The following is a 56609-nucleotide window of genomic DNA, read 5'->3' on the forward strand; positions in this document are numbered from 1 at the left end:
AGCCGGACGTGTTACAGATCAAATGACAGCGATCCGTAACGCATCAAGTGGAGCCCGACAACCCTCGTCGCGCGTCTGCCAGGTGTCGGTGGACATGCTGCCACCAATTGCTTCAACGCTTATCTACCCGGCTGGTCCGGGCCGGCCAGTCTGGTTGTTGTCGGACGCGCGGATCCTAGTTGGCGGACTTGTTCCCGGGATTACATCAAATCCCAAGTGCTCCTTGATTAGGTGTTTCAGCTCGGCACCGTTGATCAGGGTGATTCGGTTCCGCTGCGCGAACTGCTCGCTGGTCCGGCTAAACCACGAAGTAGTTACGAGTACACCGGTGGTGGCGTTGTGATCAGTCATCACGCCTGTGAGCGCGTGCACAGCGTCAAGCCCAACAAGCTTGGTCCACCTCTTGGCCTGTATCAGGCAAACCCCGCCGAAGAACAAGTTTTTGCTCGTTGCGACGGCGTCTACGCCCCCATCTTTCGACGGGACCGTCCGCCAAGCCTCTGCCCCCATCGCCGCAAAAAGGTCCTTGACTAAATGCTCGAACTCAGTTGGCGACAGTTTCAACAGATTCCGCCGAGAGTCGAGGCCGGCCAGTTCGTCTGCAGCGTCGACGAACCTGAATCTTTTGAGATCAAAGGCAATAAACGGTTCGACCGCTTCCAGGTCAAACGGGTTTGGCGACACCAACGCATTGAGGTACTTGAGACACGCAGCAGGATCCACTTCGGCTAAGTTCAGATCAGCGAATGCGGACCGCTCGGCTTCGACGCTGATGAGGTGTGGTCGAGCTTTCTTACCAGTGGCTCTGTCTGTGGTGCTCACGCGACCGTTAAATACCACAGCCTCGACGACCTCGGTCGGCGTGCTGCGGAAAATTTCGTGTAGCGTCCTGAGTGCCATAGACGCGATGAGTCGCGCGTACCGTTGCTTGACCTCTGTTACCGGCCTAGGAACAGGATCCACAGAATCGCGGCTCTTTACGTAACGGTACTCTCGAACGTTCGGCACAACCTGCTGCGCTGGCAACTCGAACTCAACAACCACGTCTCGGTTTTCGGGCCGGTACGCAATCTGCCACTTACGTGGAAAGGTCTTAGGATACGTAGAAGCCCAAAGCACCTTATCTACAAACCACTCGACAGCTTCGGCTTCCCCCAGCACGAACCCTTGTCGACGAGCATCCAGATTGTTGTTGTACAGGTCAGCACCGGCGCGGGCGTCTTCTACCTTTCGATGGTGCTCAGCTTGGGCCACCGCCAGCTTAAGCAAACGTTCGCCCTCGGCCCGCTGAAAGTCGACGATTGCAGTTTCGAATGAGCGTCGCGCTTGGGCGAGGGTTCGATGATATCGGCTCATTCCGCCGAACAATCGTCCAAAACCTCGGGGCTCGACAGGGGCATACTGCTGCCACACTGGTTCAGCAAGAGGCGTTGCCAGGGCCCCTGGCTGAAAAGTCGGCGGTTCAAACTTCGCCTTAAGTCTGGCAAAAGACAACGTTGGGAGATTTAGTACATTCACGAGGATTTTCTCAAGTAGCTCGATTTCCTTGGCCATCGCTGAAGTTTTCGTCTCGGCCAAGCGCTGCTGCTTCGCGACATGCTCCACCTGTCGAGCCTTCTGCTGCTCTCTGGACTGACGGGCAGCTTCCCGTGCCAGCCGGTCAGCCTCTCGCCGTTCCGCCGCCAACTGTCGCGCCTGATCTGGGCGACCACCTTGAGCCACGCGGCACCTCCGCCCACTACGGAAACTATCGATCCGACTACTCTAGGTATCGACTGTCCGTCTTGGAAGAGGGGATCGACCTAGCGCCTGAGTTCCGCGAGCCCTAGGCTCTCGACATGGTAGGAACCGTCGAGCGGGCGGCCAGGCTGGCTGAACAACACCTCGCAACTGCGTTACCTCGGCGTTGGCAGCATGTCCGGTCGGTTGCTGCGAAGGCTCAGAAGCTCAGCCCGTTGGTTGGTCAAGATGCGGAGACGCTTGTCGCCGCTGCCTGGCTGCACGACGTGGGTTATGCGCCTGAAATCGTCGCGACCGGCTTTCACTCGCTCGACGGTGCTCGTTGGCTACTGCGCCATGGCGCCGCCGATCGGCGGCTTGCAGGCCTGATCGCCCATCACTCTTGCGCTTCGTACGAGGCGGACGAGCGGGGCTTGGGACAAGTTCTACGCTCGGAGTTCCCCCAAGAAGAGTCGCCGACGTCCGACGCTCTGTGGTACGCAGACATGACGACAGGACCGGATGGCCAGGACCTGGCGGTGGGAGAAAGGCTTGCCGAAATCCGTAGACGGTACGGCCCCGACAGCATCGTCACACGGTTCTGGCAGAAAGCCGAGCCGGCGTTACTAGAGGCAGTTAGTCGGACGCAGCGCCGGATGGCCGCCTACCCGATGTAGGGCTCACTCCGTCGCTCAAAACCAGTATCAATTCGCAGTCGCATCGACGGATGGATCATTAATTCGTCAAGTTCATCGTGTGCGACCCAGCGCACCGCCGACGACTCGTCGCTTGTCGCGGGACTCCCACTCATGTAGCGACCTCGAAAGCAAATCGAAAACTGTTGCCGCACTTCACCATCGCTGTACTCCACAACGTGGTTCGGGTTGGTGTAGATACCGACTACGCCAGTCACCTCGACGACAATGCCCGTCTCCTCGCGCGTCTCCCGGACAGCCGCCTCGGCGATGTACTCGCCGAAGTCCTGGGCACCGCCCGGTAGCGCCCACAGCCCGTTGTCGGTGCGTTGAATGAGCAGCACCCGCCCCTGCTCGTCTTGCACGAAGACGGTCACGGCTACGACGATGCTGTTCGGCTTCGGGGCGTTCGGGTTGTTGAAGTGCTCGATCCGGGCCATTGCCTCAGCCTCTCACCGCGGTCGGCTCAGTGGTCAGGCCAGACGGCCCGCTTCTTCCCGACGACCCGGTTGAAGCTGGCGACGTAGCTGTCGAAGAGGTCCCCGCCGCCGAGTCGGCGCAGGTGCAGCACTGGGGCGTAGGCGGCGGGTGTGCCGTAGAGGTGGGTGTTGACCAGCATCTCGTCGTCGAAGCGGTAGATGGAGTTGTAGAGGATGGTGTCGTGGTAGTAGATCCCGACGTTGTCCAGGTCCCGTAGGTCTTTGTAGAAGGCCAACGCGTTCAGGATCTTGTTTGACATGGCTGGGCCGATGCCTTCGTCGTCCCCGCGTTCGGCGATGTGCTCGCCCTCCGGGTCGCCGAATAGCAACTCCACCTGGGCGCCGGCTAAGGCCTTCTCGCGGAGCGTCGGAACCCAGCGGTGGTTGAACTCGGGCAGGAACAATCCCCCGTAGACCAAGACGCTGACCTGTTGGGTGGCCTGCTCCAGGAGCCGCTGCCAGAGGTCGGTGGGAACGGCTCCGCGGCGCGGGTAGATGTGGACGAGTTCCGACTGGCTGATCTGCACGGCTCGCTGCGTCGGCAGCGCGTCCGGCCAGAGGTACGACTCACTCTCGTTCAGTAGTTCGGCGATGGTGTGGCGGTAGCGCGGGTAGGGGGTGCGGGTCTGTGTCACCCACCGCTCGACTGTCTTCGGGTCGACACCGAGTTTTTCGGCCAGCGCCGATGCTGTCAGACCGTTCTTGAGCATCCCGTTGCGAAGACGGTCGTTCGGCATCGCGTCTCCTGCTCACTGGCTTGGGGGACAGCGTGGGGACGACCCAGCCTAACAAGGACGTCCCCAGTCGTCCGTGACTCGCGGTGAAGTTGTCATCACCAACTGGCGGAGTCTCGTCTCACAGGAGAGGTCATCCAGACAGGACGCGAGAGGCCCCGACGAAGTGCGGCGAGGCTGACGGAGGTGGGCATGCAGGGCGACGAGCCGACGAGCAGAGGCGAGCAGTCGGAGGCCGCCGAGTGGGAGGCTGCCAAGCAGCGCCTCTTGGCGCAGGCCGAGGCGGAGCGCGTACCCGTGGAGGACACGACCCGTGCGGTCCCGGACCGGCGGTGGCGGCGTGACCAACGATGACGTCCCGATCGGTCGGCGGGTGGCGCGTTGGCGGGTGCGGCGGTCGATGACGCAGCAGATGCTGGCCGACCGGTTGCGGAGGTCGAAGAGCTGGGTGGACAAGGTGGAGCGGGGTGTGCGGGCCCTGGACCGGTACTCGGTGATCCAGGAGTTGGCTCACGTGCTGCGGGTAGACCCGGAGGTGCTGCTCGGTCAGCAGCGCAGCACCTCGGCGGGGACGCCGGACGGGGTGGACGACATCCGGGCCGCCCTCGCCCGCTATGACACCCCGCAAGCTCCACAGCACACGGACGAGCTGAGAAGGCAGGTCGGGTACGCCTGGCTGAGCTACCAGCACGCGCACTACGGCCAGTTGGTGCGAGTCCTTCCGGGTCTGCTCGACGCCGCTCAGGCCGTGCGGTCACCGGAGTTGCTGGTGCAGGCGTACCGGATCACCTCGTCGTTGCTGGTGAAGCTCGACGAGGCCGACCTCGCCTGGCTGGCCGCCGACCGGGCGATGTCCGCTGCCGGCGACGACCCGATCCTGGCGGCAACGGCGGCCATCTCGGTAGGCCAAGCGCTCCGCGCGCAAGACCGAGACCATCTGGCCCTGGCCGCACTGCTCGCCGCCGCCAATCGCCTCCTTCCACCCTCATCCCACGATGGTGATCAAGAGGTTTGCGGGACCTTTGGAGATCAAAATTGCCTCAAACCTCTTGATCACCGGGGTCGGGGCGATCACCGGGTTCAGGGCGACAGCCGGGAGTGGGCGGTGGGTGGGACGTTGCTGCTTCAGGCGGCCCTGGCCGCCGCCGGTTGCGGCGAGCACCGCCAAGCCGACGAGCTGACCGAGCGGGCCGCGGGGATCGCCGCCAGCCTGAGGGGGTACGACGATCCGCACCGCACCAACTTCGGGCCGATCGCTGTCGAGTTGGCCCGTGTTCTGGTGGCGGCGCAACGAGGTGACGCCGCCGAGGCGCTGCGAAGGCACCCGATTGTGGTGCGGCGGGAGGGGTGGCGGCGGTTGCCGGCCGAGTATCGGGGCGCGTACCTGGTCGACGCCGCTCGGGCGTACCTCCAGGTAAGTGACCTGCGCGGGGCTGCTCGCGCGCTTGTCGACGCGGACAGCATCGCGCCGGCTGAGGTTCGGTGCCGGCCGTTGGCGCGTACCCTCATCGCCGATGTCGCCCGCGCGCAGCCCGCGCCGGCCGGCGTGGCGCGACTGGCCGCGGTGGTCGGCCTCACCCACTGACAGACGAGCGTCGGCGCAGGTCGTCGGCCGGGCGAATGGTGCGTACCGGCAGCGTCAGTGCTCCCAGAGGTCCTCGGTGCGGAAGTACCTGGCGGTGAACGTCTCTTCCAGGGGGCCGGTGTCCGTCTCGTCTGTCCACCAGCCTGGCCAGACGTCGACACCGGAGGGCGCGCTGATGGCAGTCAGGACGGTGGAGCACCGGTGGCAGCGTCGAGGTGCCAAGTCCCGGAACCGCCCGCCGCAGTCGCATCGCCGTAGCCGTGCCTCAAGTGCCGCCATCAGCGTGGCGTAGGTCCTGTCCTCGGAAGGGAGCGCGTCGGCGATGCTCCTGAACGTCCTGTCGTAGTAACCGACATCTACCCGCATCGGGCAGCTCTCGCAGTAGAGGAAATGGCAGTCCAGAAGCGGCGAGTGGTCGAGGCGGTAAAGGCGTTCGTGGCACTCCGGACAGGTAATTTCCTCGCCATTAAGCCAGTTGTCGTCGAGTTCGTCCGGTTGGCTCACCGGTTGATCATCCCACGGGTGTGGCGTGGAGGCGCGTCGGCGATTCGCGTTTCGGCCCGGGTGGTGCCGGCCCGCTGTGAGACTGGGCGAGTGCCGACTCCATCGGTGCATCGGCACTGTCCGACTCGACGTGGCGAGGTGGGGAAGATGCCCAACGACAACGAGATTCGTCCCTTCCGGCTGGACATACCGGAGGACACGATCGCCGACCTGCGTCGCCGGATCGCGGCTACCCGCTGGCCCACTCGCGAGTTGGTCACCGATCGCTCGCAGGGGGTGCAGTTGGCGACGATCCAGGAGTTGGCCCGGTACTGGATGTCCGATTACGACTGGCGTCCGTGCGAGACGAAGCTGAATTCGTTGCCGCAGTACACGACGACCATCGACGGCGTCGAGGTTCACTTCATCCACGTGCGGTCGCAGCATGAGAACGCGATGCCGCTGATCATGACGCACGGCTGGCCGGGCTCGGTCGTCGAGCTGCTCGGAGCCGTCGGCCCGCTGACCGACCCGACGGCGCACGGCGGCACGCCCGAGGACGCGTTCCACCTGGTGCTGCCGTCGTTGCCGGGCTACGGCTTCTCCGGAGAGCCAACCGAGCCTGGCTGGAATTCCGCGCGGATGGCGCAGGCGTGGGCGAAACTCATGGACCGCCTCGGGTACCAGCGCTACGTCGCACAGGGCGGGGATGTCGGCGCCGCCGTCACGGACGCCATGGGACGCCAAGGTCCCCAGGGTCTGCTCGGCATCCACGTGAACCTGCTCGCCGGGGCGGTAGGCATCAAGGACAAGTTGCCGGCGAAAACCGAGCAGGAACGCGCCGCGCTGGACGCGCTCAACCTGTTCGCCAAGGACGGCTTCGGCTACTTCCTGGAGCAGTCCACCCGGCCGCAGACGATCGGCTATTCGCTGCTGGACTCACCTGTCGGGTTGGCGGCCTGGATGCTCGACCACGACACGGACAGCTACTACAAGATCTCCCGGGCGTTCCTCGACGGCGAGCCGAGCGGCGGCCTCACCCGCGAGAGCATCCTCGACAACATCACGCTGTACTGGTTGACGGGTACCGGTGCCTCGTCCGCCCGGTGGTACTGGGAGCAGGGGCGGTTTCAAGCGGCGGCCCAGGCGGCCGGTCAGGCCCCGCCGCCGGTCACGGTGCCGGTCGGCTTCACCACGTTCCCCGGCGAGATCTGGCCCGCTCCGCGTAGCTGGGCCGAGGCGGTCTATCCCGGCATCGCGTACTTCAACGAGGCTGACCGCGGCGGGCACTTCGCGGCGTGGGAGGAGCCGGAACTCTTCTCCGCCGAGGTGCGGGCCGCGTTCCGGCCGCTGCGGAAAGCCTGACGTCGTCACCCGCTGACGGACGAGCGCCTGCGTACGTCGTCGGCCGGGTTGATCGTGCGTACCGGATCGGGCACCGGCGCGCGGGGCTGCCACTCGCGGGGGTAGCCGAGGGAGACCTCCTCGAACCGGACCCCGTCGTGGAACGTGGTGCGGGGGATGTGCAGGTGCCCGTACACCACTGTGGCCGCGCCGAAGCGCAGGTGCCAGTCGCTGGTGCGGACGGTGCCGCACCACTGGGCGAACAGCGGGTACCGCAGGACGTCGGTGGGTTCGCGCACCAGCGGGTAGTGGTTGACCAGCACCGTCGGCAGCGCCGGGTCGCGTTCGGCCAGCCGGCCTTCGGTCTCGGTGACCCGGGCCGCGCACCATGCCTCCCGGCTCGGGTACGGGTCGGGGTGCAGCAGCGCCTCGTCGGTGCACACCACCCCGGCCTCGTACGCCAGGGCCAGCGACTCCTGCTGGGTGCGTGCCTGCGGCACCCGGAACGTGTAGTCGTAGAGCACGAAGAGCGGGGCGATGGTCGCCGGGCCGCCGTCGCCGTCCCACACCGGGTACGGATCCTCCGGAGTGACCACCCCCAACCGTCGGCACATCCGCACCAGCTCGCGGTAACGCTCCGCACCGCGCACCGTGACCGGGTCGCGCGGTGGCGTCCACAGCTCGTGGTTGCCCGGCGCCCAGATGACCCGCGCGAACCGACTGCTCAGCAGCCCGAGCGCCCACTCGATGTCGGCGAACCGGTCGGCGACGTCACCGGCGACGAGCAGCCAGTCCCCGGCGTTGTCCGGGTGCAGGTCCTGCACGAACGCGCGGTTCTGCGGGTGCCCGACGTGCAGGTCGCTGACGGCCCGTAGCCGGGGCGGAAGGTTCACCTCCCGAGGTTAGGACGGCAGAGGGTGGTCGCGGAACCTCTGCGCCTGCCGTTCGGGCCGATCCGACGGCCCGCATATCCGGCGACCCGACGGGAAAGCGCGGGGCGTCCGACAGCCCGAGACCGGAGCAGGAGTAAAACATGCCTTTCATCACCGTGGGGACGGAAAACTCCGCGCCCATCGACCTGTACTACGAGGACCACGGTTCCGGTAAGCCGGTGGTGCTGATCCACGGCTTCCCGTTCAACGGCGCGACCTGGGAGAAGGAGACCACCGCGCTGCTCAACGCCGGATACCGGACGATCACCTACGACCGGCGCGGTAACGGCAACTCCGCCCAGCCGGCGTTCGGGTACGACTACAACACGTTCGCGGCGGACCTTGACGTGTTGATGACCGAGTTGGACCTGAACGAGGTGACCCTGATCGGTCACTCGATGGGCACCGGTGAGGTGGTCCGCTACCTCGGTAACTACGGCTCGCAGCGGGTCAGCCGGGCCGTGCTGCTCAGCCCGTTGCAACCGATGCTGGCCAAGGCGAACGACAACCCGGAGGGCGTCGACCGGAGCCTGTTCAAGGGTTTCCAGGACGCCATCATCAAGGACCGCTTCGCCTACCTGACGTCCTTCTGCGACGCGTTCTTCAACCCGGACCAGAACATGGGCAAGCGGGTCAGCGAGGAGGCGTACCGGGCGCACTGGCAGATCGGCGCGATGGCCTCCGGTAAGGCCACCCACGACAGCGTGGACGCCTGGCAGGAGGACTTCCGCCCGGACCTGCCGAAGATCAACATTCCGGTGTTGATCGTGCAGGGTGACCAGGACCGGGTGCTGCCCTACCCGGTGACCGGTCAGCGCCTCGGGCCGATGATGCCGACCGGCACGCTCGTCACGCTCAAGGGCGCGCCGCACGGCATTCCGTGGACCCACGCCGACGAGGTCAACAAGGCGATCATGGACTTCATGAAGCAGCCGGCGAAGGCTCGCGCCTGACCCGTACCGGTAGCCGATCGGACGCCAGCGCCGTGAGGCGCCGCGGCACCCGGCCCACGGTTCGCACCGGGGCCGGGTGTCGTCGTCGGTCAGGCCCGGCGGGCCACCACAGCGCCGTTGGCGCCGGGCGCGTCGAACGGCACGGTACGCACGTCGACGAAGCCGGCGTCGGTGAGCCAGGCCGCGTACTCGGCGCCCGAGTAGTTCCGCCCGCCCTCGGTCTCGACAAGCATGTTCATCCCCATCAGGGCCGCCTCGGGCGGCCCGGTGCGCTCGTCGTTGAGCAGCAGTTCACAGACGACGATCGCCCCGCCGGGTGGCAACGCCGCGTGGCACCGGGCCAGTAACGCCCGGTTCGTCGGCTCGTCCCAGTCGTGCAGGATCATGCTGAGCAGGATGACGTCGTGCCCGTCCGGTAGCGCCGGGTCGGCGAGGAAATCACCGGCCACGGCGTCGATCCGCCCGGTCAGGCCGGCCTCAGCGATCCGCTCCCGGGCTCGGACGCAGACATGCGGCAGATCCAGGACGGTCGCCCGCAGCTCGGGCAGACGGCGGCAGAACTCGATCGGGAACGCGCCCGCCCCGCCGCCCACGTCGAGCAGCCGGCGGTGCGCGGAGAAGTCGTAGGCGTCGGCCAACGCGCTGGCGGTGAAGCTGGACGTGGAGAACATCGCGTCCCAGAACTGCGCCAGCATCTGCGGGTCCTCGGTGTCGAACATCGACTGTTGGGACTCCGGATCCCAGGTCAACGGCCGATCCGTGCGCAGGGCCTCGCCGATGCGGTGCCAGGGCAGGTAGGTGCGCAGGTCCGAGTAGCGAACCTGCGCCCCGAAGTAGTACGGGCGACCCTCGACCAGGAACTGCTCGGCCAACTCCGAGTTGCGGTAACCGTCGCCGGCCTTCTCCAACAGGCCGAGCGACGCACAGGCGGCCAGCAGCAGGTCCGCGGGCCGGTCGGGCAACCCGAACTCGGCGGCGGCCTGCTCGACGGTCATCGTCCGCCCGCCGGCCAACCGGGTGAACAGGCCGAGTTCAACGCCGACCGCGAGGGTCTTGAACCCCCACACACCGGCCACCAGACGCATGAGGGGAGTCGGGGTGATCACCAGGACATGAGATCACACATCACACGTTTCCACGATGGATGGTCACGCCCGGATCAGCGTCACCAACCCCGCGGCCACCAGCACCCCGGCCCACAGCCGGTCCACGTTGAACCAGGCCCGACGCAGCACACCGACCCCGAACACCTGATAGACCAGCAACGCGACGACCAGGGCAACGCCGAGCATGGCCACCGTGTGCACCCCGGCCGCCGCGATGCCGGACAGCGCACCCACCGGCGCGGCGGCCAGGTGCCCGGAGTGACCCCCGGACACCGGCTCGGCCACCAGCACCGGCAACAGCATCAGCCCGGCGCCGTGCGCCGACGACATCAGGAACGACCAGCCGGCGAGCTGTGCCGCGGACAGCCGCATCCCCGCCCAGCGGAAGTGCCGCTCGGAGAGCAGCCGCCACAGCCCGAAGGCGACCAGCAGCACACCGCCGACCACCGCGAGAGCGGTGCTCGCCGTCACCGACCGGGTGGCGGCGACCAACGCGGCGACGATGGCCACCGAAGCGAGATGCCCAGCCGCGATCGGCGGCAGGGCGCGCAGCAGCGCCAGCCGGTTGCGCTCCTGGAGACCCCGGGCCACCGCGAACAGCCACCCCATCGCCGGGTTCAGACCATGGAACGCGCCGAGCGCGGCGAGCGTCGCCAGTGTGGTGACGGTCATGGAAAGCAGTACGAGTCGGAGGACGCGTCGCCGCCCTGCAACCGGGTCTGGTGCACCCGCAGGCCGCGGAACTCCTCCCCGTGCGGGAAGAACCGCTCATCCGGGGTCAGCCCACCGGCGTCCACGTCGACGTCGAGCTTCGCCAGCCAGGCGCCCACCCCGTCGGGGTAGAACTGGTCGTCCCACGCGCCGTAGAGCGAGTTGCTGACGTAGACCCGCCGGCCGTCGCGGCTCACCTCCACCATCTGCGGGCCACCGGCCAACGCCTCGTCCGGCGCGGACGGGTGCGCGGTCCGGCGGACGATCCCGCCGAGGTGCACCGAGCCCGTCTGCACCGGGTGCAGGGGGTCGCTGACGTCGTACTGGCGCAGCTCACCGGTGCCCCAGCAGGAGACGTAGAGGAACCGGTCGTCCACCGACAGGTCGATGTCGGTCACCAGTGGCGGCACCGCCCCGAACGGCTTGAGCAGGTCGGGCAGCTTCGCCGGATCGGCCGGCTCGGCCGGGATGTCGATCACCTTGGTGACCGCCCAGGCGTCCCCGTCGCGATGCCACAACCAGATCGAGGCGGACAGGTCCTCGACGCTGATCACCACCCCGACGAACCCGTACGACTTCGTCGGGTCGTGCGCCGGCCGCAGCTCCAGCGGCATCTGATACTGGTCACCGAGATCGACCCGTTGCACGTGCCGGCGTTTCGCCAGGTCCCAGAAGTGGATGGCGTGCCCGTAGCGACGGCCCAGCAGCAACTCGCCGATGATGCCGTCCTCGATCATCGACGGGGTGCCCCACTCGCTGGTGACCAGCACGTCCTGGGTCAGGTGCCACCACACGTCGTACGCCAGGAACTGCGGACCCCGGTCGGCCTCCCACGCCCCGCGTACCTCGAACGTGGTGTGATCGAGGATGGCGATGCCACCGGGACCCTCCTCGCCGTCCGCGCCGCCAAGAGCGGAGAGGTAGATGCCGTCGGGGCCACAGTGCACAGTGTGCGGCCGCGAGTAGCCGGCCCGCTTCGCCAGCTCCTCCGCCCCGATCACCTTGACGATCTGCGGCTGGCGCGGATCAGGCTGAGTGTCGAGCACGTGGATGCGTGACGACCGCAGGCCGGGCACGATCAGGTAGCGCCGCTCGACGTGCGGGTGCGGGGCGGTCGGGCAGAGCGCGCTGCTGCACGCGTTCCAGCCGAAGTGGTGCAGCTCGTCACCGACGTACGGCAGGTCGGTCCAGCCGACGACCCGGCCGTAGTCGGCCGAGTCGGGGTCGGTGTCCAGCACCACGATGGCGTCCGGACGGCTGGCCGTCCGGTCGAAGGCCGCCACGTAGGCGAGCTTCTCCGCCGGTGCGGTCACCGCCTCGCGGGGCGAGGGGTAGAACGTGGGATCGGGAGTCCAGCGGGTCATCACAGCTCCGCTCGTCAGGTGGTGGGGACGCCAAGTCGGTCGAGCAGGTGGCGGCGCAGCGCGCCGAAGGCCGGGTCGTCCGGGGTGCGGGTGGGGCCGAGGTCGACGGGTAGCTCCGCGGCGATGCGGCAGTCGTCGAGGAGCAGGATCCGGTCGGCGAGCAGCAGCGCCTCCTCCACGTCGTGGGTGACCAGCAGGGCGGCGAAGCCGTGCTCGGCGCGCAGCCGGCGCAGCAGGATCTGCATCCGCAGTCGGGTCAGCGCGTCCAGCGCGCCGAACGGCTCGTCGAGCAGCAGCAGGTCCGGTTCGCGGACCAGAGCCCGCGCCACTGCCACCCGCTGCGCCTGCCCGCCGGACAACTCGGCCGGCCAGGCGCGGTGCCGCTCGGCGAGACCGACCTCGGCCAGCGCCCGCCGGATCCGCCCAGGAGCGTCCACGCCGGACAGCCCGAGCCCCACGTTGTCCGCCACCCGTTTCCACGGCAGCAACCGGTGTTCCTGGAAGACCACGGCGGCGGTGCCGTGTACGACGCTCGTCCCGCTGGCCTCGCCGTCCAACCCGGCGAGAATCCGCAGGAGCGTGCTCTTGCCGGAACCACTGCCGCCCAGCAGGGCCACCACCTCACCGCGGGCGATGCTCAGGTCGACCCCGGCCAGCACGACCGTCGGCCCGAACGCCCGGCGCACCGCGTGCGCGGTCAGCACCGGCTCCGCGCCGGTCAGGTGGCCCGCAGTCCGCGACGCCATGTCAACATCCTCCTCTCCAGTACGCGCAACGCACTGTCGGATATCAGCCCGAGCAGGGCGTAGACGAGCAGGCCGAGCACCACCACGTCGGTCTGGCTGAACTCCCGCGCCTCCATCATCAGAAAGCCGATCCCGGTCTGGGCGTTGACCTGCTCGCCGACGACCAGGCTGAGCCAGGCCGCGCCGATCGCCAGCCGCAGGCCGAGGAAGAGCGACGGCAGCGCGCCGGGCAGCACCACGTGGCGCAGCCGGGCGGCCTGGCCCAGACCACAGGTACGGGCCGCCTCCACCAGCCGTTCGTCGATGTCCCGGATGCCGGCGTAGGTGTTGAAGTAGATGGGGAAGAACGCGCCCAGCGCCACCAGGCTGATCTTCAGTGATTCGCCGATGCCGACCCAGATGATCAGCAGCGGCACCAGCCCGAGGTGCGGCAGCATCCGGGCCATCTGCACCGGCGGGTCGACCAGGTCGTCACCGAGCCGCAGCAGCCCGGCCACGGTGCCCAGAGCCAGGGCCAGGAGACCTCCGATCAGCAGGCCCGCCCCGGCGCGGGTGAGGGAGTCCAGCAGGTGGATGCCGAGTGTTCCGTCCCGGCTGAGCCGCAAGCCGGTGGCCAGGACGTCGCTGGGCGCTGGCAGCTTCTCGGCCGCCAGCAGCCCGGTCCGCGCGGCCAACTCCCAGCCCAGGACCAGCGCCGCCGGGCTCACCACCCGCCGCCAGCGCCGGGCCGGCCGCTGACGACGGGGTACGACCGGTGCCGCCGCCGTGACCTCGTCGGGCGCCTCGACGAGGCTGGTACGACTCACTGGAACACCTCGTTGAACCGGCCGTCGACCCGGGATCGGAGGTCGACCGGCCCCGGGATGAGGTCCAGGGCGATGAAGCTGTCGGTGATCGCCTGAAGTTCGTCGCCGATGGCCGGGGTGACCGGGGCGAGGGGCCTGGCGCTGCGGGCCAGCGCGCGGCTGGTGACGTCCTGCGGGATCTTCAGCTCCGGTGCGAGGGTGCTGGCTCGCTCCTCGGGGTGGGCGATGCCCCAGTCGGTCACCTCGCGGTAGCGCTGGAGGAACGCCCGGATCTCGTCCGAGCGCTTGTCGACCGCCCGGGGCGCGGCCAGGACGTACTCACGGTTGCTGGCCAGGCCCGTCGCGTCGGCGAGCACCTGGACCCCCGGCTGCTCGGCCAGCGCGAAGTACGGGTCCCAGATCACCCAGGCGTCGATCTGGCCGCCGTCGAACGCGGGCCGCCCCTCGGCGGGCTTGAGGTACTTGACCTGGATGTCCTTCAGGGTCATGTGGTTCGCCTCCAGCAGCCGGACCAGCAGCCAGTGCACGTTGGACCCCTTGTTCAGGGCCACCGTCCTGCCCTTGAGGTCGGCGAAGCTGCGGTAGCCCCGATCGGCCTTGACCAGCACGGCCTCGCCCTGCGGGATCGGCGCCGAGGTGCCGATGATGGAGAACGGGATCTTTCCGGCGGCGGCGAAGACGGGCGGCGCCTCGCCGACCTGTCCGATGTCGATCGAGCCGGCCTTGAGCGCCTCGGTGAGCGCCGGACCGCTCTCGAACAACGACCACTGCACATCCGGTGCGGCGTCGCGCGCCTTGACCAGGCTCAGCCCGCCGAAGCGCTGGTAGCCGATCCGGAGCTTGCCCGGCGCGGCGTCAGCATCGGCGGACCCGCCGCACCCGCTGACCGCGACCGTGGCGAGCACCGCCACGGTGGTGAGCACGGCCGTCAGCAGGCGGCGATGCGGGGGGTGGCTCGTCGACGGGGTGGGCATGGCGGCTCCTCGGGTCGGGCAGGGCGGGGTGGCGACGCATCGACCGGTGTCGGCGCCTGAGGTAGCCTACTAACCCGATAGGTTTTATGGGTAGGCTGTCGGCGGGATCGTCCCACCCCTCAGGAGGTGCCCGCGTCACCGCGTGCGCCGACCGCCCCGCCGACGGAAAGAGCCGCGATGACCCTCACCTTCCACTGGTTCCTGCCCACCAACGGCGACAGCCGGGACATCGTCGGCGGCGGACACGGTGTACCGACCGGCGCCGCCGGAGGCGCACGCCCCGCCAGCGTGGCGTACCTCGGACAGATCGCGCGCAGCGCCGAGCAACTCGGCTTCGTCGGCGCGCTCACCCCCACCGGCGCCTGGTGCGAGGACGCCTGGCTCAGCACCGCGATGCTCACCGAGGTGACCGAGCGACTCAAGTTCCTGGTCGCCTTCCGACCCGGGCTGCTGGCCCCCACCCTCGCTGCCCAGATGGCCTCCACCTTCCAGCGGTTGTCCCGGGGCCGGCTGCTGCTCAACGTGGTCACGGGCGGGGAGTCGCAGGAGCAGCGGGCCTACGGCGACTTCCTGGACAAGGACGCCCGGTACGCGCGGGCCGACGAGTTTCTACACGTGGTGCGCGCGCTCTGGCGCGGCGAGACAGTCGACCACGACGGCACCCACGTACGCGTCGAACAGGCCCGGCTGCACCGGCTGCCCGACCCGGTGCCACCGGTCTACTTCGGTGGGTCCTCCGCGGCCGCCCTCCCGGTGGCGGTGCGGCACAGCGACGTCTACCTCACCTGGGGCGAACCACCAGCCCTGGTCGCCGACAAACTGGAGCGGGTTCGGGCGTTGGCCGCCCGCTCCGGACGGGAGTTGCGCTTCGGCATCCGGCTGCACGTCATCGCGCGCGACACCGCCGAGCAGGCGTGGGGGCAGGCCCAGCGCCTGCTCGACGGGGTCGCCGAGGCCGACATCCGGGCCGTGCAGGAGGGCCTGCGCCGCAGCGAGTCCGAGGGGCAGCGCCGGATGCTCGACCTGCACGGTGGCTCCCGCGACGGGCTGGAGGTCGCGCCCAACCTGTGGGCGGGCGTCGGGCTGGTCCGTGGCGGGGCCGGCACCGCCCTGGTAGGCAGTCATGCCGAGGTCGCCGACCGGATCGCCGAGTACCACGCGCTCGGCATCGACGAGTTCATCCTCTCCGGCTACCCGCACCTGGAGGAGGCGTACTGGTTCGGTGAGGGCGTGCTGCCGATCCTGCGCGACCGTGGGCTGTGGCGGCACCCCGACGGCCAACCAGGGGCCGCCGACCAACTCGACGTCCCGTTCGCCGGCGTGCCAGCGCCGCAGCCCGCCGGAGCCCGCTGACCGACCGACCCGCGGCAACCGGCGCCACGGCCGCTCACAGGTCCATCGCGTAGACCCGGACCTGACGGCCGGTGTCCGGCTGCACGGTCTCGCGTTCCAGCGACATGCCCAGCTTGACCATCACCCGCGCGGACGCCTCGTTGCCGACGACGTGGATGCTGACCAGCCGCCGCAGGTCGAGCGTGGCACGGGTGTGGGCGACAACGGCCCGGGCCGCCTCGGTGGCCAGGCCCCGACCCCAGTACGCGCGGCCGAGCCGCCAGCCGATCTCCACGGCCGGCATGATCTCGGGCAGGAAGGTCGGCACCGCCAGTCCGGTGAAACCGGCCAGCTCGCCGGTCTCTCTGACCTCCACCGCGTACAGGCCGAAGCCGTGCTCGTCCCACTGCCGCTGATAGGTGGCCAGACGCTCCGCGGTCGCGGCCCGGTCCAGGGTGCGGCCGTCATGGATGTAGCGCATCACCTCGGGCTGCGCGTTGACGGCGGCGAACCCGTCCAGATCATCGCTTCGCATGCGGCGCAACAGCAGCCGCGGAGTTTCCAGGGACGTGGCATCAGGGGAGCTTTTCGGGTCAGGCACCTCCCCTTCGTAGCATTTCGGCGCCCACGGGGGCGACGGGACGTCTCTAGGCGGAGCGGCCGGCGAACCGCTGGCCGACCCGCCGCCCGGCGAGGCTCACCAGCGTGCTGCCGACAGCCATCCCGACCAGCACCAGAATCCCGCCGACCACCCACAGCCCGCTGTCGTCGGTCCCGGCGGCCCGCCACGACCAGACCGCCGTGAACGCCACAGTCATCACCGGCGCCACCAGCCACGGACTGAGCCGCGTCCCGGCGAGCGCGGCCAGCAGCACCAGCGTCAGCACGCAGCCGATCACCTGCCACGCCTCGTACGGGCCGCTGCTCGCGCCGGTCTGCGCGTCGACCGTGTACCGGGTGTCCCAGCCCAGCCAGAGGATCCACGCACCGACCGTGGCCACCGCCAGAAACAGAACACCGAGCAGTGCGCGGGTACCCCTCGTTGCCGTCATCGGGCGATCATGCCCTGCCTGCCGCCGCACCGGAACACGGACCGGCACCCGGCACCATCCCTGAATGGCTGTTGCCTCGGTCGGTGGCGATCCTCTACGGTCTGCTCAGCGGTGGGCGGTGCGGTCCGCATCCGACCCGACACCGCCGGTTGCCCGTCGTGCGGGCCGGGATGGTGGAATCCCGGGTCGCCCCGTCGGCGGTGACCCGGCGGTCGTGTGACTCCCAGCTCGTCCCCTCGGGTCCTGTTGCCCGGGTGGCTCCGTGTGGAGCCGACGGCGAGCCGGGGCACGCCGACCCACCGGGAGAGCCCCGTGTTCCTCAGCCCGCACGAGCAGGACCGCCTGCTCGTCCACGTCGCGGCAGATGTCGCCCGCGCCCGCCGCGAACGCGGCCTGCGCCTCAACTACCCCGAAGCCGTCGCGGTGATCACCGCGTTCCTCCTCGAAGGGGCCCGCGACGGGCGGTCGGTGGTCGACCTGATGTCGGCCGGCCGGGCGGTGCTCGGCCGCGACGACGTCCAGGACGGCATCCCCGAGCTGCTGAGGGAGGTGCAGGTGGAGGCGACCTTCCCGGACGGCACCAAGCTCGTGACCGTGCACCACCCGATCCCATGATCCCCGGGGAGATCCTGCCGGCGGCGGACCCGGTCGACATCAACGTGGGGCGTCCGGTGACCACGGTGCTCGTGGTCAACACCGCCGATCGCCCGGTGCAGGTCGGCTCGCACTACCACTTCGCCGAGGCCAATCCGGCGCTGTCGTTCGACCGGGGCGCGGCCTGGGGACAACGGCTCGCCGTTCCGGCCGGCACCTCGGTCCGGTTCGAGCCGGGCATCAACCGCAGCGTCGACCTCGTGCCACTTGGCGGCGCACGCGTCGTGCCGGGCCTGCGCGCAGAGTGCGCCGGACCGTTGGACCCGTCGCCGCACGCGGTCACGGCCGACGGGTCGCCGCGGTGAGCGTCGTGCGGCGGGACCGCTACATCGACCTGTACGGACCGACGACCGGTGACCGGATCCGACTGGCCGACACCAACCTGCTGATCGAGGTGGAGACCGACCACTGCGTGGGCGGCGACGAGGCGGTCTTCGGCGGCGGGAAGGTGATCCGCGAGTCGATGGGGCAGTCCCGTGCCACCCGCGCCGAGGGGGCGCTGGACACCGTCATCACCGGCGCCGTGGTGCTCGACCACTGGGGCGTGGTCAAGGCCGACGTGGGGCTGCGCGACGGGCGCATCGTGGCGCTCGGCCGCTCCGGCAACCCGGACACCATGCCCGGTGTCCACCCCGACCTGGTCATCGGCCCGTCGACCGAGGTGATCGCGGGCAACGGTCGGATCCTCACCGCCGGAGCGGTCGACACCCACGTGCACTTCATCTGCCCGCAGATCGTCACCGAGGCGCTGGCCAGTGGCATCACCACGATGGTCGGCGGTGGCACCGGGCCGGCCGAGGGGACCCGCGCGACAACTGTCACACCGAACGCCTGGCACCTGGCCCGGATGCACGAGGCACTGGACACCATGCCGGTCAACGTGCTGCTGCTCGGCAAGGGCAACACCGTCTCCACCGAGGCGTTGTGGGAACAGTTGCGGGCCGGCGCGGGCGGTTTCAAGCTGCACGAGGACTGGGGCACCACACCGGCGGCGATCGACGCCTGCCTGCGGGTGGCGGACGCGTCCGGGGTCCAGGTGTCGATCCACACCGACACGCTCAACGAGGCCGGGTTCGTCGCCGACACCCTGCGGGCGATCGGTGGTCGGGCGATCCACTCGTACCACACCGAGGGAGCCGGCGGCGGGCACGCGCCGGACATCATCACAGTGGCCAGCGAACCGAACGTGCTGCCGTCGTCGACCAACCCGACCCGGCCGTACACCGCAAACACCCTGGCCGAGCACCTGGACATGTTGATGGTCTGCCACCATCTCAATCCGTCCGTCCCGGAGGACCTGGCCTTCGCCGAGAGTCGGATCCGACCGTCCACGATGGCGGCCGAGGACCTGCTGCACGACCTCGGCGCGATCTCGATCATCGGCTCGGACGCGCAGGCGATGGGCCGGGTCGGCGAGGTGATCATGCGGACCTGGCAGAGCGCCCACGTGATGAAGGACCGGGTCGGCGCCCTGCCGGGTGACGGGCCCGCCGACAACAACCGGGCCCGACGGTACGTGGCGAAATACACCATCTGCGCGGCGATGGCCAACGGCCTGGAACGGGAGGTCGGCTCGGTCGAACCAGGCAAGCTCGCCGACCTGGTGCTGTGGGACCCGGCGTTCTTCGGCGTACGGCCGCACCTGGTGCTCAAGGGCGGCATGATCGCGTACGCCCAGATGGGCGACGCCAACGCCTCGATCCCGACACCGCAGCCGATGCTGCCGAGGCCGATGTTCGGGGCGTACGGCGCAGCGGCGGCCGCCACCAGCCTGGCCTTCGTGGCCCCGGCGGCCCTGGACGCCGGACTCCGCCTCGACGTGCGTCGCCGGGTGGTGCCGGTGAGCGACGTACGGTCGCGGGGCAAGGCCGACCTGCCGGAGAACAACGCGATGCCGCGCATCGAGGTGGACCCGGACACCTTCACCGTGCGGATCGACGGGCAGGTGGTGGAGCCGGACCCGGTGACCCGGCTGCCGATGGCCCAGCGGTACTTCCTGTTCTGATGGCGACGCCGAGCCTGCTGTTGCTGTTGGCCGACGGGCGCTTCCCGGCCGGGGCGCACGCGCACTCCGGTGGTCTGGAGGCGGCCGTCGCCGCCGGCCGGGTCACCGACCTGACCTCGTTGGAGGCGTTCCTGGCCGGACGGCTGGCCACCGCCGGTCTTGTCGGCGCGGCGTTCGCGGCGGCCGCACACCGGGTGGCGATGCCCGAGACGGTCGGCTCGGCGCACCCGGCCCGGTCCGCCCGACCATCGGACGCGCCGGTCGGGTCTCCCGCTCGGTCGGGGGCGCTGGCCCGGCTCGACGCGGAGCTGGACGCGCGTACCGCCGCCCCGGCGTTGCGGGCGGTCTCGCGCCGGCAGGGCCGGGCGCTGCTGCGAGCCGGCCGGTCCATCTGGTCGGACGCCCCGTTCGCCGACCTGCCCGCGACGCCAGGTGGCGCGCACCAACCGCTGGTGCTCGGGCTGCTCTGCGCTGCGGCCGGGTTGTCCCGCGTCGAGACCGCCACGATCGCCGCGTACGGGACGTTGACCGGGGCGGCCAGCGCCGGTGTACGTCTGCTCGGCCTCGATCCGTACCAGGTCCAGGCCCTGCTTGTCGGCCTGGCCGACGCCTGCGACGGCACTGCCGCCGACGCGGCGCGGGCCGCCGATGACCCACCGGAGCGGCTGCCGGCCGCCGCCGCCCCACTTGCCGACATCCATGCCGAAATCCATGCCACCTGGGAGGTGCGTCTCTTTGCGTCCTGACACCGTTGTGCCGAGCGCTGTGCCCGCCGTCGAACCGCTCACGCCGCCGCCGGCCGTCCCACCCCACGACGAGAGCGTTCCGCACGCCCATCCGGAGCCGGGGGTGGACCCCCATCCGCCGTTGGCGCGTGCCGGTCGGGCCCTGCGGGTCGGCATCGGCGGCCCGGTCGGCTCCGGCAAGACGGCCCTGGTGGCCGCGCTCTGCCGTGCCTTCGCCGACGAGTTGCGGCTCGGCGTGGTGACCAACGACATCTACACGACCGAGGACGCCGATTTCCTCCGGCGGGCCGGTGTGCTGGACCCGGCCCGGATCCGCGCTGTGGAGACCGGCTGCTGCCCGCACACGGCGATCCGTGACGACATCGGTGCCAACCTGGACGCCGTCGACGAGCTGGCCGAGGCCGTCGGCCCGTTGGACCTCGTCCTCGTGGAGAGCGGTGGGGACAACCTGACCGCGACCTTCAGTCGGGGGCTGGTCGACCGGCAGATCTTCGTGGTCGACGTGGCGGGCGGGGACAAGGTGCCCCGCAAGGGCGGGCCCGGGGTCACCGCCGCCGACCTTCTCGTGATCAACAAGACCGACCTGGCGCCGATGGTGGGTGCCGACCTCGCCGTCATGGATCGTGACGCGCGGGCCCGGCGCGGCGACCTCCCGACCCTCTTCCTGTCCATCGTGGGAGACCCCACCGCCACGTCGGTAGCGGACTGGATCCGGCACGAGTTGGCCCACCACGCCGCAGCGCACCCACTGACCGTGCCGGTCGGCCCGGCCTGATGCGAGCGCTCGCTCGGCTGGTCGCCCGGGCCGACGGTCGGGGTGGCACGGCCCTGGTCGAGCTGCACGGCGAAACGCCGTTGCTGCTGCGCCAGACCCCGACCGACGGTGGTGTCGCCACGGTGCACCTCGTCGGCGGGGCGGCCGGACCGCTCGCCGGCGACGATCTGCGCCTGGAGATCGAGGTTGGACCGGGCGCGGCCGTCCGGGTGCACAGCGTCGCCGCGTCGATCGCCCTACCGGGTCGCGCGGGTGCCGTCTCCCGGATGGCGGTTCGGGCGGTGGTGCACGCCGACGCCACGCTGCACTGGCTTCCGGAACAGTTGGTCGCGGCGGCCGGCTGCGCGCACCTCGCCGAGTCCCGGATCGAGTTGGCCGCCGGTGCGAGCCTGCTGTGGCGCGACGAGCTGATCTGCGGCCGGTACGGCGAGGCGCCCGGCGGCGCCGTCGTACACACCCAGGTCGACTACGCGGGTCGACCACTGCTGCGCCAGTCCCTCGCTGTGGGACCGCACGCGCCGGGCTGGGCCGGCCCGGCGGTGCTCGGCGGCGCCCCGGCCACCGGATCGCTGCTCGTGGTCGATCCGTCGCAGGCCGCCGAACCGCCAATGGCCGACGGCAGTGTCGCCCGGCTGCCGTTGGCCGGTGGCCCCGCGACACTGTGGACCGCCACGGCTCCCGACGCGCACACCCTGCGCGCCCACCTCAGCGTCTAGGGACCCGCTGCCGAGTCGTCTGCTGGTCCTGCCGGGATCGACCTCGGTCAGCGAGGCCGTTTCCGAGGTCAGTTTGGTGCGGTGAGCGACGGCGCCGGGCGGGAGCGGGGAAGGGGGTCAGCGGTGTGGACCGACCGCGTCGGCGTGCTCCCGCTGACGGGTCGGGTCGAGGCGGCCGACTAGGTCGTCGAGGTGGCCGATCAGGTCAGCGGCCTGCTGGACGCCCAGTTCGGCGATGCTGGCTCGGACTCGTTCGTCCAGGCGGGCGTGCTCGCGGCGGCCGCGAACTGTCAGGTACGCCCGGATCCGTCGGCGGTCGATCGGATCGACCCGGCGGAAGACGAGGTTGCGGTCGACGAGCTGGTCGACCAGCTTGGTGAGGGTGCCCGGCGGCAGTGACGCCTCGACGGACACCTCGCTCATCGGGTGACCCTGGCCGTCGGCGAGCAGGCAGAGCACCCGCCACGCCTCGATGCTGATCGCGTCGTCGGCCAGCACAGCGCCCAGTCGGCGGGAGAGCAGCCGTTCGGCGCGGGTGAGCGAGCGCAGCAGGTCGGCTGGCGTCCCGGGCACGTCTGACATGAAACTCCCTGGGCCGGTGGCCCTGTCATGGTAGCGAGTCGTCCCGGCCAGTGGTGAGCGCTGGTCTTCCGTCGTGGGCCGGGCAATCATGTGGTCATGTCCGCGCCGGCACCGCCGTGGCTGACCGTCGACAGTGCCGTGGTCAGCATCGCGCTGGTCTACCCGATGCGCGGGCCGGCCGGCATGTTCGGCCCCACCTGTGAACTCTGCGCGCAACTCGCGGTCGAGGAGATCAATCGGTGCGGTGGCGTGCTGGGTCGGGAGGTCCGGCTGGTGCCGGTCGACGGTGGCGCACCGCCGGCCGAGGTGGCCGCCGAGGTCGAGGCGTTGGTGTCGGTGGGGGCCGTGCAGGGGGTGACGGGGTGGCACATCTCCTCGGTGCGCCAGGCGTTGGCGCCCCGCGTCGCGCACCGGGTGCCCTACGTCTACACCGCACTCTACGAGGGCGGCGAACGCACCGAAGGTGTCTTCCTGACCAGCGAGACGCCGGATGCCCAACTGTGGCCCGCGATGCGGCTGCTCGCCGCGGAGCAGGGCGTGCGCCGCTGGTTCGTGGTGGGCAACGACTACGTGTGGCCGCGCCGGACGTCGCGCGCGGCCCAGCGGTACGCGCTGCGCGCCGGTGGGCAGGTGGTGGGCAGGCACTTCCTGCCGTTGGACGCGCACGACTTCACCGAGGTGTTGCGCCGCATCGAGCACAGTGACGCGGACGCGGTGTTGATGCTGCTGGTCGGTGCCGACGCGGTCCGGTTCAACCGCGCGTTCGCCCGATCCGGCCTGGACCAGCGCTGCCTGCGGTTGAGCACCCTGATGGACGAGAACATGCTGTTGGCCAGCGGCGCCGGCGCGACCCGGAGGCTGTACAGCACGGCGGGTTTCTTCGCCGGGCTGGTCACACAGGAGAATCTCGACTTCCACGGCGAGTTCGCGCGGCGTTTCGGGGTGGAGGCGCCGCCGCTGGGAAGCCTGGGGGAGTCCTGCTACGAGGGCGTCATGCTGCTTGCCGCGCTGATCGGCCAGGCCCGCACCCTCGACGTACGGGCCATCGAGACGGCCGCCGACACGGTTGCCTACCACGGGCCGCGTGGGCGGTTGCGGCTGCGCCAGCGGCACGTCCGGCAGCGCATCTACCTCGCCGAGGCCGACGGGCTCGACTTCACAGTGCTCGCCCAGCTCTGAACTCAGCACGGCAGTCGGCCCAGCCGACCCTTGACAGCGCCACCCGATCCCGTCCTAAGATGCTTCCTGCGTGAAGTATCTGCCATGGGGTCAGATCTCACCATTGCGTGCCCACCGTCGACGGATTTGTCCGTCGACCAATGTGGTGGCACTTATCCTGCGTTTTTCCGAACGGCCGACACCGCTTCCTCCCAAACGGTGTCGGCCGTTTTTCGTGCGCGCCTCGACGGTCCCTCGGAAACAGTCAATTAAGGACTGGGAAACACCCGCGCAATCATGCCGGTCAACGCTTTCCCTGCCCATATCCGATCCGGTGCCCTGCGCGGCGTCCACCCGTCGACCCTGGCATCGCCCACGTCAGCTCCATCGGACCGCACCGACCGTCCTTTCGCCACTTGAGTGCACCGCAGGGAGAGTAGATGTCATTATTCCGGGGCCGCCGCATCCTGGCGGGTGCCATGACCCTGGTCGCCGCGGCCGCGATGACCGCGTGCGGCAGCAAGACCACCGACGAGGGCGGCGCGACCGGCGTCACCGCCGACGTCTCCGGTGACACCGTCAAGGTGGGCCTGCTCAACTCGCTCTCCGGGACCATGGCGATCAGCGAGGTCACCGTCCGCGACTCCATCATGCTCGCCGTCGATGAGATCAACGCGGCCGGCGGTGTCCTCGGCAAGAAGATCCAGCCGGTCGGTGAGGACGGCGCCTCGGACTGGCCCACCTTCGCCGAGAAGGCCGAGAAGCTCATCTCCGAGGACCGCGTTGCCGCCGTCTTCGGCTGCTGGACGTCGGCCAGCCGCAAGGCGGTCAAGCCAGTGTTCGAGAAGAACAAGGCGTTGCTGTTCTACCCGGTGCAGTACGAGGGGCTTGAGCAGTCGCCCTACATCTTCTACACCGGAGCGACGACCAACCAGCAGATCGTTCCCGGGCTGGACTACCTCAAGTCGCAAGGCGTCAAGTCGGTCTATCTGGTCGGTAGCGACTACGTCTTTCCGCGAACCGCAAACAAAATCATCAAGGCGTACGCGACCGCGAACGGGATGACGGTGCTGGGTGAGGATTACGCGCCGCTCGGCTCCACCGAGTTCGGCACCATCGTCAACAAGGTCAAATCGTCCGGCGCGGACGCGGTGTTCAACACACTCAACGGTGACAGCAACGTGGCCTTCTTCAAGGAGTACAAGTCCGCGGGTCTGAGCGCCGCCGCGATGCCGGTGGTGTCGGTGTCGATCGCCGAGGAAGAGGTGAAGGGCATCGGCACCCAGTACCTGGAGGGCCAGCTGACGGCCTGGAACTACTACCAGACCACCCCGGGCGCGGCGAACTCGAAGTTCGTGGCCGCGTACAAGGCGAAGTACGGCGCGGACAAGCCGACAAGCGATCCGATGGAGGCCGCGTACGTCGGCGTGCACCTGTGGAAGGCGATGGTCGAGAAGGCCGGCGCCTTCGACGTGGAGAAGGTTCGCTCCGCCTCGGACGGGATCACCTTCGACGCGCCGGAGGGTCTGGTCACCGTCGACGGCAAGACCCAGCACATCGCCAAGACCGCCCGGATCGGCAAGATCGGCGCGGACGGTCTGATCACCGAGGTGTGGAACTCCGGCAAGCCGGTCGCACCGGACCCGTACCTCAAGACCTACCCGTGGGCGAGCGGCCTGAGCTGACGCCGCCGGCCCGGGCGGAACGCGTTGCCGCGCGCTCCGCCCGGGCCACCCGACCAGCAGTTCGGAGTCCCCACAGTGACAGTCCTCTTCGGTCAACTCTTCACCGGCATCAGCATCGGCGCGGTGCTGCTGCTCATCGCGCTCGGCCTGGCGCTGACCTTCGGCCAGATGAACGTGATCAACATGGCGCACGGTGAATTCATCATGGCCGGCGCGTACACCACCTACGTTCTGCAACAGAGCATCACCGGCGCCGGCCTCTCGCTGGCGGTCGCGCTGCCGGTGGCGTTCGTGGTCGCCGGCACCATGGGTGTCCTGCTGGAGGTGCTGCTCATTCGCCGGCTCTACGCCCGGCCACTGGACACCCTGCTGGTCACCTGGGGTGTCTCGCTGATTCTGCAACAACTGGCTCGGGACATCTTCGGCAGCCCGAACGTGCAAACCCGCGCGCCCGAGCTGCTCACCGGCAACGTGGCGCTGCCCGGCGGGCTGACCATCGCCAACAACCGGCTGTTCATCCTGGCCCTGGCGCTGGCCGCCGTAGCGGCGCTCACACTGGCGCTGCGACTCACCCCGCTCGGGCGTCGCATCCGCGCGGTGGTGCAGAACCGCGACCTCGCCGCCGTGTCCGGCATCGCCACCTCCCGGGTCGACCGGACGACCTTCTTCCTCGGCTCCGGCCTGGCCGGGCTCGCCGGGGTGGCCCTCACCCTGCTCGGCCCGATCGGCCCGACAATGGGCACCAACCTGATCATCGACGCCTTCCTGGTCGTCGTGGTCGGCGGGATCGGCCAACTCAAGGGCAGTGTGATCGTCGCCTTCGCCCTCGGCGTGCTCCAGGCCACCGGGGAGTACCTGACCACCCTCAGCGTCGCCAAGGTGATCGTGTTCGTGGCGATCGTCGCGTTCCTCCAGTGGCGGCCACAGGGTCTGTTCACGCTGCGGACCAGGAGCCTCGCATGACCGCCGTCACCCCCGCGCCGCCCAGCACCGTCGTCCGTCCGGCGCCCGCCGGCGCCGTACCCCCGAACCGCCCCGCCGGCCGCTCGCGACTCCGCACCCTGGCCGGCTTCGCCTTCGGCGCGGCGCTGCTGTTCGCCGTCGCTCCGCTGGTGTTGTCGGACTTCCGGCTGGCCCTGCTCGCCAAGTACCTCTGTGTCGCCATGGTCGCGGTCGGCATCGGGATCGCCTGGGGCCGGGGCGGGATGCTCACCCTGGGCCAGGGCGTCTTCTTCGGCCTCGGCGGCTACGCGATGGCCATGCACCTCAAGCTCGCCGACGCGGGCCCGGGTGGGATGCCCGACTTCATGCAGCTGTACGGGCAACTCGACGAGCTGCCGCTGTGGTGGCGGCCGTTCGCCAGCCCGTGGTTCGCGCTGCCCGCCACTGTGCTGCTGCCGATGGCTGTCGCCTTCGGGCTCGGCTCGCTGGTCTTCCGTCGCCGGGTCCGTGGCGCGTACTTCGCCATCCTCAGCCAGGCGCTCGCCGCCGCGATGGTGATCCTGCTGATCGGCCAGCAGGGCACCACGGGCGGCACCAACGGGCTCACCGACATCACCGGCTTCTTCGGCTACGACCTGGACGACCCGGTCAACCAGCGGATGGTGTACTTCATCATCGCCGGGACGCTGCTGGCGTTGCTCGCGCTGACCCGTCAGCTCATCCACAGCCGCTACGGCGAGCTGCTGGTGGCGGTCCGCGACGGTGAGGAACGGGTCCGCTTCCTGGGCTACGACCCGGCGTCGGTCAAGCTGGTGGCGTACGTGGTCGCGGCGGGAATGGCCGGGCTGGCCGGGGCGCTGTTCGTGCCGGCGGTGGGCATCATCTCGCCCGCGCTGATCGGCATCGTCCCGTCGATCGAGTTCGTCATCGGCGTCGCAGTGGGCGGCCGGGCGACACTGCTCGGGCCGGTGCTCGGCGCGGTGGCGGTCGCCTGGGCGCGTACCGCCCTCTCCGAGCGTTTCCCGGGCACCTGGACGTACCTCCAGGGGTTGCTCTTCGTGGTCGTGGTGGCGTTCCTGCCCGGCGGTCTGGCGTCGCTGTGGGCGTTGGCCCGCCGCCGCGACGTCGCCGCGCAGCCGCTGCGGCGCGGGTGGTTGTCGCTGGGCCGACGACGCGCCGAGCGGACGGAGGTGCCGGCGGCATGAGCGAACGCACCGAGCGCAGGGAGGGCCGTGAGCGCATGCCCAGCCAGCACGGCATGAGCGAACGCACCGAGCGCAGGGAGGGCCGTGAGCGCATGCCCAGCCAGCACGGCATGAGCGGCGAACGGTTGGACGGGTTGTCCGTCCGTGACCTGCGGGTCAGCTTCGACGGCTTCACCGCTGTGGACGGCGTCTCGTTGGAGGTGCCCGCCGGTGACATCCGGTTCCTGATCGGGCCGAACGGCGCCGGCAAGACCACGGTTGTCGACGCGGTCACCGGTCTGGTCCGGGCCACCGGCTCGGTCCGGTTCGGGGAGGAGGAACTGCTCGGCCGGCCGGTGCACCGGATCAGCCGACTCGGCATCGGGCGGACCTTCCAGACCTCGACGGTATTCGAGGAGCTGTCGGTGTTGCAGAACCTCGACATCGCGGCGGGCGCTCGCCGCAGTTGGGCGACGCTGGCCCGCCGCCGCCGTGGTGTGCCCGACGAGGTCGCCGCCGCGCTGGAGACCATCGGCCTGGCCGAGCGGGCCGCTGACCTCGCCGGGACGCTCGCGCACGGCCAGAAGCAGTGGCTGGAGATCGGCATGCTGCTGGTGCAGGACGCGCGGCTGCTGCTGCTGGACGAGCCGGTCGCCGGGATGAGCCATGAGGAACGCGACGCCACCGGCGCCCTGTTGGAGACGGTGAGCCGGGACCGCACCGTCGTCGTGATCGAGCACGACATGGACTTCCTGCGTCGGTTCGCGCGCAGCGTCACGGTGCTGCACGCCGGCCGGGTGCTCAGCGAGGGCACTGTCGCGCAGGTCCAGGCGGATCCGCGCGTGCAGGAGGTCTACCTTGGCCACCCGGTGGACGCCGGGTCGGCCCGCACCGGCCTGGAGGCATGATGCTGACGCTGCGCGGGGTGCACGCCGGGTACGGGCGTTCTGAGGTGCTGCACGGGGTCGATCTGGCGGTCCCGCCCGACGGGGTGGCCGCCGTGCTCGGGCACAACGGTGCCGGCAAGAGCACACTGCTGCGGGTTGCGGCGGGGCTGCTGCGCCCGAGTGCCGGCACCGTCGAGTTGGACGGTGAGGACGTCACCCGCGCCGGGCCGCACGAGCGGGTGGCGCGGGGGATGGCGTACGTGCCGCAGGGTCAGCAGTGCTTCCCGCACCTGACCGCCGCGGAGAACCTGCGGCTGGTCGCCGACGGTCGGCGCGACGGGGCGGTGGCCACGGCGGAGGTGCTGGATCTGTTTCCGGCACTGCGCCCGCTGCTGCGGCGTCGGGCCGGGCTGCTCTCCGGCGGTCAGCGCCAGCAGCTGGCCATCGCCCGGGCCCTGATCACCCGGCCGCGGCTGCTGATGCTCGACGAGCCGACCGAGGGCATCCAGCCGTCGGTTGTCGCGGAGATCCAGGAACGGATCGTCGAGCTGACCCGGCAGTCCGGGTTCAGTGTGCTCCTCGTCGAGCAGCACCTGGGTTTCGCGCTGCGGGTGGCGGACCGCTACCACGTGCTGGAGTCGGGTCGGGTCACCTCGCACGGCGACGGGGGTTCCACTGCCGAGCGGGAGGTCCGGGCGGCGTTGGCGGTGTGATCGGCGTGGCGTCGGTCAGATCGTCGGTGCCGGCCCGGTCGAGTCGCGGACCACCAGCAGGTGCCCGGTGGGGCGGCGGCGAGGGCGTGTCGTGCGTGGCTTGAGCGCGAGGGCGAGTGCCGTGCGGCCCATCTCGGTCATCGGCAGGCGGATGGTGGTGAGGCTGGGTGCGAGGTCGGCAGCCACGGAGACGTCGTCGAAGCCGACGACTGACATTCGCGCGGGCACCGGCACGCGGCGCGAGCGCAACGTCGACAGCACGCCAATGGCCATCGCGTCGTTGAGCGCGATGATCGCCGTCGTCTCGGGATGGTCGTTGAGGATCTGCTCGGCGGCGGCGCGTCCACCGCCGCGGGTGAAGTCGCTGTGCACGACGGCGAGGTCGGCGGGGGACCGCCCGCGCTCCCGCAGAGCCGACGACACTCCGGCCAGCCGGTCGGCGACGGTGGTGAGGCCGGCGCTGCCCGCGGCGACAGCGATCCGCCGGTGGCCGAGATCCATCAGGTGCTGGGCGAGCGCGAAGCCACCGGCCTCGTTGTCCGGCAGCACGGCGTCGACGCCGAGCGCGTGCCGTCCGATGGCGGCGGCCCGGCCGCCGTGGTCCTGGAACGTGGCCAGCTCGGCGCGCGCCGCGCTCTCCATCCGTGGGTCGTCGTAGCCGGAACCGCTGATCAGGACGATGCCGACCCGCTGGGCGATCAGGTGGCGCAGCTGTTGCAGCTCGTAGTCGGGGTCGCGGCCGGACTGGCAGATCTGCACGAGCAGCCCCTGCTCGGCGGCGAGCTGGATGACCCCAGCGGCGATCTCGGAGAAATACGGGTCGTCGACCTGATGGACGATCAAACCCACAGTGGAGGTGGCCCCGCTGGCCAGGGTGCGGGCGTACGGGTTGGCCACGTAGCCCAGTTCGCGAGCGACCTGCCGGATCCGATCGGCCACCTCGGCGCTGACCCCCTCACGGCCGGCGAGGGCGCGGGAGGCGGTCGCCAGCGAGACGGCGGCGTGTCGGGCGACGTCCACGAGGCGCGGCCGCTGGCTGGCCCTGGGCATCGGCAACCTTCCGAAAACATCCATGTCGCCCGATCTGTTGCGAGCGACATCGATCGAAGCCTAGGGTACGTAAGCGCTTTCGTAAGCGCTTACGTGACCGGCATCCGGGATGCCGCGAAACGAGGTGACAGCCATGTCCAGGGCCCGAAGAGCGGCCGTCTCCCTCCTGGCGATCGGCGCACTGACCGGCGCCAGCGCGCCAGCGGCGCAGGCGGATCGCAGCATGTCGTCCGACGTCCACCCGGCGCTGCGCGCGCACCTGGTCGCCGCGTACGACTTCGACCACCCGGTGCCCGGCGACCCCGCCCTCGAACGCGACCAGGGGCGTTCCGGCACCGAGATCGAGCTGATCAACGGCGGTGCCGCCATGCGGGTGCCGGACCGCGCCTACCGCGGCAGCGGCAACGCGGTGCAGACCCGGCAGGTCGCCCCCGCCGTCGCCGGCAACGACGACTGGAAGGCCGGCACCTGGTCGGCCAGCGGGGTGCGGACACTGCGTGCCTTCAGCGCCACCGCCGGCACCACGGTCATGGGCTGGTTCAAGCTGAACATGGACAATCCCCTACCCAACTCCACCACCGCCGACCCGGACGACAGGTACAACGCGATCGGGCTGGCCGGAGTGCTGACCGGCGACTCCGACGGCCACGGCGTCCGCGCCCTGCTGGAGCTGATCGACGTCGACGGGGAGTTGCGCCTCGTCGCGCTCGGCCGGCGGCTCGACGGCGGCAACTCACAGACCTTCGCCGCCACCCGGGACTGGCGCGAGCTGCTGCCGGTGGGGGAGTGGGTGCACCTCGCCGCCACCTTCGACTTCAACACCGGCGCGCTCGCCCTCTACCGCAACGGCGAGCCGGTGGACGGCTTCTACACCCGCGCCGACGACCCGTGGCTGGTGTCCGGGCCGGGCCCGCACGTGACCACCGCGTCCGACCCCCGGGGCATCAAGATCGGCGGGAGCTTCCCGCAGGACACACTCGAACGCAACCCGTGCGACTGCCGGATGGACGGCCTGATGTTCCTCGACAGTGTGGTCTCCGCGAACGACGTACGGAGGCAGTACCGCCACCTTGCCCGCTGACCACCCTCGGCACCGTCCCACCGAGAAGGAGACACGCGTGCGCACCCTGCACCGCCGCGCCGGCACCGTCCGCCGGCCCACACTGAGGGCCGGCCTCACCGCCCTCGTGCTGATCCTGTCCACACTGGTCGCCACGCCCGCGCGCGCCGCCGACGCGGTCTACGACCCGATCCCCGAGATGCCGGTCCAGTCCCGACTGGGGCTGGTCCTCAGCGAGTACGCCAGCTTCCCGCAGTCGTACCCCACGCCGGCGCCGACCGACGCGCGGCTCATGCGTACCGCACGGATCAACACCATCATGGAGGTGCCCGACGGCTCCGGCCGGCGGGCGGTGCCCGACCTCAACGGCAGCCTCTACCTGGTCGAGGGTGGCGTGCCGCACGTCTACCTGGACGTGGCCGCGACGTTCGCGCCGCGGTTCTTCTCCGGTCGTGGGCTCGGCCAGGGCTTCGGGTACGTCGCCTTCCACCCGGAGTTCGGGGCGAACGGCCGGTTCTACACCATCCACACCGAGTTGGCGTCGACGACGACCGCCACAGCGGACTACGCCCAGCCCAACACCCTCTTCCACGGTGTCATCACCGAGTGGACGGCGACGGATCCGGCCGCCGCCACCTTCGCCGGTACGCACCGGGAGGTGCTGCGCATCGGCTTCGGCGGTCAGGTACACGGCATCCAGGAGATCAACTTCAACCCCACCGCCAAGCGGCACGACCGCGACTACGGCCTGCTGTACCTCGCCGTCGGCGACGGTGGCCAGGGCGCGCGCAACACCGATCCGCAGAACCTTGCCCTGCCGCACGGCAAGCTGCTGCGGATCGACCCCCGGGGCACCAACTCCGCCAACGGGCGTTACGGCATCCCCGCCGGGAACCCGTTCGTCGGCAGGCCCGGCGCGCTCGGCGAGCTCTACGCGGTGGGTTTCCGGGACCCGCACCGGTTCAGCTGGGACCGGGCGACCGGCCGGATGTACCTCGGGCACATCGGTGAACACGCCGTCGAGGCCATCTACGAGGTCCGCGCCGGGGACAACTTCGGCTGGAGCGAGCGCGAAGGCTCCTTCGTCTTCGACAGGGCGGCAACGAACCAGTGCGACCGGCTGTTCCCGCTGCCCGCCGACGATGACAGGTACGGCTACACCTACCCGGTCGCCGCGTACGACCACGACCCCGCCGCCGGTTGGAACTGCACCGACGACGTCGGTGTCGCGGTGGCCGGTGGCTTCGTCTACCGGGGGCGGGCGCTGCCCGCGCTGCGCGGAAAGTACGTCTTCGGCGACCTGGTCGACGGCCGGGTGTTCTACACCGAGGCCAACGAGATGCGCCGGGGCCGGGATCTGGCCACGATCCACCAGCTCGCGCTCTTCGACACGGCTGGCACCCCGGTCCGGATGCGCGACCTGTCCGCCCCGGGCGCGCCCGGTGACCCCAACCGGGTGGACCTGCGCTTCGGCACCGACGCCGCCGGTGAGCTCTACGTCGTCGCGAAGGCCAACGGAAAGGTCTGGAAGGTGACCGGTACCCGGGAGTTCGCCAGCGGTGACGTCGGAGACGTCACAGTCCGCCGCACCGCCGGAGCCGCGAACTGGGCGCCGGTGACGCCGGCGAAGTGGCAGTTCACAGGCGACCAGGTCATCCTGGCCGAGGCCGGGGAGAGCCGGCCGGGCCCGCGCCGGCCCTTCGAGTACGCAGTGCTGACCAACGGCCCGCAGTGGTCGTCGGTGCGGATCGACGCCGAGGTACGACTCGACACCCCGGTGGAGGTCACCAACCGGGACGTGATCATCGTCTTCGGCTGGCGCTCCGACACCGAGTTCTACTACGCCCACCTCTCCACCGACAACACGATCTATCCGCACAACGGCATCTTCAAGGTGGACAACGCCGACCGGGAGCGCATCGACCACCAGTGGAACGGCCGCTCCCGGGGCGCCAATCCGGCGATCACCGATGCCAGGTGGCACCACGTCCGGGTGGTGCACCTGCCGACCACCGGCGAGATCGCCGTCTACCTCGACGGGCACCGCGACCCGCTGCTCACCGCGAAGGACACCACCTTCGGCTCGGGCCGGGTCGGCTTCGGCTCGTTCGACAACGTGGGCCGACTGCGCAACCTGACCGTCACCGGCACGCCGGCCTGAACCGGGGGCGCGGTGGGGACGACGACGCTCGCGCCGTCGTCCCCGCCGGCTCATCCGTCGACCTGCCCCGGCGGGCCCGGTCCGGTTCGTAGAATTCCTGCCATGCCGGAGATCGTCGAGTTGTTGGCCTCGCCCGTGCACCGCTTCCTGGGCCGGCCCGCCGACGGCCCGGCCCCGGCCCCGCCCGGTGAGCTGGTTGACGCCGTCCGGATCCGGGCCGGCCTCGGCATCGTCGGCGACAGGTACTTCGGCCAGCAGGCACACCGCGACGCCAGCGTCACAGTGATCGCGCAGGAGTCGCTGCCGGCCGGCATCGGCCTGGCCGAGGTGCGGCGCAACATCCTCACCACCGGGATCGCCGTGGACGAGCTGATCGGCAGGGTGCTGGTGCTGGACTCCGGCGACGGCCCGGTCAGCCTGCGGGTCAACCGGGCGGCCCGACCGTGCGCCTGGATGGACGTCACCGTCGGCCCGGGGACGTGGAAGGCGCTGCGCACCACCGGCGGCATCCGCTGTACGCCCCTCAACGACGGAACCCTGCGCGTCGGCGCTGTAGAGGCCGTCGTGAGCTGAGGACAGGGCTCGACGTCGGCGGCCGAGCTGGCGGATTCGGCGAGGTGACGCTCTGGCGAGCTGGTGCGTGGTAGAACCAAACCGCGCATCGGCTCGCAGGTCTCCTGGCAGCCGGGGGCAGTGCCGACGGGACCTCATCCGAAACAGAGGTGGTGCGTTGAACCTCGAGCTGCGGCAGCTCATCGAGGAGCTGCGGGCTGAGCTGGCCGACGTGCCGGAAAGCCTGGCCTACGCCGAGTTCGGCGAGGGGGCGGGGATCGACGCCGTGCCGGCGGGGCTCCCGGCCGACCTCCGAGACCTCCTGCTGGTTGCCGACGGGCTGCGGGCGGGTCGGGTCGAGCTGGCGTCCTCGTCGACCCTCACCGGGATGCAGTACCACCTGGACTACGCGCCGGACTTCTCGTCCATCCCGCAGGACCGGGCCGGCTGGCTGGTGGTCGGCACCCGCAGCGACGAGCCGATCTTCATGGATCGCGGCACGGGAGCGATCTGGTACTTCCCGCCCAACGGCACCGAATGGTTCATGTCCGACGCGTTCGAGGAGTTGGCCCCCGACGTGGAATCCTTCGTGGACTACTACCTGCTCGGGCCGGGCTACGCCGACCTGACCCCCGCCGACGACAGGTGGTTCGCGTTCCTCGACGAGCAGGGCCTGCTCGATGAGGACGACGAGGACGGCAGCTGAGTCAGACCGGGCTGATGTGTGCGGCCAGGACCCGCCAGCCGTGCGGGTCGTCGTGCACCCACGTCCGGGTGTAGCGCAGCCGCGCAGCGAACGGCGCCCCCTCGGAGACGCCGGACACCCGGCCCAGGAAGAACGTCACCCCCGTCGCGCCGACAACGAGCAGATCCAGCTCCTCCTCCACCAGTTCCTCAATGACCAAGCGGCGGTCCCGATGGGCGGCCAGGTCGTCCTGCTTGGTCTGGGTACGCCCGTCCGGGCCGATCGCGATCAGCTGGTCGACCAGCAACTGATCGAGGGCGGCGACGTCACCGGCCCGCTGGGCGGCCTGCAGGGTGCGCTCGGCGTCGAGCAGTTCGGCCTCGCGTGCGCTGTCCGGCATCGTGACGTCCTCCCGTTCGGGTCCGACCCGGTGCCACCATCGGCCCGGGCTGTCCGCATTGTGGCAGCCAACCTGGCCGGGGGCGGGTGGGATCGCCGCCGACCTTCACAGACTCAGGCGAATCCGTACGACGGTCTCCCCGGGGCCGGTGAGCACAGCGACCTCGTCACAGATCTGCTCGACGATCGCCAGCCCGCGACCCCGTACCGAGTCGGCGGCCGGCATGCTCTGGCCCAACGCCCGCGTCGGCCCGTGGTCGACCACGTCGCAGAACAACTGACCCGGCTCGGCCCAGAGCCGTACCCAGCCGCCGCCGGTGGTGTGCTGCAACGTGTTGGTGGCCAGCTCGCTGACCGCCAGGGTCAACAGTTCCACCCGCTCTGCCGACAGGCCGCGGGCCAGCGCCCCGGCGCTGACGAACGCGCGCACCGCTCGTATGTCGGTTGCGACCTGATACGCCATGGTGTCCGCGGCATGGGTGGGGACACTCTTCTCGGCCACGGTCTCCCGTCGCTCGCCCGGCATCAGCCCGCCCGGTGCGGCGGCCCGGCCAGCGGCACCGCGTTCCGCGCGGATGTCGTGGGCGTGCGAGCCTCTAGGTGCGCCATCGGGCAGCCGGAACCCTTCTCGTAGCGACAGCTGTTGCCGCCACATCATGTCATCCACTGCCCTCTTGGCTGTCTCGTCCGTTCGGCGGTTGATCACCTGCGGGCGGGCCCGACCAGCCTCGCGGCCCCGGCGGCAGAGAGATCAGCCTGGCGGTCCCGGCCGGCCGAGACCGCGCGAACAGCCGGTGCTGAGCCGAACTCGCGGCACGGCGTTCCCCTTCGTATCGGTGGGGCACTCGCCGTCAGGGACGGATGTCCAGGGCGCCGATCAGCCCGTCGCGCAGCGTGAACCGGTACCGCAGCTCGATCGGGCTGCCGGGGAAGTCACCGGACACCCGGGTGAGGGCCAGGTACGAATCGCCCGCCTGCGACGTGACCCGGACCGGCTCGGCGGTGTACGAGTAGGCGTCCATCGTCTTCTGCCGCCAGGCGCGGATCGAGGCCCGCCCGTCGTACAGCCGGTCCTCGTCGGCGACGCTCGCGGTGTCCGCGAAGCAGGCGACGAAGGCGTCCAGGTCCCGGTCGTTGACGGCCCGGAAGTACCGGTCGATCACGTCGGGCAGGTCGAGGGCCATCTGCTCCTCCTGCGGCACGGGCCGCCGTCGGGCAGCCGTCGGGTTCCCGGTCCGACCTCACCGTACGAGAAGCGGACGGCACCGCGCGGAGCAACAAGCAGAACCATCCCGCTCCGGCTGCCGGGTTTGCTGCCGGTGGGCCCGGGTAGCCACGCGTTTCCGAAAGCGAAGGGCGGGGGCATGGCCGAGCTGGCGTTCGTCGACAAGGTTGCGGCACGGGCGGGTCTCCCGCCGGAGCAGGCGCGCCCGCTCACCGAGGCGGTCCTGCGGACCCTCACCGAGCGGCTCAGCGGCGGGGAGGCGGGCGCGTTGGCACCCCACCTGGCCGACGAGCTGAGCCCGCTGCTGGTCAAGGCCGCCGAGCCGCCGGAAACGTTCGGCTACGACGAGTTCCTGCGCCGGGTGGCCGAGCGCGCCGGGATCGACCGTCCGGCCGCCGAGCGGGGCACCCGCGCGGTGCTCCAGACGATGCACCGGGTGGTCGGGCACCGGGAGTTCGAGGACGCCCTGGCCCAACTGCCGGCGGACCTACGGGCACTGGCGCAGCCGCTGCCACACGGCCCCTGACCGACGCCCCAGCGCCGCACGCCTCGGGCGTCGGTGACCGTTCGGTCCCTGGCGCCCCGCCATGACACCGGATCTACTGTGCGTTACCGATCGAACGCGCAGTGGTGGTGGCCCCGCGCCCGTCCGCCGGGTCGTCGCCGCTCCGATCCGAGGAGCGTCCCCCTTGGCGTCCATGGTGTCCCCGCGTCCCCTGCTGACCGCAGCGACGACCGTCGTCGCGCTGATCACCCTCGCTCCCGCTCCCGCCGCCGCGTCTGCGCACAGCTACCGGGTCGTCGACCTCGGCACCCTGAGCGGCGGTGACGGCGCCGCCACAGCGATGAACGACCGCGGCGACGTCGTCGGCTGGAGCACCGTCGCCAGCGGCGCGCGGCACGCCGTGCTCTGGCGCCACGGTGTCATCACCGACCTGGGCGTGCTGCCGGGCGACACGGATTCCAGCGCCGTGGACGTCAACGAGTTCGGTGACGTGGCGATCACCTCCTTCGGCCCGGACTACCTGACCCGCGCGGTGCTCTGGCGTGACGGCCAACTCCACGACCTGGGCACCCTGGGCGGGGAGAACAGCGTGGCGATCGGCGTCAACGACCGGCGGCAGGTGCTCGGCACCAGTGAACCGGCCGGCGACATGCCGCACCGCTTCCTGTGGCGCAACGGCGTCTTCACCGACCTGGGTCGGGAGTACTTCTACGAGTTCACCGCCGACTTCAACAACGCGGGCGACGTGGTGGGCGGGTTCAACGTGCCGCCGCAGGACTACCCGTGCACCTGCGTCGGTGGCCGGCTGCGCGACGGGGTGCTCACACAGATCGGCAGCGAGGCCGTCGGGATCAACAACCGGGGCCAGGTGGTGGGCGCGGCGAACGGGCGGGCGTTCCGCTGGCAGAACCGGACACTGACCGACCTCGGCACGCTCGGTGGCGACTGGAGTCGCGCCACCGCGATCAACGACCGGGGCGAGGTGGTTGGCCAGAGCACCACCACGGTGGCGTGGCGCCCGTTCCTCTGGCGCAACGGGGTGATGACCGACCTGACCACCCGGGGCGTGTGGGAGACCGACTCGATCGAGGACATCAACATCCGGGGACACCTCGTCGGCGCCCGGGGTAACCGGCCGGTGCTGTTCCGCTGAGCGGAGATCCTCGCGCCGCTGACGGGCGGGGCGCGGTCTGACCCGCCGGTCGGACCGCGCCCCCTCGTCCGAGGTCAGCCGGTTACCCCGCTGCTGACCACCCACTTCTGGTGTGCGCCGCCCGCGTACGTGCCGAGCTGGATCTGGGTGCGGTCGGCGCTGCTGCCGCCGGCGGCCTCCAGGACCTTGCCGGACTGCGGGTTGCGGATCGACCCGTCGGCCTGCGGCTGCCATACCTGTGCCGCGGTGGCGTTGCAGGTCCAGAGCTGAACCTTCGTGCCGTTGGCGGTGCCGCCGTTGTCCACGTCCAGGCACTTGCCCAGCACCCGGTACGTGTCGCCGACCTTCGTCCACGACTGCGCGGTGGTGCCGTTGCAGGTCCAGAGCTGGATCTTCGTGCCGTCGGCGGTGCCCGCGTTGTCGACGTCCAGGCACTTGCCACCGACGCCGGTGATGGTGCCGCCGGTCGGCGGCGGGGGACTGCCCGGGATCGAGTTGAGCGTGTACCACGCCTCGGTGCTCCACAGGGACTGGCCGCTGTTGGAGGTGAACGGGCGCGGTGACCGCAGGTGCACCACCCTGCCGGCCTTGCGACCGGGCACCGTGAGGCTGACCTTCTTACCGTCCGCCGAGAGGGTGGCCGAGGTGACTGTCAGGGTCTCCTCGTCGATCTTCGGACCGCCGTAGTTCGACGTCGCCACGTACCGCCACTGCTTGAGCTTGTAGCGCGCGGCCAGGTCGGTGGCGGTCGCCGTCGACACCGGCTGGGTGTACTCCACCTCGAAGCCGGTAGTGGTGGCGCGCATCGCGAGCATCTCGAACGTGGTGGCGGTGTTCGGCGTGAGTTTCTGCAGGCCGTACGAGAGCTTGCCGGTCTGGCCCCAGTTGCCGCCCGCGCCGAGCCCGCCGACGTAGATCGCGCCGTCCGGGCCGACGTTGACCTCGGAGACGCCCGCCTCCAGGCCCTGGGTGAGCCGGAACAGCGCGCCCTGGTACTCGCCGTTGACCTTTTCCACATTCGCGCGTTGCAGGCCGCCGTATGTCACGTCACCGATGACGAACTGGCCCGCGTAGCGACCGCTGGTCAGGTAGAGCGGCGTGCTGGGCGAGTTGGCGATCTCGTTCTGCGGCATCCAGAGCACCGGCTGCGTGACCGCTGCGGTGTCGAACGGACCCGCCGGGTTCGTGAAGTGGTTGAAGAACCGGCCCTGCTTGACGTGCACCAGCTTCGACGAGGGCAGCCAGCCGCCCTGGTTGTCGGTGACGAAGATGCCGCCCTCCGGGCCCCAGCCGATGCCGTGTGGCGTACGCAGACCGCCGGCGACGTAGCTGACCGCGCCGGTGTCCTTGTTGACCTTGAGGGTGGTGCCGCGGTTGGTGGCGGGCTGCGGGTTGGTGGTGGCGCCGCCGGAGTTGATCGACACCGACAGGTTCAGATAGAAGAATCCGTCCTGGTAGAGCAGGCCGAACGCGAACTCGTGGAAGTTGCCGCCGTACGGCCAGGTGGCGACGGTCTCCAGGCGCTCGGCCACCTCGTCACCGCCGGTGTTCACCAGCCGGGTCAGCCGCTGCTTCTCGGTCACGTAGACCACCCCGTCGACGACCTTGAGCCCCATCGGTTCCTTGAGGCCGCCGGCGATCTTCTTGGTGGTCACGGCGCCCGGGGTCGTCGACCCGCCGGTGTTGCCGAGGATCCAGACCTCGCCGTCCTGGGAGGTGCCGGACTGGTCGCTGCCGCCCCAGGTGCTGATGACCAGCCGGCCGTCGGTCAGCCAGTCCATGCCGGTGACCTTCGGCTGGAAGCCGCTGGGCCGCAGGTTGGTCAGGGTGTAGCCGGGGTGCACGCCGGTCAGCGGCAGGCCGTCACCGGGGGTGTCGGAGATCCCCTCGCACTCCTTGCGTCCGGGTGCGGTCACCCGGACCACGCCGGCGTCGGTGCTCAGCGCCGAGTTCGGTACGACAACGAAGGTCGACGAACCGGGAGTCTTCCACTCCAGGGTGATCTGCTGCCCGCCCCCACGCTCGAAGTGGTCGATGCGCAGCGGGTGCAGACCGGCGGTGAGGGTGACACTGCCCTCCTTCGGTGGGGTCGCGCCGTGCAGGCCGTCATGGTTGATCACCACGGCGTTGTCGATCGTCAGCTTGGAGCCGTCGTCGCTGCTGAGCCGGAAGGTGTAGCTGCCGGCCTGGGTGGTGGTGATGTTGCCGAGCACCTGCGAGACGAAGTTGTCCTCGAAGCCGAAGTCGGCCGCCGAGGTCCAGTTGATTGTGGACATCAGCTTGTCCACGTTAGGGGTCTGGGCCGGTTTGAGGGTGCACAACTCGGACAGCGGCACCTGCACGTCGAAGACGCGCAGCGTGACGCCCGGTTCCTGCGCGGGGGCGGCGTTGGCGGGGACGGCCCAGAGACCGGCGGCGAGGACGAGTGCCAGCGCACCCAGGACGGGATGGTGGAGTCGGCGTAGCAGGCGTGTGCCCATCGTTCCTCCAGGAGGCAGTGGAGTGTCCGACGGCCGGCGTGGATCAGCGGTGAGGATGACCGTCGGCCCGGCTCCGTAACGTCCTCGACGCCGACGAGTGACGTTGCGGAAACACCGGGTGGATGGCTCGAAACATTAAGGTGTTTCGATTGGAGTGTCCATGGCTTCGCCTTGATGCATCAAAAGTTTGCTATGTCCGTGCGAAAGTTCGCGATGGTACGCGAAGAATGCCCGGCTATTGCGACTGTCTACCGCCGCCCGCGCCGCGCCGGACCGCCGGCCCGATTGCCGGTCTTCCGGGGCGGGTTGGCGGACTTGCGGGTCGCGGCTCCGCCCCGACCCGCGCCGCCGGCGGACCGACGATCCACTGCGGAGGATCCGCGCGTCGCGGGCCGGCGACGGGCCGCCACCAGCACGATCGCCGAAACCACGACGACGATCAGCGCCGGGACCAACCAGGCCGGGAACCCGCCGCCGCGTTGCTCCTGCGCCGCGCCGGCCGGGTTGTCCGCCGCAGCGCCGGTAGGGGCGACCGGGCTGCCGCTGGCCCCGGAGTTGGTCGAGCCCTCACCCTCGGCCTGCGCGAGCAGCGCCGGATCCGGCCCCGCCGTGGGCGCCGACCAACCGGCCGGGGCCGGCGTGCCGGGGCCCTGGTAGTCGAAGGCCACCTCGCCCCGCACCGCCTCACCGTCCGAGGCGACCGAGAGGTAACTGGCGGTGTAGCGGCCCTTCGCCGGCCAGTGCGCGACGGTCACCATCGCCGGGAAGCCGGTGTGGTAGAGCCGCGGCTCGAACACACCGTTGACCATGAAGTACTCGGTGACCGGCTTGTCCAGTCGCTTCGGCTCACCGTAGGACCACCCGTTGTCCACTCGCGACCCGTCCGGACCACTGATGGCGAAGTGCGCGTTGGACGCCGGCTTCTCGGTGAAGTACAACGCCAACTGGGTCAGCGGCTCGCGTACGACAGTGCCCTTCAGCGGGGTGGAGGTCGCCAGTTGGCCGTGCGCGGACGCCGGGGCGACAGGCAGCAGCAGCGACACCACCACTGTCGCCGCCAGCGCAGCCACGACACGGCTCAGGACCTTACGTACAGTGACCAGCTTCGATCGCATTCGTTCATCATGGTCATTTCCCCGGCACCGAACAAGACGTAGAGTTCTCCTCCCCGACGATCAACCCGACACCCGTCCCCCTCGCGTCGTTCGGAGTCCGCCCGTGCTCGTGACCACCCCCGCCGCCCGGACCGTCGCCACCCTCGCCGCCGCCACCGTCGCCGCGCTGCTCCTCGCCGGTTGTGGGCAGGACGACGACCCCTCCGTGGCCACCCCCTCGCCGGCGCCCACGGCCGTCGCCCCGTCGAACGCCACCTCCACCGCGCCGACCCCGACAGCCACCAGCACGCCCAGCGCCACCGCCAGCACCGCCGCCGTGGACCAACAGATCACCGTCACGATCGCGAAGAAGCGGGTCGACCCGCCGACCGGACGGGTCACCGTCAGTAAGGGCCAACTGGTCCGGATCACCGTCACCTCCGACGTGGCCGACGAGTTGCACGTGCACGGCTACGACCTGGGTGCCCGGCTGCCGGCCGGCACGCCCGGCTCGGTGGAGTTCCGCGCCGACAAGACCGGGCTGTTCGAGGTGGAGACGCACGAGTCCGAGCTGGTGCTCTTCCAGCTCGTCGTCCGCTGAACGACATGACGGCCGCCCCCTCACTGCTGGCACACGGCGTCGGTGGCCGCCAGGACCTGCCGATCACACTGCCGCAGCTCGTCGTCGCCGCCGCGCTGACCCTCGTCGTCACGTTCGTGGCGCTGGGCCTGCTCTGGCGCGAGCCCCGGCTCGACCGGGACGCCGTCGGCGGTCGCCCGGTGCCGCGCTGGCTCGCCCGACTCGTCGACGCGCCCACGTTCCGGTGGACGCTGCGCGGGCTCGGCCTGCTCGCCGCGGCCTGGTTCTGCCTCGGTCTGCTGGGTGGGCCGGACACCGCTGACAACCCGACCGCCGGCGCGCTCTACGTGCTGCTCTGGGTCGGGCTGGCCCCGCTGTCGCTGCTGCTCGGCCCGGTCTGGCGTGCGGTCAACCCGCTGCGCACTGTGCACCTGCTCGCGGCGCTGGCGGCACGGCGCGACCCGAACCGAGGGCTGCGTGAGCTGCCCGACAGCGTCGGTTGGTGGCCGGCAGCCGCCACAGTGTTCGGGTTCGTCTGGCTGGAGCTGGTCGCCCCCGACCGGGCCACCCTGCCGGTCATCACCGCCTGGCTGGCCGGGTACGCGGTGGTCCTGCTGGTCGGCGCGGTCCTGTTCGGGGCCGGCTGGTTCGACAACGCCGACCCGTTCGAGGCGTACAGCACGGTGATCGGTCAACTCGCCCCGCTCGGTCGGGCCGCCGACGGCGTTCTGGTGTGGCGCAACCCGCTCGACGGGATCGCCGGCCTGCGACCCCGCCCCGGGCTGGTCGCCCTGGTGGTCGTGCTGCTCGGCTCGACAATGTACGACAGCCTCTCCAACGCGCCGGCCTGGTTGCGCTTCAGCCAGGAGAACGGCCTGCACCCGGCGGTCACCGGCAGCGCCGGTCTGAGCCTCGTCATCGCCGCCGTCGCGGTGGCGTACCTCGCCGCCACCGGTGCCGCGGCACGCATCGGTCGTGCCGACGCGGCCGAGGCCCGTGCGGTGCCGGGCGAGATCGCCCACTCCATCGTGCCGATCGCCGTGGGGTACGTGGTGGCGCACTACTACTCGCTGCTGATCCTGGAGGGCCAACGCACCGTCGCGTTGCTCTCCGACCCCTTGGTCGCCGGTGCCAACTGGCTCGGCACCGCCGGCTGGGAGCCGCAGACCGCGCTGATCACGCCCTCCGGGGTGGCGACCCTCCAGATCACCGTCATCATCCTCGGGCACCTGCTCGGCACGCTGCTCGCCCACGACCGCGCCCTGTACCTGTTTCCCCGGGCCCGGGCGGTGGCCGGCCAACTACCCCTGCTGGCGTTGATGGTCGCCTACACCGTCGCCGGTCTGCTGCTGCTCTACGCGGGGTAGCCCCGGCCGGCTGCCGACCCGTGCGTCATGATGGCCCGTGGACTCCGATCTTCAGCGCTACCTCGACGACCTCGTCAGCACCGCCCGGGACGTGCTCGGCCCCGACCTGGTCGGCGCGTACGCGGCCGGTTCGGTGGGGCTCGGGGCGTACCAGCCCGGCCGCAGCGACGTGGACGTGGCGCTGCTCAGCGCCGGGCCGCTCACCGAGGCCGCCAAGCAGACGTTGGTCGCCCGGCTGCGGCACGAGGCGCTGCCCTGCCCGGCACGCGGACTGGAGTTGGTCGCCTACGACCGGGCGGTGGCCGCCTCCGGCACCCCGGAGCCCGGCTTCGAGGTCGAACTGAACACCGGGGCCGGCATGCCGTTCCGACGCACCCTCGACCCCGCCGACCGCCCGGACGCCGACGGCCGATTCTGGTACGGCCTCGATCGCAGCATCCTGCACCAGAGTGGACTCCCACTGCTCGGGCCGCCGGCCGGGGATGCCTTCGCCGACCTCGCCCCGACCGACCTGCGCCGGCTGCTCATCGAGGCGCTGTCCTGGTGGCTCGCCCTGCCCACACCCCCGGCCGACCAACCCGCGCCCGGCAGCGAGGACGCCGTACTGGGCGCCTGCCGGTCACTGGTGCGCCACCGCGACGGCGTCTGGTTGGCGAAGGTGGCAGCCGGCCAGCGGCTGATCGACGCCGGCGACCGGGCCGAGGTGATCCGTCGGGCGGTCGCCGCACGCCACGGCGGGCCCCCGCCCACCGGGGCGCAGGCCCGCGCCTTCCAACAACGGGTACGCGACGAGATCGCCGGGTAGCCGTCGCCCGGTTGCCGGTCGGGCCTCGCGGCGCTCAGCGGACCGGGCTGGACTTCAGCGAGGCGAAGAGCAGGTTGAGACCCTCGGTCATTGTCGGGTGGGTGATGACAGCGTCCCGCAGGGCGGTCCACGGCATCCCGGCGAGCATGGCCAGCTGCACCGACGTGATCACCTCGCCGGCCTCGGCGCCGAGCAACGCCGCACCGAGGATCCGGTCGCTGCTGGTGTCGATGACCGCCTTCCACATGCCCTGGGTCTGGCGCAGGGTGCGGGCCCGGGGGATGGCGGCGACCGGCAGGTGGGCGACCTGGATGTCGTACCCGGCGCGGCGCGCCTCGGTCTCGGTCAGCCCGACCCGCGCCAGCTCCGGTGTGGTGAAGACGGTGTACGGGATCAGCCGGTCGGCGGTGCTGCGCTGGCCTCCAGCGAGGTTCGCGCGGATGATCCGGTAGTCGTCCAACGAGACGTGGGTGAACTGCGGGCTGCCGGCGACGTCCCCGGCCGCCCAGGTGCGCTCGGCGCTGGTACGCAGGTGCTCGTCGACGTCCACGAAGCCCCGCTCGCTCAGCCGTACGCCGGCCACGTCCAGGCCGAGCCCGTCGGTGACCGGTTCCCGGCCGGCCGCCACCAGCACGTCGTCCCCGACCACCACGCTGCCGTCGTCCAGCGTCACCCGGAGCGCGCCGTCGGCGTCCCGGTCGACCCGTGCGACAGCCACACCCACCCGTACGTCGATGCCGTCGTCGAGGAAGACGCGCATCACCGCGTCGCTGATGTCGGGGTCCTCGCGGGTGAGCAGCCGTGGACCGCCCTCGACCAGCGTCACCGCGTTGCCGAACATCGCGAACATCTGCGCGAACTCCACCCCGACGGTGCCGCCGCCGAGCACCACCAGCCGGGCCGGCAGCCGGTCCAGGCGCAGCAACTCGTCGCTGGTGAGCACTCCGGCCTCGGCCATCCCGGGCACCGACGGCAGATGGGGGCGGGTGCCCGTGTTGATCACCACGTCGCTGCCGCGCAGCAGCCGCTCGCCGCCGTCGGCGAGTGCCACCCGTACGGTCCGGGGGGCGATGAACCGGGCCTCGCCGATCACCAGGTGCAGACCGGAGTCGAGGAACTGCTGCCGGTTGGCGGCGACCATTCCCTCCACCACGTCCTGCTTGTGCGCGCGCAACAGGTCGATGTCGACCCGGCCGCCCTCCACCGCCAGGCCGAGCGCCGACGCGTCCCGCAGTTGGCGGGCGGCCCGCGCGCTGGTCACCAGCGCCTTCGTCGGGATGCACGCGACGTTGATGCAGCTGCCGCCGATCATGCCGCGCTCGACCATGGCGACCCGCTGACCGGAGCGGGCGACGTCCATGCTCAGCGTCTTGCCGGCCTTGCCGCCACCGACGACGAGAAGGTCGAACTCCTCCGGTTGGTCGGTCACCGGGCGCTCCTCTCGGTCACCGGCTAGGCCGGCGGCCACCGCTGGTGCGCGGCGGCCAGCCCAGCCTGCCAGCTCAACCGGCTACGGCGACCCGCTTCCGTGCAGAATCCGCCCGGACCACCCTCATCCCGCGATCTTGCACTTACTGTGCCGACGTAAGGGGGCATTTCCGCGCATCTGGGCAACCGAAACTGCAAGATCGGCGCGGGCGGGGCCGGGGTGCAACCACGGGTGAGGTCAGTGGCGGGCGGCGCCGTTCTCGCTGACCGGCTGCCCGAAGGCCAGGAACGGCACTGGCGTCGGTGCGTCAGTGCCGATGTGCCGGGGGAAGGTCCGCTCGGCGTCGTCGGCGCCAACCTCGCGGGCCGCCGTAGGTTCGGACGTCGTCGACTCGTCCGCCGCCCCCGGTGCGTCCGCATGCTCGCCGTTCGCCTGCTCCGCCGGTGCCCGGTCGCCGTTCGCCTGCTCGGCCGGGGCCTGGTCGCCATTGGCCTGTTCCACAGGGGTCAGGTCGGCGTAGCGGTTCTCGACCGGGGTGCGGTCGACGGGCGCGGGGCGGAGCGGGGCGCGATCGGCGTCCGCATCGTCCACCGTGGGGCGCTCGGCGGAGTACCTGTCGACGCCGACGCGGTCGACGGTGAGCCGCTCGACGCCCACCCGCTCCGGGGCGGGCCGGTCGGCGTTGGAGCGGGAACCCACCATCGGGTACTCGGCGGTCTCCGTACCGCCGGCTGCCGCGGCCATGACCGCCGCGGCGGCGAGGTCGGCCACCCGCTTCGCCTCCCGCTGAACGCGGGCGCGGACCTCCTTGGCGTGCCGCTCGGCGGAGTCCCCGGCCCGCCGGGCCTCGTCCAACCGGGCACTTTCGGCGGTCAGGTCCCGACGGACCTCACTGAGTCGCTGCTGCATCCGGGACAGCTCGTTCTCCAGCGTCTCGCCCTCCTGGCGGATCTCGGCGAGCTGCTGGCGGCCGGTGTCCAGCTCGGCGTTCAGGTCAGCGGCCTCCTGCCGGCGCTCGTCAAGCTCCTTCTGCAGGGCGGCGAGCTGCTGCTGATGGCTGGCGGCCTGCTCGTCGGCGCGGTTGCGCAGCTCGGTCACGTGCTGCTGCGCCTCGGCGAGCAGCGCCGCGATCTGCTGCTCGGTCGCGCTGCGCTGCTCGGCCAGCTCCTGCTCGGCGGCGGCCTGCTGTTCGGCGATGTCCTGCTCGGCGGCGGTACGCCGCTCGTTGACCTCTCGCTCCACGCTGGCCTGCCACTGGGCCATCTCCTGCTGGTGCTTGGAGCGGGTCGACTGGAGTTCCTGCTGGATCTGGGTACGGGCCGACTTCATGAGCGCGTCGGCGGCCACCCGGGTCTGGTTGAGCTGCTGCGCGCTCTGCTCGGTGATCCGCTTGGCCTCGGCCTGGGCGCGCTCGTGCGCTGCCTCACCGTCGGCCCGCAACTGCTCGGCGTGCTCGCGGATCGCTGTCAGTTCCGCCTCGGCCAGGGTGCGCCGCTCCTCGTGCGCCTGCTCCTGCTCGGCCCGTCGGGCGGCCAGCTCCTCGGCCAGATCCTGACGTGCCTGCGCGGCCCTTTCACGGGTGTCGGCGAGGATCCGCTCGGACTCGCTGCGCAGCTCGTTGGCCCGGTCGGTGGCCGACTCGGTGATGATGCCGGCCTGCTTCTCGGCGAGCGCCATGATCTCGCCGACCATCGGGCCCAGATCGTGGAACGAAGCGCGGTCCACCTGCACGGGTTGCTCCTGAAGCTCAGCCAGTTCGGCACGCAGCCGCTGCACCTCGGCGGTCAGTTCACGGACGCGGACGGCGGAGCGCCCGTGCTCTCCGCTCAGCATCGCGATCTGGCCGTCGAGCTGCTCCAGGTGCCGGTCCACCTGGCGTTTGTCGTATCCGCGCAGGGCGAGCTCGAAGCTCGGCCGGGAGGCCGCATCGTCGCGTGCTGCGTGCGGCTCAGCGCCGATGGACATGCACCATCCTCCGTACGATCGGGGCGTCAGGGTCGGCGGTCGCCTGCCCCACTGGCCGTCAGTGTGGCGCAACGCTACCGCCGAGCGGACCTCATGCGAAGTCCTGCCCCACCACCTCTCACGTTGCCGTCCCGTGTGCCAGTGTTCCCGCGCCGATCATGGAGTCGTGGTGCCGGAACTGTGGTGCTCCGCCACCTTTGTCATCCACCACAACTCCATGATCGACGCCTGTCGGTGGTGCGAGGTCAGCGTCGGCGGGCGACCAGTACCGCGTCGTGGAGGGTGATGTCCTCACCGTTCTGGTCGGTGGCGAGGCGGGAGCGTTCCTCAGCCGCCAGCACCTCCCACTGGGCCGGCGCCAGATCGGCGGCCACGTCCTGCGCGGTGTACATCATGTCCGGCATGTGCATCCGGTGCGCCGACCCCCACAGATCCGACGGGTGGTGCCCGACGATCAGCAGAACGCCGCCGGGTGCCACTGCGGCGGCCAGCCGGCCGAACAACTCCCGCCGCTCCGTCGGTGGCAGGTGCATGAACTGCGCGGACACCAGGTCGTACGCCTCCTCGGTGGGCGGCTTCTCCCGTAGGTCGGCGTGGGTGAACTCGATCCGGTCGCCCACGCCGGCGGTCTCGGCGTGTGCGGCGGCCCGGCTCAACGCGGTGGTGGAGATGTCCACCGCCGTCACCTGCCAGCCGCGCTCGGCCAACCACACCGCGTCGGCACCCTCGCCGCTGCCCACGTCCAGGGCGCGCCCCGGGGCCAGGTCGGTGACCTCGGCGACCAGTTGCGGGTTGGGCCGGCCACTCCAGACCGAGGGGCGGGACTGGTAGCGCTCCTCCCACGCCGGTTCCTCGAACGTCGTGGCCACCAACTCCCGGTACGCGGCCACCGCGTCGCGGGTCTCCTCGGCGATGAGATCGGCGTTGATCGCCGCCGCCGCGTTCAGGCCGGCCCCGGCGGACGTGATCACCTGACCGCGGATGTCGGCCACGTTGCCCGCGACCCAGACACCACTGATGGTGGTCGCGCCGGTGGCGTCGGTCGGGATCTGGGCGCCGATGACGTGCTCACCCATCGTCACCTCCTCCGGGGCCAGACCCAACCCCACCAGCATGTCGGCGCGGGGAGTCACCCGCGTCGCCACCACTATCGCGTCGAGCGCCACCACCCGGCCGTCGGCGAGCCGTACACCGGTCAGCGCGTCGTCGGTCACCTCCACAGCGGCGACCGGGCCGGGCACCACCGCGATGCTGCGGGCGGCGAGCCGCTCGGCGGTCTCCGCGTCCGGCGCCGGGGCGTCGTGCAGGAGGAGCAGCACGCTGGAACTCCACTGTCGCCACATCTCGGCCTGGTGCACGCTCAGCGGGCTGGTCGCCAGGACGCCGATCCGGCGGTCCCGAACCTCCCAGCCGTGGCAGTACGGGCAGTGCAGCACGTCGCGACCCCACCGCTCGGCGAGGCCGGGCACGTCGGGCAGTTCGTCGGTCAGGCCGGTGGTCACCAGCAGCCGGCGGGCCCGCACCGATTCCCCGCCGTCGAGGCTCAGCCGGAACCCGTCGTCGTCCCGGGTCGCGGCCTGCACCCGTCCGGTGCGGAACTGCCCGCCATACCCCGCCACCTCGGCCCGGCCGATCGCGAGCAGCTCGCCCGGCGGCGTCCCCTCCCGGCCGAGGTAGTTGTGTATCCGGTCGGCCGGCGCGTTGCGCGGCTCACCGGAGTCGATCACCAGTACCGAGCGTCGGGCCCGGCTCAGCGCCAGGGCTCCGCTGAGCCCTGCGGCACCGCCACCCACCACCACCACGTCATATGTCTCGTCCACCGGTATATCTCCCTCTTGCTCTGTCGGCTGCGCCCACCATCCGTCGCCGTCGGCAAGGTGGCAACTATCCTTGCCGTTATGGCAAACGAGGACAGCGCCGCGCTGGCGGCCGTCGGCCCCCGGCTGCGTGCCCTGCGTCACCAACGCGGGACCACGCTGACCCAGCTCGCCGACCTGACCGGCATCTCGGTGAGCACCCTGTCCCGGCTGGAGTCGGGTAGTCGTCGCCCCACCCTGGAGTTACTGCTCCCGCTGGCGAGGGCCTACCAGGTGGCGCTGGACGAACTGGTCGACGCCCCCGCCACCGGCGACCCCCGGGTACGCCCCAAACCGATAGTCATCCACGGCGTGACGTACCTGCCGCTGACCCGCCGGCCGGGCGGTGTCCAGGCGTTCAAGCAGATCTTCCCGCCGGACCCGTCCGCCGGGGGCCGAATCCCGCAGGCCCACGAGGGGTACGAGTGGCTCTACGTGCTCTCCGGCCGGCTACGCCTGCTGCTCGGCGACCGTGATCTCACGCTGACCCCGGGGGAGGTGGCCGAGTTCGACACGCGCATTCCGCACCTCTTCTTCAACCCCGGCCCCGGCACCGCGGAGGCCCTCAGTCTCTTCGGGCCGCAGGGGGAGCGACTGCACGTCCGCGCCCGCCCCGCCACGCCCGACAAGCAGCAGTGATCAGCTCGGCTTCCGTGAGCGGGTACGCCGGGACCGTCGGTGCGAAGATGGCCTGATGATCGATGCGGCATCCCGAGGCTCGACCGACCGGACCGAGCACCGCGACATCGTCGTCAACGAGGTCCCGGGCTTCCGCCCGCTGACGTTGGACATTGCCGTGCCGGTGGCGGCGCCCCAACCGGCCCCGGTCCTGGTGTGGATCCACGGGGGCGCCTGGCTGTTCGGCTCGCCCAAACACCCGGCGGACTGGCTGATGGAGGTGGACCCGTTCACCGCCGCCATCAGTGCCGGGTTCGCTGTCGCCTCCGCCCAGTACCGGCTCAGCGGCGAGGCGCACTTCCCGGCCCAACTCGACGACGTCAAGGCGGCGGTGCGCTGGCTGCGCCGACACGGCGACACGGTGGGCGTGGACCGCGAGCGGATCGGGGTGTGGGGTGAGTCGGCTGGTGGACACCTGGCCTCGATGCTCGCGCTGACCTGCGACGACCAGGACGACAGCCGCGTCGAGGCGGCGGTCTGCTGGTACGCGCCGTCGAACCTGTTGACCATGCAGTCGCAGGCACACCCGGCCGGAACGATCGACCACGACGCCGCCGACTCGCCGGAGTCGCTGCTGATCGGCGCCCCGTTGGCGGACAACCCGGGCCTGGGCCGGGCGGCCAGCCCGATCACCCACGTCACCGACCAGGCCCCACCCATGCTGCTGATCCACGGCGACCAGGACCTGGTCGTACCGGTGGGGCAGAGCGAGGAGCTGGCCGCGGCGTTGACCGCGGCGGGCGCCGATGTCGAGTTGTCGGTGGTGCGGGGGGCCGACCACTGCTTCGCCGGAGTGCCGGTGGAGCCGCTGATCCGCGACACCCTGGCGTTCTTCACCCGGGTCCTCGCCCCCGACACCGGGGCGCTGCCGCCTCACTAGGGTGACCCGGTGACCGCCTACGACGTCGCCGCCCAACTGCCCGACATCGACCTGCTGCGGCAGCGCTGCAAGGCGTTGGCCGTGCTCGAGCGCATCATCGACGGCGGTGAGCCCTACTACGCCTACACCTCGAACTGGGGCGGGGACGAGGCGGCGTCGATGAGCAACGGCAGCGGCGACGAGTGGGCCGTCGTGTTCACCGCCGACGGTGCCTTCATCCGACTCTTCGACCACGAGTCGGCGATGTCGCCGTACCGCCACCCGGACCACGAGCTGTGGCCGGGCCTGGTCGACGGTGTTCCGGAGGTCCTGCGTCCACACGTGACGGAACCCGCCTTCTGCGACGAGGACGGGCAACTCGTCGCGACGACGGTGCTGTGGCGGCTGGCGGAGGACGATCGCTGGCACGCCGGTGACGGCATCGCCTTCCCACCACCAAGGCCGTACGACGACAACGGCCCGGACGGGTCAGGGCTGCTCGACATCCTGCTCGACGACATCGTCGACCGCTTCGTCGAGTTCGCCGTCGACTACTACGAGATGACGGTGGACCGGGCGGCGGTCGAGCACATCGTTGCCCATCGACCGCTCACCGACACCGTGACAAGGGCAGTGAATCCGCAGCTCAGCGTCGCCGACCTGCGGGTGGACCTCACCGAGATCGGCTACCCGATCGCCGTGGGCGACGCCGCGACGGTAGAGATCCGACCTGATGGCGCGTTCTCCGTGAACAGCGTGGGGCTGGACGGCGCGCCCTTCCCGTTGAGCTTCAACGTTTGCGAGAAGGGCGGCTCCTGGATGGTGACCGCGACCGCGGCGAAGGCCGCCGAGCTGGCTGATGTGCTCATGTTCGCCGGCAACGACACCATCATGGTCGTCGGCCTGGATACCAACAGCTTCCTGGACGAGGACTATCAGCAGTGGCGGCCGTCGCGGATCGCTGCGGAGCAGGGCGTCAGCTTCGAGGTGCACCAGGTCGGTGCGCTGACGGCCGGGGTCGTCGGCCTCAGCGAAGAGGCCCTGCTGATCGGCCGGGAGCAGCTGCCCCGGTTCCTGGCCGGCTGGTACCCCTACGAGCTGACACTCGTCGACGTGCCGGGTACGCCTTCCGCCGCGCGGGTCGACGAGATGATCGTGGTCATCGGAACGGCCACGTACGACAAGCCGGTCCTACCCGCGCTGGCAGGTTCACGCCTGCTGTTCTCCGGGCACGACGACTGCTACGTGGTTGTCGAGACGACGGACCGCGCGGTGCCCGCGGCGGTCCTCGGTCGGCTCCTGGCCCTGTTGGTCGGCTCGGCGCTCGTCGACACCACAGTGGTGGCGGTGACGACGCCCGACGTCGAGACCGTGCAGCGGCTGATCGAGCAGAGCCGGCACTGGGTCGGCGAGTTGGGTGCCGCGACACCGGGCTCGGTGACTGTCGATCTGCACGCCACGTCCGAATCGTGGCGGCTCGGCCAGCCGGTCCCGAAGCAGGTCGACCGCCGGATGGTCTACGACGTCGCGAGCAGGGCCTGGCGGTCGACCGAGGTGGTCGCGCCGCTCCCGAATCGGTGACGTCGACAGTCGTGGTCGTGGGGTGACGTGCCGCGAGGGCCGGACCGGTTCCCCTCCGGTTCCGGCTGGCATCCCGCTGACCCGCACGGCTCGGCTCCGAACGTCCGGGCGGTACCTCGGGGGGTACCGCCCGGATGCATCGGCGCTCAGGTGGTGTAGTCAGCGTTGATCCGGATGTATCCGTCAGTGAGGTCGCACCCGTACACGGTGAAAGCGTCGGCGCCGATCCCCAGGTCCACCTCGATCACCACGTCCTCGCCTTCGAGGTGGCGCCGCAGCCGAACCAGGGTCTCCTCAGTGGCCGGTGTCGGATAGACCTCGATACCGCCGAAGCCGATCCGTACCCGTTGCTGGTCGATGTCCTCGTCGTCCTCGCACTTGCCGACCGCCATGGCCACCCGGCCCCAGTTCGGGTCCGCGCCGTGCACTGCCGTCTTCACCAGCGGTGAGTTGACGATGGCCTTGCCGACCCGCTTGGCCTGCTGGCCGTCCCGTGCGCCGCTGACCCGTACCTCGATGAGTTTGCTGGCGCCCTCCCCGTCGCGGGCGACCATCCGCACCAGATCCAGTGCGACCGTGTACAACGCCTGCTCGAAGTCGTCCAGATCCACCGGCCCGGCCAGGCCGTTGGCGAAGACGGCCGCTGTGTCGCTGGTGGAGGTGTCGGTGTCAATGCTGACCGCGTTGAAGGTGCGAGCGATAACCGACCGGAACACCCGGTCCAGGTCGACCGGCTCGATGCGCGCGTCCGTACAGAAGAACGTCAACAGGGTGGCCATGTTCGGTTCGATCATGCCGACGCCCTTCGCGACACCGACGATGCTCGCCGCTCCGCAGCTGGCCCGTACCACCTTGGGCGTGGTGTCGGTGGTCATGATCGCCCGTGCGACGCGGTCGAAGTCGGCAGGCGGAAAGGGCCACCGAAGCTCGGCCAGGCGCTGTCGCACCCGCGGCATCGGATACTGCTTCCCGATCACCCCGGTCGACGCGATGAGCAGCTCGTCGTCGTCCAGGCCGACGGCGCGAGCCACGATGGACCGCACCTCGCGGGCGTTCTCCAGCCCTTCCTTGCCGGTGGCCACGTTCGCGTTGCGGGAGAGCACCACGACGCCACGGGCCGACGACGCCGACGCCGCCGAACGGCTGAGCACGACGCTGGGGCCGGCGAACCGGGAGCGGGTGAACACCGCGGCGCTGACCGCGGGCACCTCGGAGACCAGGGCGGTGAAGTCGTCCTCGTCCTCCTTGAGCCCGGCGTTCGCGACCACCGCGCGGAACCCCTGCGGAACGATCATGTCCTGCTCCATCCTTCTCGTCTCGGCCCGGTTCTGGCCCGCGAATTCCGCAGCGGGCGACGTCTAGGCTCACACCAGCCCGGACACCCGTGACCTGCCGGTCACCACACCGGAGCACCGGGGGAGCGGACCTCCGGACGTCGGCGCGGCGCACACCGAAACCCGCCGATGGGCAGCCGCAGCGGCCCGCCCTTCGTGACCCAACGTATCAATGAGGTAGCTATCCGACGGACGCCCGCCCGGAGCGTCCCACGGCGGTCCGCCGCACCGTGGCCAGACCGGACGACCTCGGAGCGAGGCAGGCCGGAATGGCGGTCCTGCCGGGCGAGCTTCGAACTGTGCGCACCGAACTTCCGTGTTTATGATCGACAACCCCCGACCGGGGATCCGACCTGGCCGATCGATTCGGCCCGGAGCAGAGCTGAGGTGCGCGACGGTGATCCGCGAGGCGTACGCCTGCTGGGTGCGCGAACCCGGGGTGGCCGAGATCCGGCCGGTGTCGCTGACCACCCCTGGCCCCGACGAGGTGCTGGTTCGGACCCGTTACTCAGGGGTCAGCCGGGGCACCGAGACGCTGGTCTTCGCCGGCCGGGTGCCCGCCGACCAGTACGCCACCATGCGCGCGCCGTTTCAGGAGGGCGAGTTCCCCGGCCCGGTGAAGTACGGCTACCTGAGCGTCGGCGTGGTCGAGCAGGGCCCGCCGGAGCTGCTCGGACGGACGGTGTTCTGTCTGCACCCGCACCAGAGCGCCTACGTCGTGCCGGTGAGTGCCGTGGTGCCGGTGCCGGAGGGGGTGCCGGCCGCCCGAGCGGTGCTCGCCGGCACTGTGGAGACCGCCGTCAACGCGCTCTGGGACGCGGCGCCGCTGGTCGGCGACCGGGTCACGGTGATCGGCGCGGGCATGGTGGGCTGCTGCGTCGCGGCGCTTCTGGCCCGGTTCCCCGGCGTGCACGTCGAGCTGGTCGACACCGACGCGCGCAGGGCCGGCGTCGCCGGGGCCCTCGGCGTCGACTTCGCCAACCCGGCCGACGCCCGTGGTGACCGGGACCTGGTCGTGCACGCCAGCGCCACCGCCGCCGGCCTGCAACAGTCGCTGGACCTGCTCGCCCCGGAGGGCACCGTCATCGAGCTGAGCTGGTACGGCGACCGCCCGGTGCAGGTGTCACTGGGCGGCGCGTTCCACTCCGGTCGACTCAGCGTGCGCAGCAGCCAGGTCGGCATGGTGGCACCCGCCCGACGGGGACGGCGCAGTTACACCGACCGACTGGCGCTCGCCCTGGACCTGCTCGACGACCCGGCCTTCGACGCGTTGATCACCGGCGCGTCGCGCTTCGCGGAGCTGCCCGACGTGCTCGACAGACTGACCTCGGGCGACCTGCCCGCGCTCTGCCACCTCATTACCTACGAAGACGGAGAGTGACAGTGTTCAGCGTGACAGTTCGGGACCACATGATGATCGCCCACAGTTTCCGAGGCGAGGTGTTCGGGCCCGCCCAACGGCTGCACGGCGCGACGTTCGTGGTGGACGCGACGTTCCGCCGGCCGGACCTGGACGGCGACGGGATCGTGGTGGACATCGGCCTGGCCACCGAGCAGCTGCGGGCCGTGCTGAGCGAGCTGACGTACCGCAACCTCGACGACGAGGCGGCCTTCGCCGGGGTGAACACCACCACCGAGGTGCTGGCCCGTACCGTCGCGGACCGGCTGGTCGAGCGGGTGCACGCCGGTGAGCTGGGCGCGGGGGCGCGCGACCTGAGCGGCATCACTGTCACCCTGCACGAGTCGCACATCGCCTGGGCGAGCTACGAGCGGTCGTTGTGACCGATGCGGGCCGGGCGGTGCACGTCGTCCTGCCCGGTGACATCGACGACCTGGCCACGCCCAGCGGCGGCAACGCCTACGACCGGCGGATCTGCGCGGGGCTGGGCGAGCGCGGGTGGTCGGTGCACGAGCATCAGGTGCCCGGCGCGTGGCCGCACCCCGACCCGGCCGACATGGCGACGTTGGGCGGGGTGCTCGCCGCCGCCCCCGACGACGCCGTGGTGCTGATCGACGGCCTGGTCGCCTCGGCCGTACCGGACCTGCTCGTCCCGCACGCCAGTCGGCTGCGCCTGGTGATCCTGGTGCACCTGCCGCTCGACGACGAGCCGGAGGCCCGCGCCCTGGCCACCGCCCGCGCCGTCGTCACCACCAGCGTTTGGACATGCCGAGCCCTGCTGGCCCGCCACCCGGCCCTCGCCGGCCGGGTCCGGGCCGCGCCGCCCGGGGTGCGGCCCGCGCCGCCAGCGGCCGGCTCGGTGGCCGGCGACCGGTTGCTCTGCGTCGCGGCTGTCACCCACCACAAGGGGTACGACGTGCTGGTCGACGCGATGGCCACGCTGGTCGGCCGGCAGTGGACGATGGTCTGTGCGGGCACACTGGCCCGGGAACCGGACCTTGTGCACCGGCTGCGCGACCGGTTGACCGGAGCGGGCCTCACCGAGCGGGTGCGGCTGGTCGGCCCGCTGACCGGCGCCGCGTTGGACGACGCGTACGCCGCCGCCGACCTGCTGGTGCTGCCGTCGAGAGGCGAGACGTACGGCATGGTCGTCACCGAGGCGCTGGCCCGCGGCCTGCCGGTGTTGACCACCGCCGTGGGCGGGCTGCCGGAGGCGCTGGGTCACGCGCCCGGCGGTGAGCGCCCGGGACTGCTGGTCCCACCCGGTGACCCGGCGGCGCTGGCCGCCGCGCTGATCCGCTGGCTGGACGACGACGCGCTGCGCGCCCGG

57 protein-coding genes (1 of these 57 running past the window's edge) are annotated in these 56609 nt (G+C 70.7%); 33 read left to right on the forward strand and 24 right to left on the reverse strand.

Going from position 1 to position 56609, the window contains the following annotated elements; all coding sequences use genetic code 11:
* Positions 1–123: 123 nt before the first annotated feature.
* On the reverse strand, positions 124–1722 hold the full coding sequence (locus MED01_RS36100) for a restriction endonuclease (protein ID WP_238669085.1): 1599 nt from the start codon (positions 1720–1722) through the stop codon (positions 124–126).
* Between the two features lie 116 nt (positions 1723–1838).
* Between MED01_RS36100 and MED01_RS14490 the strand changes: the two genes are divergently transcribed.
* Positions 1839–2396 (forward strand): HD domain-containing protein, encoded by a 558-nt coding sequence (locus MED01_RS14490; protein WP_238669086.1) that lies wholly within the window; start codon positions 1839–1841, stop codon positions 2394–2396.
* On the opposite strand, the gene MED01_RS14495 is transcribed toward MED01_RS14490, so the two are convergent.
* Positions 2384–2854, reverse strand: coding sequence for an NUDIX hydrolase (locus MED01_RS14495; protein WP_238669087.1), 471 nt, complete (start codon positions 2852–2854; stop codon positions 2384–2386). The genes MED01_RS14490 and MED01_RS14495 overlap by 13 nt on opposite strands.
* Positions 2855–2880: 26 nt before the next feature.
* Positions 2881–3630, reverse strand: a complete 750-nt coding sequence (locus tag MED01_RS14500; RefSeq protein ID WP_238669088.1) for an XRE family transcriptional regulator — start codon at positions 3628–3630, stop codon at positions 2881–2883.
* Between the two features lie 189 nt (positions 3631–3819).
* Here MED01_RS14500 and MED01_RS14505 point away from each other — a divergent pair, with 189 nt between their 5' ends.
* A complete protein-coding gene (locus MED01_RS14505) occupies positions 3820–3981 on the forward strand; it encodes a hypothetical protein (RefSeq protein ID WP_238669089.1) in 162 nt (53 codons plus the stop codon).
* Positions 3968–5212 carry a helix-turn-helix domain-containing protein gene (locus MED01_RS14510; RefSeq protein WP_238669090.1) on the forward strand — a complete coding sequence of 415 codons (1245 nt, stop codon included), beginning with the start codon at positions 3968–3970 and terminating at the stop codon, positions 5210–5212. The genes MED01_RS14505 and MED01_RS14510 overlap by 14 nt, the downstream gene beginning before the upstream one ends.
* A 54-nt stretch (positions 5213–5266) precedes the next feature.
* Here the strand turns inward: MED01_RS14510 and MED01_RS14515 are convergent, their stop codons facing one another.
* On the reverse strand, positions 5267–5716 hold the full coding sequence (locus tag MED01_RS14515) for a hypothetical protein (protein WP_238669091.1): 450 nt from the start codon (positions 5714–5716) through the stop codon (positions 5267–5269).
* Between the two features lie 147 nt (positions 5717–5863).
* On the opposite strand from MED01_RS14515, the gene MED01_RS14520 reads away from it, so the two are divergent.
* Entirely contained in the window at positions 5864–7060 is a 1197-nt protein-coding gene (locus tag MED01_RS14520) for an epoxide hydrolase family protein (protein WP_238669092.1), read from the forward strand.
* A gap of 5 nt (positions 7061–7065) precedes the next feature.
* Here the strand turns inward: MED01_RS14520 and MED01_RS14525 are convergent, their stop codons facing one another.
* Positions 7066–7932 carry a metallophosphoesterase family protein gene (locus MED01_RS14525; RefSeq protein ID WP_238669093.1) on the reverse strand — a complete coding sequence of 289 codons (867 nt, stop codon included), beginning with the start codon at positions 7930–7932 and terminating at the stop codon, positions 7066–7068.
* A 140-nt stretch (positions 7933–8072) separates the two neighbouring features.
* Between MED01_RS14525 and MED01_RS14530 the strand changes: the two genes are divergently transcribed.
* The gene (locus MED01_RS14530; protein ID WP_238669094.1) at positions 8073–8924 is read left to right on the forward strand and encodes an alpha/beta fold hydrolase; all 852 of its coding nucleotides are present in this window, start codon (positions 8073–8075) and stop codon (positions 8922–8924) included.
* Between the two features lie 89 nt (positions 8925–9013).
* On the opposite strand, the gene MED01_RS14535 is transcribed toward MED01_RS14530, so the two are convergent.
* The 6 genes from MED01_RS14535 to MED01_RS14560 are packed head-to-tail and all read right to left on the reverse strand — an operon-like array spanning position 9014 to position 14631.
* The gene (locus MED01_RS14535) at positions 9014–10030 is read right to left on the reverse strand and encodes a methyltransferase (RefSeq protein ID WP_238669096.1); all 1017 of its coding nucleotides are present in this window, start codon (positions 10028–10030) and stop codon (positions 9014–9016) included.
* A 42-nt stretch (positions 10031–10072) separates the two neighbouring features.
* Positions 10073–10702, reverse strand: coding sequence for a hypothetical protein (locus tag MED01_RS14540; protein WP_238669097.1), 630 nt, complete (start codon positions 10700–10702; stop codon positions 10073–10075).
* On the reverse strand, positions 10699–12105 hold the full coding sequence (locus MED01_RS14545; RefSeq protein ID WP_238669098.1) for a selenium-binding family protein: 1407 nt from the start codon (positions 12103–12105) through the stop codon (positions 10699–10701). The genes MED01_RS14540 and MED01_RS14545 overlap by 4 nt, the downstream gene beginning before the upstream one ends.
* A 14-nt stretch (positions 12106–12119) precedes the next feature.
* The gene (locus MED01_RS14550) at positions 12120–12851 is read right to left on the reverse strand and encodes an ABC transporter ATP-binding protein (protein ID WP_238669099.1); all 732 of its coding nucleotides are present in this window, start codon (positions 12849–12851) and stop codon (positions 12120–12122) included.
* Positions 12824–13657: an ABC transporter permease gene (locus MED01_RS14555; RefSeq protein WP_238669100.1), complete on the reverse strand. Its 834-nt coding sequence runs from the start codon at positions 13655–13657 to the stop codon at positions 12824–12826. Before MED01_RS14555 ends, MED01_RS14550 begins: the two co-directional genes overlap by 28 nt.
* On the reverse strand, positions 13654–14631 hold the full coding sequence (locus tag MED01_RS14560; RefSeq protein ID WP_238669102.1) for an aliphatic sulfonate ABC transporter substrate-binding protein: 978 nt from the start codon (positions 14629–14631) through the stop codon (positions 13654–13656). Before MED01_RS14560 ends, MED01_RS14555 begins: the two co-directional genes overlap by 4 nt.
* 177 nt (positions 14632–14808) lie before the next feature.
* Here MED01_RS14560 and MED01_RS14565 point away from each other — a divergent pair, with 177 nt between their 5' ends.
* Positions 14809–15984, forward strand: a complete 1176-nt coding sequence (locus MED01_RS14565) for an LLM class flavin-dependent oxidoreductase (RefSeq protein ID WP_238669103.1) — start codon at positions 14809–14811, stop codon at positions 15982–15984.
* A gap of 34 nt (positions 15985–16018) precedes the next feature.
* Here the strand turns inward: MED01_RS14565 and MED01_RS14570 are convergent, their stop codons facing one another.
* Together MED01_RS14570 and MED01_RS14575 are read right to left on the reverse strand one after the other, a co-directional pair.
* On the reverse strand, positions 16019–16564 hold the full coding sequence (locus tag MED01_RS14570) for a GNAT family N-acetyltransferase (RefSeq protein WP_308193474.1): 546 nt from the start codon (positions 16562–16564) through the stop codon (positions 16019–16021).
* A gap of 46 nt (positions 16565–16610) precedes the next feature.
* On the reverse strand, positions 16611–17015 hold the full coding sequence (locus MED01_RS14575; protein WP_238669105.1) for a hypothetical protein: 405 nt from the start codon (positions 17013–17015) through the stop codon (positions 16611–16613).
* A 312-nt stretch (positions 17016–17327) separates the two neighbouring features.
* Between MED01_RS14575 and MED01_RS14580 the strand changes: the two genes are divergently transcribed.
* Genes MED01_RS14580 through MED01_RS14605 form a run of 6 tightly spaced genes read left to right on the forward strand, consistent with a single transcriptional unit; the run spans position 17328 to position 21911 of the window.
* Entirely contained in the window at positions 17328–17630 is a 303-nt protein-coding gene (locus MED01_RS14580; protein ID WP_030335444.1) for an urease subunit gamma, read from the forward strand.
* Entirely contained in the window at positions 17627–17974 is a 348-nt protein-coding gene (locus MED01_RS14585; protein ID WP_238669106.1) for an urease subunit beta, read from the forward strand. Before MED01_RS14580 ends, MED01_RS14585 begins: the two co-directional genes overlap by 4 nt.
* On the forward strand, positions 17971–19674 hold the full coding sequence (locus MED01_RS14590) for an urease subunit alpha (RefSeq protein WP_238669107.1): 1704 nt from the start codon (positions 17971–17973) through the stop codon (positions 19672–19674). Before MED01_RS14585 ends, MED01_RS14590 begins: the two co-directional genes overlap by 4 nt.
* Positions 19674–20420: an urease accessory protein UreF gene (locus MED01_RS14595; RefSeq protein ID WP_238669108.1), complete on the forward strand. Its 747-nt coding sequence runs from the start codon at positions 19674–19676 to the stop codon at positions 20418–20420. The genes MED01_RS14590 and MED01_RS14595 overlap by 1 nt, the downstream gene beginning before the upstream one ends.
* Entirely contained in the window at positions 20410–21195 is a 786-nt protein-coding gene (gene ureG, locus MED01_RS14600; RefSeq protein ID WP_238669109.1) for an urease accessory protein UreG, read from the forward strand. Before MED01_RS14595 ends, ureG begins: the two co-directional genes overlap by 11 nt.
* The gene (locus tag MED01_RS14605) at positions 21195–21911 is read left to right on the forward strand and encodes an urease accessory protein UreD (protein WP_238669110.1); all 717 of its coding nucleotides are present in this window, start codon (positions 21195–21197) and stop codon (positions 21909–21911) included. Before ureG ends, MED01_RS14605 begins: the two co-directional genes overlap by 1 nt.
* A 117-nt stretch (positions 21912–22028) precedes the next feature.
* Here the strand turns inward: MED01_RS14605 and MED01_RS14610 are convergent, their stop codons facing one another.
* Positions 22029–22493, reverse strand: a complete 465-nt coding sequence (locus MED01_RS14610) for a MarR family winged helix-turn-helix transcriptional regulator (RefSeq protein ID WP_238669111.1) — start codon at positions 22491–22493, stop codon at positions 22029–22031.
* A 96-nt stretch (positions 22494–22589) separates the two neighbouring features.
* Here MED01_RS14610 and MED01_RS14615 point away from each other — a divergent pair, with 96 nt between their 5' ends.
* The 6 genes from MED01_RS14615 to urtE all read left to right on the forward strand — a co-directional run bounded on the left by MED01_RS14615 (position 22590) and on the right by urtE (position 29062).
* Positions 22590–23672 carry a substrate-binding domain-containing protein gene (locus tag MED01_RS14615; RefSeq protein ID WP_238669112.1) on the forward strand — a complete coding sequence of 361 codons (1083 nt, stop codon included), beginning with the start codon at positions 22590–22592 and terminating at the stop codon, positions 23670–23672.
* Between the two features lie 419 nt (positions 23673–24091).
* A complete protein-coding gene (urtA, locus tag MED01_RS14620) occupies positions 24092–25336 on the forward strand; it encodes an urea ABC transporter substrate-binding protein (protein WP_238669113.1) in 1245 nt (414 codons plus the stop codon).
* A gap of 75 nt (positions 25337–25411) precedes the next feature.
* Positions 25412–26299, forward strand: a complete 888-nt coding sequence (gene urtB, locus MED01_RS14625) for an urea ABC transporter permease subunit UrtB (protein WP_112605839.1) — start codon at positions 25412–25414, stop codon at positions 26297–26299.
* The gene (urtC, locus tag MED01_RS14630) at positions 26296–27483 is read left to right on the forward strand and encodes an urea ABC transporter permease subunit UrtC (RefSeq protein ID WP_238669114.1); all 1188 of its coding nucleotides are present in this window, start codon (positions 26296–26298) and stop codon (positions 27481–27483) included. The genes urtB and urtC overlap by 4 nt, the downstream gene beginning before the upstream one ends.
* Positions 27480–28370 carry an urea ABC transporter ATP-binding protein UrtD gene (urtD, locus tag MED01_RS14635; protein ID WP_238669115.1) on the forward strand — a complete coding sequence of 297 codons (891 nt, stop codon included), beginning with the start codon at positions 27480–27482 and terminating at the stop codon, positions 28368–28370. The genes urtC and urtD overlap by 4 nt, the downstream gene beginning before the upstream one ends.
* Entirely contained in the window at positions 28370–29062 is a 693-nt protein-coding gene (urtE, locus tag MED01_RS14640) for an urea ABC transporter ATP-binding subunit UrtE (protein ID WP_238669116.1), read from the forward strand. The genes urtD and urtE overlap by 1 nt, the downstream gene beginning before the upstream one ends.
* Positions 29063–29077: 15 nt before the next feature.
* Here the strand turns inward: urtE and MED01_RS14645 are convergent, their stop codons facing one another.
* The gene (locus MED01_RS14645) at positions 29078–30112 is read right to left on the reverse strand and encodes a LacI family DNA-binding transcriptional regulator (protein WP_238669117.1); all 1035 of its coding nucleotides are present in this window, start codon (positions 30110–30112) and stop codon (positions 29078–29080) included.
* A gap of 133 nt (positions 30113–30245) precedes the next feature.
* Here MED01_RS14645 and MED01_RS14650 point away from each other — a divergent pair, with 133 nt between their 5' ends.
* The 4 genes from MED01_RS14650 to MED01_RS14665 all read left to right on the forward strand — a co-directional run bounded on the left by MED01_RS14650 (position 30246) and on the right by MED01_RS14665 (position 34591).
* Complete coding sequence (locus MED01_RS14650) at positions 30246–31193, forward strand: LamG-like jellyroll fold domain-containing protein (RefSeq protein WP_238669118.1); 948 nt, start codon at positions 30246–30248, stop codon at positions 31191–31193.
* A gap of 37 nt (positions 31194–31230) precedes the next feature.
* Positions 31231–33333: a PQQ-dependent sugar dehydrogenase gene (locus MED01_RS14655; RefSeq protein WP_238669119.1), complete on the forward strand. Its 2103-nt coding sequence runs from the start codon at positions 31231–31233 to the stop codon at positions 33331–33333.
* A gap of 102 nt (positions 33334–33435) precedes the next feature.
* The gene (locus tag MED01_RS14660; protein ID WP_238669120.1) at positions 33436–33906 is read left to right on the forward strand and encodes a molybdenum cofactor biosysynthesis protein; all 471 of its coding nucleotides are present in this window, start codon (positions 33436–33438) and stop codon (positions 33904–33906) included.
* Between the two features lie 157 nt (positions 33907–34063).
* Positions 34064–34591 carry a hypothetical protein gene (locus MED01_RS14665; RefSeq protein WP_238669121.1) on the forward strand — a complete coding sequence of 176 codons (528 nt, stop codon included), beginning with the start codon at positions 34064–34066 and terminating at the stop codon, positions 34589–34591.
* 1 nt (position 34592) lies between these two features.
* On the opposite strand, the gene MED01_RS14670 is transcribed toward MED01_RS14665, so the two are convergent.
* From MED01_RS14670 to MED01_RS14680, 3 genes are all read right to left on the reverse strand, one after another.
* Entirely contained in the window at positions 34593–34970 is a 378-nt protein-coding gene (locus MED01_RS14670; protein ID WP_238669122.1) for a nuclear transport factor 2 family protein, read from the reverse strand.
* Between the two features lie 105 nt (positions 34971–35075).
* Positions 35076–35627, reverse strand: coding sequence for an ATP-binding protein (locus MED01_RS14675; RefSeq protein WP_308193479.1), 552 nt, complete (start codon positions 35625–35627; stop codon positions 35076–35078).
* Positions 35628–35820: 193 nt separating this feature from the next.
* The gene (locus tag MED01_RS14680; RefSeq protein WP_238669123.1) at positions 35821–36153 is read right to left on the reverse strand and encodes a nuclear transport factor 2 family protein; all 333 of its coding nucleotides are present in this window, start codon (positions 36151–36153) and stop codon (positions 35821–35823) included.
* A gap of 180 nt (positions 36154–36333) precedes the next feature.
* On the opposite strand from MED01_RS14680, the gene MED01_RS14685 reads away from it, so the two are divergent.
* Both MED01_RS14685 and MED01_RS14690 read left to right on the forward strand, forming a co-directional pair.
* The gene (locus tag MED01_RS14685; protein ID WP_238669124.1) at positions 36334–36720 is read left to right on the forward strand and encodes a DUF2267 domain-containing protein; all 387 of its coding nucleotides are present in this window, start codon (positions 36334–36336) and stop codon (positions 36718–36720) included.
* A 172-nt stretch (positions 36721–36892) separates the two neighbouring features.
* The gene (locus MED01_RS14690) at positions 36893–37852 is read left to right on the forward strand and encodes a hypothetical protein (protein ID WP_238669194.1); all 960 of its coding nucleotides are present in this window, start codon (positions 36893–36895) and stop codon (positions 37850–37852) included.
* Positions 37853–37926: 74 nt separating this feature from the next.
* On the opposite strand, the gene MED01_RS14695 is transcribed toward MED01_RS14690, so the two are convergent.
* Entirely contained in the window at positions 37927–40332 is a 2406-nt protein-coding gene (locus tag MED01_RS14695; RefSeq protein ID WP_238669125.1) for an RICIN domain-containing protein, read from the reverse strand.
* 248 nt (positions 40333–40580) lie between these two features.
* Complete coding sequence (locus MED01_RS14700) at positions 40581–41447, reverse strand: copper resistance CopC family protein (RefSeq protein ID WP_238669126.1); 867 nt, start codon at positions 41445–41447, stop codon at positions 40581–40583.
* Between the two features lie 103 nt (positions 41448–41550).
* Here MED01_RS14700 and MED01_RS35725 point away from each other — a divergent pair, with 103 nt between their 5' ends.
* From MED01_RS35725 to MED01_RS14715, 3 genes are read left to right on the forward strand one after another with little or no spacing between them, the layout of a single operon-like run.
* Entirely contained in the window at positions 41551–42027 is a 477-nt protein-coding gene (locus tag MED01_RS35725) for a cupredoxin domain-containing protein (RefSeq protein ID WP_274525733.1), read from the forward strand.
* Between the two features lie 5 nt (positions 42028–42032).
* Entirely contained in the window at positions 42033–43373 is a 1341-nt protein-coding gene (locus MED01_RS14710; protein ID WP_238669127.1) for a hypothetical protein, read from the forward strand.
* Between the two features lie 37 nt (positions 43374–43410).
* A complete protein-coding gene (locus MED01_RS14715) occupies positions 43411–44178 on the forward strand; it encodes a nucleotidyltransferase domain-containing protein (protein WP_238669128.1) in 768 nt (255 codons plus the stop codon).
* A 34-nt stretch (positions 44179–44212) separates the two neighbouring features.
* Here the strand turns inward: MED01_RS14715 and MED01_RS14720 are convergent, their stop codons facing one another.
* From MED01_RS14720 to MED01_RS14730, 3 genes are all read right to left on the reverse strand, one after another.
* A complete protein-coding gene (locus MED01_RS14720) occupies positions 44213–45607 on the reverse strand; it encodes a dihydrolipoyl dehydrogenase family protein (protein WP_238669129.1) in 1395 nt (464 codons plus the stop codon).
* A 237-nt stretch (positions 45608–45844) separates the two neighbouring features.
* Positions 45845–47572, reverse strand: coding sequence for a coiled-coil domain-containing protein (locus tag MED01_RS14725; RefSeq protein WP_238669130.1), 1728 nt, complete (start codon positions 47570–47572; stop codon positions 45845–45847).
* A 245-nt stretch (positions 47573–47817) separates the two neighbouring features.
* Complete coding sequence (locus MED01_RS14730) at positions 47818–49392, reverse strand: bifunctional NAD(P)/FAD-dependent oxidoreductase/class I SAM-dependent methyltransferase (protein WP_238669131.1); 1575 nt, start codon at positions 49390–49392, stop codon at positions 47818–47820.
* 78 nt (positions 49393–49470) lie between these two features.
* On the opposite strand from MED01_RS14730, the gene MED01_RS14735 reads away from it, so the two are divergent.
* From MED01_RS14735 to MED01_RS36105, 3 genes are read left to right on the forward strand one after another with little or no spacing between them, the layout of a single operon-like run.
* Positions 49471–50067 (forward strand): helix-turn-helix domain-containing protein, encoded by a 597-nt coding sequence (locus MED01_RS14735; protein ID WP_112589922.1) that lies wholly within the window; start codon positions 49471–49473, stop codon positions 50065–50067.
* Positions 50068–50122: 55 nt separating this feature from the next.
* Complete coding sequence (locus MED01_RS14740; protein WP_238669132.1) at positions 50123–50986, forward strand: alpha/beta hydrolase; 864 nt, start codon at positions 50123–50125, stop codon at positions 50984–50986.
* Between the two features lie 9 nt (positions 50987–50995).
* Entirely contained in the window at positions 50996–52546 is a 1551-nt protein-coding gene (locus tag MED01_RS36105; RefSeq protein WP_308193476.1) for a hypothetical protein, read from the forward strand.
* A 146-nt stretch (positions 52547–52692) separates the two neighbouring features.
* On the opposite strand, the gene argJ is transcribed toward MED01_RS36105, so the two are convergent.
* Positions 52693–53841, reverse strand: a complete 1149-nt coding sequence (argJ, locus tag MED01_RS14750) for a bifunctional glutamate N-acetyltransferase/amino-acid acetyltransferase ArgJ (RefSeq protein ID WP_238669133.1) — start codon at positions 53839–53841, stop codon at positions 52693–52695.
* A gap of 436 nt (positions 53842–54277) precedes the next feature.
* On the opposite strand from argJ, the gene MED01_RS14755 reads away from it, so the two are divergent.
* The 3 genes in view from MED01_RS14755 to MED01_RS14765 are tightly spaced (at most 2 nt apart) and all read left to right on the forward strand, a layout consistent with a single transcriptional unit that may run on beyond the window.
* On the forward strand, positions 54278–55261 hold the full coding sequence (locus tag MED01_RS14755; RefSeq protein WP_238669134.1) for a zinc-dependent alcohol dehydrogenase: 984 nt from the start codon (positions 54278–54280) through the stop codon (positions 55259–55261).
* Between the two features lie 2 nt (positions 55262–55263).
* Complete coding sequence (locus MED01_RS14760) at positions 55264–55662, forward strand: 6-pyruvoyl trahydropterin synthase family protein (protein WP_238669195.1); 399 nt, start codon at positions 55264–55266, stop codon at positions 55660–55662.
* On the forward strand, positions 55659–56609 hold the 5' portion of the coding sequence (locus MED01_RS14765) for a glycosyltransferase family 4 protein (RefSeq protein WP_238669135.1). Its footprint extends 96 nt past the window's final position; 951 of the gene's 1047 nt are visible here — the first part of the coding sequence; its start codon is at positions 55659–55661; the stop codon falls past the right edge of the window. The genes MED01_RS14760 and MED01_RS14765 overlap by 4 nt, the downstream gene beginning before the upstream one ends.

This window comes from Micromonospora alfalfae (genome assembly GCF_022230925.1).
Lineage (GTDB): Bacteria > Actinomycetota > Actinomycetes > Mycobacteriales > Micromonosporaceae > Micromonospora > Micromonospora alfalfae.

Coding starts and splice junctions, on each gene's coding strand:
- MED01_RS14610 (WP_238669111.1), bottom strand. CDS start 22,493: ATGTCAGACGTGCCCGGGACGCCAGCCGACCTGCTGCGCTCGCTCACC.
- MED01_RS14680 (WP_238669123.1), bottom strand. CDS start 36,153: ATGGCCCTCGACCTGCCCGACGTGATCGACCGGTACTTCCGGGCCGTC.
- MED01_RS14560 (WP_238669102.1), bottom strand. CDS start 14,631: ATGCCCACCCCGTCGACGAGCCACCCCCCGCATCGCCGCCTGCTGACG.
- MED01_RS14670 (WP_238669122.1), bottom strand. CDS start 34,970: ATGCCGGACAGCGCACGCGAGGCCGAACTGCTCGACGCCGAGCGCACC.
- MED01_RS14740 (WP_238669132.1), top strand. CDS start 50,123: ATGATCGATGCGGCATCCCGAGGCTCGACCGACCGGACCGAGCACCGC.
- urtC (WP_238669114.1), top strand. CDS start 26,296: ATGACCGCCGTCACCCCCGCGCCGCCCAGCACCGTCGTCCGTCCGGCG.
- MED01_RS14520 (WP_238669092.1), top strand. CDS start 5,864: ATGCCCAACGACAACGAGATTCGTCCCTTCCGGCTGGACATACCGGAG.
- MED01_RS14595 (WP_238669108.1), top strand. CDS start 19,674: ATGGCGACGCCGAGCCTGCTGTTGCTGTTGGCCGACGGGCGCTTCCCG.
- urtD (WP_238669115.1), top strand. CDS start 27,480: ATGAGCGAACGCACCGAGCGCAGGGAGGGCCGTGAGCGCATGCCCAGC.
- MED01_RS14685 (WP_238669124.1), top strand. CDS start 36,334: ATGGCCGAGCTGGCGTTCGTCGACAAGGTTGCGGCACGGGCGGGTCTC.
- MED01_RS14565 (WP_238669103.1), top strand. CDS start 14,809: ATGACCCTCACCTTCCACTGGTTCCTGCCCACCAACGGCGACAGCCGG.
- urtE (WP_238669116.1), top strand. CDS start 28,370: ATGCTGACGCTGCGCGGGGTGCACGCCGGGTACGGGCGTTCTGAGGTG.
- MED01_RS14550 (WP_238669099.1), bottom strand. CDS start 12,851: ATGGCGTCGCGGACTGCGGGCCACCTGACCGGCGCGGAGCCGGTGCTG.
- MED01_RS14710 (WP_238669127.1), top strand. CDS start 42,033: ATGACGGCCGCCCCCTCACTGCTGGCACACGGCGTCGGTGGCCGCCAG.
- MED01_RS14500 (WP_238669088.1), bottom strand. CDS start 3,630: ATGCCGAACGACCGTCTTCGCAACGGGATGCTCAAGAACGGTCTGACA.
- MED01_RS14615 (WP_238669112.1), top strand. CDS start 22,590: ATGTCCGCGCCGGCACCGCCGTGGCTGACCGTCGACAGTGCCGTGGTC.
- urtA (WP_238669113.1), top strand. CDS start 24,092: ATGTCATTATTCCGGGGCCGCCGCATCCTGGCGGGTGCCATGACCCTG.
- MED01_RS14540 (WP_238669097.1), bottom strand. CDS start 10,702: ATGACCGTCACCACACTGGCGACGCTCGCCGCGCTCGGCGCGTTCCAT.
- MED01_RS14645 (WP_238669117.1), bottom strand. CDS start 30,112: ATGCCCAGGGCCAGCCAGCGGCCGCGCCTCGTGGACGTCGCCCGACAC.
- MED01_RS14575 (WP_238669105.1), bottom strand. CDS start 17,015: ATGACGGCAACGAGGGGTACCCGCGCACTGCTCGGTGTTCTGTTTCTG.
- MED01_RS14585 (WP_238669106.1), top strand. CDS start 17,627: ATGATCCCCGGGGAGATCCTGCCGGCGGCGGACCCGGTCGACATCAAC.
- MED01_RS14545 (WP_238669098.1), bottom strand. CDS start 12,105: ATGACCCGCTGGACTCCCGATCCCACGTTCTACCCCTCGCCCCGCGAG.
- MED01_RS14490 (WP_238669086.1), top strand. CDS start 1,839: ATGGTAGGAACCGTCGAGCGGGCGGCCAGGCTGGCTGAACAACACCTC.
- MED01_RS14675 (WP_308193479.1), bottom strand. CDS start 35,627: ATGATGTGGCGGCAACAGCTGTCGCTACGAGAAGGGTTCCGGCTGCCC.
- MED01_RS14660 (WP_238669120.1), top strand. CDS start 33,436: ATGCCGGAGATCGTCGAGTTGTTGGCCTCGCCCGTGCACCGCTTCCTG.
- MED01_RS14725 (WP_238669130.1), bottom strand. CDS start 47,572: ATGTCCATCGGCGCTGAGCCGCACGCAGCACGCGACGATGCGGCCTCC.
- MED01_RS14495 (WP_238669087.1), bottom strand. CDS start 2,854: ATGGCCCGGATCGAGCACTTCAACAACCCGAACGCCCCGAAGCCGAAC.
- MED01_RS14505 (WP_238669089.1), top strand. CDS start 3,820: ATGCAGGGCGACGAGCCGACGAGCAGAGGCGAGCAGTCGGAGGCCGCC.
- MED01_RS14700 (WP_238669126.1), bottom strand. CDS start 41,447: ATGCGATCGAAGCTGGTCACTGTACGTAAGGTCCTGAGCCGTGTCGTG.
- MED01_RS14695 (WP_238669125.1), bottom strand. CDS start 40,332: ATGGGCACACGCCTGCTACGCCGACTCCACCATCCCGTCCTGGGTGCG.
- MED01_RS14605 (WP_238669110.1), top strand. CDS start 21,195: ATGCGAGCGCTCGCTCGGCTGGTCGCCCGGGCCGACGGTCGGGGTGGC.
- MED01_RS14530 (WP_238669094.1), top strand. CDS start 8,073: ATGCCTTTCATCACCGTGGGGACGGAAAACTCCGCGCCCATCGACCTG.
- argJ (WP_238669133.1), bottom strand. CDS start 53,841: ATGATCGTTCCGCAGGGGTTCCGCGCGGTGGTCGCGAACGCCGGGCTC.
- MED01_RS14690 (WP_238669194.1), top strand. CDS start 36,893: ATGGTGTCCCCGCGTCCCCTGCTGACCGCAGCGACGACCGTCGTCGCG.
- MED01_RS14735 (WP_112589922.1), top strand. CDS start 49,471: ATGGCAAACGAGGACAGCGCCGCGCTGGCGGCCGTCGGCCCCCGGCTG.
- MED01_RS14650 (WP_238669118.1), top strand. CDS start 30,246: ATGTCCAGGGCCCGAAGAGCGGCCGTCTCCCTCCTGGCGATCGGCGCA.